Source organism: Lacticaseibacillus sp. YLM2-1 (genome assembly GCF_056583465.1).
In genome coordinates, this window is sequence record NZ_CM152617.1 from 2,017,855 (window position 1) to 2,075,525 (window position 57,671).

Consider the following 57,671-nt stretch of genomic DNA (forward strand, 5'->3'; position numbering starts at 1 on the left):
TAACTGCGCGATCCACAATTCTGCCACGGTCAACCCGCCATATACAATCAGATTCAGTGCAGCAGCATGCTGGGCACTTTTCAGGCGGGCAAACCGGCGTTGTTCATCTTTTAAAATATTTCGACCAGCATCCATGCGACATCCTCCTGAATAAATTAATTTGTTTATTAAAGGCTATTATAATTCAAATAACGCACCGGTGACTGGTTATAACTTTACAAAATGATAGCGAGAGCGCTTTCTTACAAAATTTTTCATAACAATAAAAAAAGCCCAGCAATAGCCGGGTTTTATCAAGCATCGTTCATATCAGCCGTTTTCGTTTTGCCGCTTCAAAGCGCTTGTCAATCGTTCCAATCGAGCAATGGTGTCATCTAAGGTCAGATAATAATAAACCATATTGCCTTCGCGACGTGAGCCAACCATGCCAATGTCTTTGAGATGCTTCAGATGGTGCGAGGTCGCTGGCTGTGACAAACCGATAGCATCAGCCAAGTCGTTGACTTTTAAGCCTGTATCATTGTCTGCCGTTCCCAAAATCATAATCAATTTTTGTCGACTTGAATTCGATAACGCATTGAGATGTCCAATATCTTGCTTAAACTCTTTTAAAGCCTCTTGTTGCGCAGAGCTATATGCCGCCATTATGATGGCCTCCTTATAAACGCGTTTACGATTGCGGAAACTTGCGTCTTTAGAACACGGTATGCATCAAATTTCACTCATAACGAATATTACCTGAAATCGTAACGATTGCAACCAATATGCAAACCGTTCATACTGAATGCATGTCAATCGATTATTTTTGGAGGTGCCAATATGACCACGACGACCACTTTTCATGGTTTGGGTGCGGATAACACGCTTACCGTTTATGCAGATGGTGCTAATGAACTATTGAATCAAAGCATCAGCATGATCAATGCTTATGCCCATTTATTATCGCTGTATGATGAAGCATCCCTGCTGACTTTGATCAACAAGCAGGCCGGCAAAGAACCTGTTCACATTCCGGTTCGCCCTGTGTTCAATCTGATTGCTCAAGCGATCGCCTGGAGCAAACGCGGATTAGGTTACAACGCCTTAATCGGCCCGATCGTCAAACTTTGGCGCATCGGTTTCGATGATGCCCATGTTCCGACTGCCGAAGAAGTCACTGCCGCGCTTGCTTTGACTGATCCCGATCTTGTCGAGCTTGATTCAGAAAATCAAACTGTTTTTCTGACCAAACCCGGCATGGCCCTTGATCTTGGCGGTATCGCCAAAGGTTTCATTGTCGATCAAGTCTATGATCTTTGGGACAAAACCGGCGTTGAAGGTGGGCTGATTGACTTAGGTGGTAATCAGCGGCTCGTCGGTAATGCAGCCAGCGGTGTACCGTTATGGCAGTGGCCAATCACTGACCCGCGGACACCGGGAAAACGCAGTATCGCCACCTTGACAACCACCCCTAAAGCCGTCGTGACGACTGGTATTTATGAGCGGCACTCAGAGATCAACGGCAAAGAATATCACCATTTGCTTGATCCCAACACAGGCTATCCCGTCGAATCAGACATGGCCAGCATTACCGTCGTGGCCGATAGTGGCCTGATCGGTGATGTGTTATCCTCCATTGGATTCTATGCTGGTATCCCTGCCGGTTACGATGCCGTTGAAGCCGAGGGTGAGGAAGCCATCTTCGTTACTAAAGATACCCGCGTTTACCAAACCAGCGGCCTGCGCGAAACCTTGGCCGTCACCATGTAAACCTTAGCCACCGTTGTCTTCAGACATAATAGTTTGGGACATCACTCATAATCATCAAAAAGGCAAACAAATTCCACTGTAAAGCGGAAACTGTTTGCCTTTTCTTATTGTAATCTATTGGAATTTTAAAGATATTAGTGCCAAGGCGGAGCAATCGTAGGCCAGATGGGGCTCAGCCGTGCAAACAACACAGCGACCGGGCTTTGTCGCTGATGTTGTTAGGCGACTTCGAGACCGGTTTTTGGGCTCGAAGCGCCGTCACAGCATTCATAACAATAACATAAGCGTTAAATTTGCTGCCAAATCACACCGCCTGCCGGTACCATCGTGCCTACTGGTAATAAAGCGCGCAAACTTTTTGGCACTAATTCAGCATGCGGATCCTGTAACACTTGCGGTGATCCAGTTGGATTGGCCAGAACTACCAGCGTTTGGGTATCATTTTGGCGGACGAAGCCAAAACTGTCTTCAAACGTAAATGGGAAAAAAGCGGCACCTGCAGCCAAGGCTGGCTGATCAATGCGGGTCTGAAGCGCGATTTGATAAATATCCAAAACAGCCTGATCTTCATGGCCCCACGGATAAAAGGCGCGGTTATCCGGGTCTTTACCGCCAGTTAACCCGGCCTCATCCCCGTAGTAAAGGCACGGCACCCCAGGCAGCCAGTAAAATAGCGAGACGATAAACTGCAACTTACGCCGATCACCATCCAACATCGTTAAAATCCGTGGTGTATCATGACTGCCAATGTTGTTGAAATTGAACGCAAACGCATTTGTTGGATAATTCTCTTTCAACGTCATCAATTGACGCACAAATCCTGCCGCGTTTAACTGCCCATTTGTCAAGGCAATCAACATGGATCGCAGCGGATAATTCATGACTGCATTCAATTCGCCGCCTTCAAAATATTGCCGCCGCTTGCCATAAGCCTGTTTATTGGAGGCATCCTCCCAGACTTCGCCGATCAGCACCCGCTCCGGAAATTGATCAAGCGTGCTGCGAATCTGCCGGATAAAATCGTCCATCAATTCATCGGCAACATCCAAGCGCCACCCATCAACGCCTAAGTCAGTCCAATAACTGATCACCGAACCTTTTTTAGCCGCAATGAAGTCATGAAAGTCTTGATTATCCTTATTAATGGCTGGCAGATCCTTCACGCCCCACCAGCTATTGTAGTCATCAGGAAATCGCTTGAATGAAAACCACGAGGCATATGGGGAATCCAAGCTATTGGCCGCACCCACGTCTGAATATTCATTGACGGCATTGAAGTAGCGGCTATCAGCGCCGACGTGGTTAAACACGCCATCAAGAATGACATGCATCCCCAACTGATGCGCTGCCGCCAAAAACTGCTTAAAGTCATGCAGCGAACCTAAAACTTCATCAATTGCGAAATAATCGCCGGTGTCATACCGATGATTGCTCCGCGCCTGAAAAATTGGACTTAAATATAAGGCGTTGATGCCACGGGCTGCCAATAATGGCAGCTTTTGTTGAATGCCAGTCAGATTACCGCCGTAAAAATCCCAGCGAATGATCTCGCCATCGTTCCCGCGAATATACATGGGCCGATCGGTTTTTCGCCCATACAGAAAAGAGTTTTCCTTCGGAGCATTCACGTGACCGTCAGCATTCCCATTATTGAAGCGATCTACGAAGATGTGATAAAAACGGGCATTTTGATACCACGCCGGAACGGGATCAAATGCGGTCACAACGGTCATCTGATAATTAACCACATCCACATTTTCCGGGTAAAGCTGACCAAGCCCGCCAAAGCCACCGCCGACTGCACCAAAGCGTTCCCGGCCATTGTCGCTTTGCAACTCAAAATGATAAAACCAAAGACCGTCATTAGGAGGCGTAAACGTCACTGTGTAGCCGTTAGGGCTTTTCGTCATCGGCAAGGATTGCGTTTGATCGCAATGTTCGTCTGGCATGATGACAAGTGTGGCTTGTGTCACCGCACCATCAGCCTGTGCCGTCAATGTGACAGCCGTGCCTTTTTGCACCGCGCCAAAAGGTCGGCGATCGGTAAATGAATCAAATTGAAACATTGTGTTCCTCCATGTGTCATGTACACGAAACGTTCTCAAAACCGATAAATGAACCTTCATTAATCACGCAACCGATAGCTGGATTGATAACAATGAGCGCCAAGGCATGCTGATCAGATGCTATTCTACATCGAGTGTTTCCGATAAGTCCGAGCTGGCGTCGCGGCGATTCAGGCTGGTGGCTGCGCGGCCAACTTTCTGCATGTTATCTAAAAAACAATCATCAAAAGTAGCCTCTGTATGACCGCTTTAAGCCTCGTGATCATCTTCTGGTGTCTTTGCCACCACATGCCAAATCTCGCGACCATAACGTTGAACCGTAAAGTCAGCCGAGAATCGGCCACTTTCGGCAATATTAGCCAACGCCTTTTTGGCCCAAATGCGCGGTTGTTGATAAAGCTTATCCAGTCTTTCGTTCGCAGCCAGATAACTTTCAAAATCGGCCAACACGAAGTATTCATCGTTGTAAGTCAACAACGAATTGAAAATGTCACGACCTTCTGTTTCAATCCCCGGGATCTGCCCATTGACCAGCATATCCAGTGCGGCGTGCAAGCGTGGATCTTGATCGTAAAAGTCGCGAGCATGATAATCGCCACGCTGGTAATAACCGGCAATTTCTTCCTCTGTCAACCCAAAAATCTCAACGTTGTCATCACCCACGGCATCCTTGATCTCGATATTTGCGCCATCAAGCGTCGCCAAGGTCAAGGCACCAGCACTCATCAGCTTCATGTTACTGGTGCCGCTGGCTTCCTTACCGGCTGTGGAAATTTGTTCAGAAATATCGGCCGCAGGAATAATCTTTTCAGCCATGGTGACACCATAATTCGGCAAGAAAACAACTTGCAAGTACTTGCTGACATCTGGATCACCGTTGACCAAATCGGCAACTGCATTCATAACCTTAATGATTTCCTTGGCATAAACGTAACTTGGCGCAGCTTTAGCGCCAAAAATGTGCAAACGCTTTGGTCGTTTTTCGCCACGTTTGATCGCCAAGTAAGCATCGAGAATCCCTAAGACATGCAATAATTGCCGTTTATACGCGTGCAGACGTTTGATCTGCACATCAAAAATGGCATCAGGATCAACTTTGACGCGCACAACTTGATCAATATACTTCGCCAATGCTCGTTTATTTTCGGCCTTAGCAGCATTCAAATCGTCGAGAAACCGGGTATCATCGGCGAAGTCATGCAACTGCCGCAATGCCAACGGGTTTTTCCGCCAAGTTGTCCCAATTTTTTTATCCAAAAGGTGGGAAAGCGGTCGATCGCCAATTTGAATCCAACGCCGCGGCGTGATGCCGTTTGTCTTGTTATTGAACCGTTCTGGAAAGATTTGATACAAGTCATGCAGGACGTCTTTTTTAAGCAACTCACTATGAATTGGGGCCACGCCATTGATCGCATGGGAACCAATTGATGCGAGATAGGCCATCCGCACCTGTCCGTTACCAAGCGGCGCAATCCGATCAATCATTGCTTGACCAAATTGCGGCACGAAAACCAGCCGGAAGCGGCGATCGATTTCCTGAATGATTTGATAGATTCGCGGTACCATGCCGCTGAACATATCAATTGGCCAAACTTCCAGCGCCTCTGACAACAACGTATGGTTCGTGTAGCTCATCACCTTGAGCGTAATGCGCCAAGCTTCGTCCCAGCTAACATGCTCATCATCCATTAACACCCGCATCAGCTCCGGAATTGCCATTGCCGGATGGGTATCATTGATATGAATGGCAACGCGATCTGCAAACCCGGCCATGCTGTTGTGGGTTCGGCGATAATGGCGGACGATGCTTTGAATCCCAGCACTGGTAAAGAAGTACTCCTGCCGCAATCGCAGCTGCTTGCCGGATGCATCGGAATCGTCAGGATAAAGAATCTGTGTAATCTGATTGATCCGTTCTTTTTGTTCCAACGTAAAATCGGTGCCGGCATTGATCGGTGCTTCAGCAGACCACAGACGCAGGTTATTCACCACCTGATTGTGGTACCCCACCATGGCCACATCGTATGGTACAGCCAATACATCGTCAGTATTGTGATAGGTCACCCGCAGATTGCCGCTACGACTTGGGCGTAACTCAACCCAGCCGCCGAATTTAACCGTGACTGCGCGATTTTCTTTACGGGTTTCCCACGCAAAACCATTCCGCATCCAATCATCTGGCAGCTCCACTTGATAGCCGTTAACAAATGCCTGCTTAAACAAGCCATACTGGTAGCGAATACCATTGCCGTTGCCAGCCATGCCGACACTAGCCATGGCATCCATAAACGCTGATGCCAACCGACCTAAACCACCATTGCCTAAACCTGGATCTGCTTCAGCATCAAAAATTTTCTGCGGTCGCAGTCCCAACTCATTCAACCCTGCTTCAACTTCACTCAGAATGCCAAGATTTAGCAAATTCGACTGCAGCAGTCGGCCTGGCAGAAACTCAATTGAAAAGTAGAAGACCTGTTTCGTCTCCTCCTGATCGTAACGTTTCTTGGTTTCGGCCCAAGGTTGGCCAATATATGACCGCGTTAATAGTGCCAACGCCTGATAAAGCTGTTGGGTGGACAGGTCATCGAGCGGTGCTGCATACAGCTTCAAAGCAATATCTTTGAATTCTGTAATGAATTGTTCCTTTGTTAATGACATAAACACACCTCACCAAATTAAATACAGCAACTTTTAAACGCAACGCACCCCGGGAGTGACACCATGTCGTCGTACCCACGGCGACTCCAAAACGAGCCGAAACTCATTTTGATAAACAAAACGAGGTCGGATCGGGTCACCTTGCCAGCCGGTTTGACGCATCTACGCCTCGCCTGCCTTCCGACTGATCCCGACACGACCTCGCTGTTGTCACCTCATGCTTTGCCCAGAATGCGTTGATAACCTTTCAAATACTCAGCTGCGGAATGGTGCCAGTCAAAGTCCTTCACCATCGCATGTTGTTGCAACTTAGCATAGACTTTTGGCTGATCCGCATAAACACTCTTCGCCATGCGCAGAATGTTTGTGAGCACGCCTGCGTTGTAATCCCAGAAACTAAACCCATCACCAGCGCCAGTTTCAGCGTTATAGGCTAGAACTGAGTCACGTAAACCACCAGTTTCATGCACAATTGGCAGCGTGCCATAGCGCATCGCCATCATTTGTGCCAAGCCGCTTGGTTCAAAGGCGCTTGGCATCATGAAGTAATCGGCGCCGGCATAAATCCGCTGCGCTAAGCCTTCATCAAAATCAATCCGCACCGCCAATTGGCCAGGGAACCGATCCTGCAATGATGACAAATCTTCTTCCAGATCTTGATTGCCAGTACCAAGAACCACGACCTGTACATTATTTTGAACTAAGAAATTCTCCAAAGCATCAACTAAGAGATCAGCCCCTTTTTGCCGGGTCAAGCGACTGACCATCGCAAAAAGCGGATCAGTCCTCTTTGGTAAATGCATCTCGTCTTGCAAAGCCTTTTTATCTTTGGCCTTGCCAGCCAAATTCTTGGCGTCGTAATTATAAGCCAGATTCTGATCAGTGGCTGGATTATAGACTTCAGAATCAATCCCATTCAGAATCCCGACCAGTTTACCACTTTGTTTTCGTAAGGTGCCATCCAAATGCTCGCCAAAGGCTGGTGTTTGAATTTCTTTGGCGTAACTCGGGCTAACCGTCGACACAAGATCGGCGTAATTAATCCCGCCCTTAAGCCAATTGATTGACCCGTCTTGACCAAAGCCATCGTCGTTGAAACCTTCACGGCCAATACCAAAAACGGTCGCTAACGTTGACGGCGGGAACCAGCCTTGGAATTGCAGATTGTGAATCGTCAGTTGTGTCTTAATCTGTTGATACGGCTTGATCCAACCATACTTTTCTTTTAATAGCACCGGAATGAAAGCTGTGTGCCAATCGTTGGCATGAATGACATCTGGAATCCATTCAATCACCTGAAGCATTTCAATCACGGCCATTTGGAAATAACCAAACCGGCCGCCGTCATCCCAGTAACCGTACAAGCCATCCCGATCAAAATACTGCCGATTATCAATGAGATAGTACGTGACATCCCCGAGTTTAATTGTTTTAAGGCCAACGTAAACTGGACGGCCACCCATCTCCAAGGTGAAATGGGTCAAATCCTTCACCTTAGGCAGATACTTCGCCGGGAACTTCTTTTCATAAAATGGAATGGCAACCCGAATGTCCACACCTTGCTTCTTAATTGCTTTAGGCAAGGCATAGCTTACATCCCCTAAACCGCCTGTTTTATAAAACGGCGCACTTTCCGCAGCTGTAAAGAGTACTTTAAGCACGGGCCGTCACCCCCTGGCCATCTGGCTGAAAGACTTTCTGATTCTTCGAAAAGACCAATGGCTCCTCAGGGGTCCCTTCCAACGCAAGGTTTGGCCCAATGACCACACCTTTGTCTAGGATCGCATACTTCACACTGGAGCCTGTGCCAATCTTACTGCCTTGCATCACAATACTGTGATCAACCACTGCATCACGATGAATATGCACATTTCTGAAGAGAATCGAATTATCGACCGTACCTTCAATGAAGTCACCAGTACCTAACAAGCTGTTGGTCACCTTGGATTCGGTTGAATAGAAGGTCGGAATTTCATTCTTATTCTTCGTTTCAATCGAATTAGCACTATAAAGCAACGCTTGATAGTTTTGGTCTTCCAACATGCTCATGTTCGCGTCAAAATACCGCTGAATCGTATTCAGTTTCGCCAGAAAACCAGTATATTCAAACGCGTTAGCATTATTTTCCAGTACGGCTTCACGTAGAATTTGCGGCAACCGTTTGAATGTTGGCGCTTCGGAGGCATCCGTCAGAAGATCAATCAAGTCAATCGTCCCGATCAGATAAATATCCATGAACGCCGGGATCTTACCTTCCTTGAGATGCCCACGATTTTCCGATGCTGGGACAACTGAGCTAGCCGTGCCAAGCTCCGTCATATCCAACGTTAAATCTTCCGGCTTCATCGCTTCTTCCGGCAAATTCTTGTAAACCGCCGTCACCGGACTCTCACCAGCTTGGTGATAGGCAACGATGGCATCGACATCGACATTGGCCACATTTTGCGTACCCATGATAATCGTGTACTGCGCGCTGCTTTTGCGCAGAAATTGCAGATAGTCGTCAAAATACCGCGCGCGTAATTTTGGATCTTCATAGTCGCGGCCAGCCATATACGGATACGTGAAAATACCACCAGTAATCTGATCCATGTTCCAAGTCGACCCGCTACGAATGTGGTCCGTGACACTACGACCGGACTTTGGCAGGAAAATCGCCACGCTGCGCACATTGGCATGATCCAATGATGACAGTGGAAAATCGATGAGACGGTAGCGGCCAGCAAACGGCAAGGTACCGATCGGGCGGGCTGCTGTCAGCGGCTGAATTTGGTCGTCTGGTTCATTCAGATCAATAATTGCTGCTAAATCGCCTTTTCTCATTCTTTTTCAGTCCTTCCTAAAACTTCCCCATAACCAACAACGCTAATTTCATTCGGTTTGCCGACAACTTTACCATTGTCCCCAATAATCGCATTTTCACCGACAATGGCATGATCGACAGTCACGTTCTTACCAATAACGGCGTTTGGCATGATCATGCTGTCCTTGATCACGGAGCCTTCACCGATTTTAACGTTTTGACTCAAAATACTGTGCTGAATTGAACCTGCGACATAGCAGCCGTCAACAATCATGGAGCCAGCAACTTTGGCGGTCTTGGTCAGGAACATTGGCGGCAGCGCCTCGTTTTGACTGAAGATCCGCCAGTTGCGATTGCCAATGTTCAATGGATTGTTAGGATTCAAAAATTCCATGTTAGCTTCCCACAGACTCTGAATCGTCCCGACATCCTTCCAGTAACCGCGGAAGGCATAAGCATAGCTGGCTTCATTATGCGTCAGGTAAGCCGGAATCACGTCATGGCCAAAGTCTTCCATGGCACCATCTGTTGCATAGCTTTCGGTCAAATATTGTTTCAACGTCGGCCAGTTGAAAATGTAAATCCCCATCGAGGCTAAGTTACTCTTTGGCTTGGCTGGTTTCTCCTCAAATTCAATAATCCGGTCCGTGTCATCGGTGTTCATGATGCCGAAGCGTTTGGCTTCTTCTTTTTCAACCGGCATGACAGCAACAGTCAATGAAGCCTTCTTGGCCTTGTGATAATCCAGCATCGCTTGATAATCCATTTTATAAATGTGATCCCCTGAAAGGATTAACAAATATTGCGGATTGTACGAGTCAATATAAGCGATGTTTTGATAAATCGCATGCGCCGTGCCTTCAAAGAACTTTTCGCCTTCACTTGAAGCGTAAGGCTGCAGGATGGTCACACCGGCACCGCGTTCATTAAGCCCCCAGCTGGCACCATTTTGAATATGGCGATTCAGCTCAAGCGGTTGATACTGGGTAATGACCCCCGCGGTGTTGACCCCTGAATTAGCTAAATTACTCAGAGTAAAATCAATAATCCGATATCTACCTCCGAATGGCACCGAAGGCTTAGCCGTCGTTTTGGTCAGTTTCCCTAAACGGGTTCCCTGCCCTCCGGCTAAAATCATTCCCAACATTTCAGTACTCATGATTGCGGCGCATTGTGCGCCTTCCCCCCTAACTTCTTCGATTGCTGATGGTTAACTTTGCTAATGTCACGTGGTTGCGACCGCGCTGGCGATGTGCCCCAGTCGTCTTGATGACTAATCGGTTGCCGTTGATGACCGGCGAGTGACAACGGTGTTTCATGTCTCGGTAATGCCTTGGTTGGCTGCTTGCCTTTAAGTGCCAACGGTTTTTTCGGCAACGGCTTCAGCTGTTTTGGTTTAATCAACAAAGCGCCCATTGCTGGTAAAATGACGTCAAGCCATGCAGGAACGTCATGGTTTTCGCCAATCTCAGCAGTCAAGGTCTGCTGCCACTTGGTCCATGTACCGCCAAAAGCCGCATCCTCAGTATTTAAAATAATCTCGTACGTTCCCGGACTAGGAACTGGCACGCGGAAATGATCTTTTTGAACTGGCACCAGATTCAAGGCCACTACCGTAAAGTCATCTTTTTGTTTGCCATAACGGATGTAACTCAGCACATCCGGTTCATCGGCAATCGTGATTTTGATGCCGTCGGGTTCATGATCTTGTTGCCACAAACTTGGCCGAGCTTTATAAAGATGATTCAGTGTGGTGGTGAAATGCTGCATCTTCTTATTCATTGGGTCTTTAAGATCGGTCCACTCCAGCTCGCTCCAGTCGCGCCATTCAAGAAACTGCCCCCACTCGCTGCCCATGAATAATAGCTGTTTACCAGGGAATGTTGCCTGCCACACATACATCGTCCGAAGATTAGCAAACTGGTTATACCGGTCTCCCGGCATTTTGTGCATCAGGCTCTTTTTGCCATGGACAACTTCATCGTGTGAAAACGGTAAGACGAATTGCTCGTTATACATATACATGAATGAAAACGTCAATAAATTCATATCACTGTGGCGATAAACCGGATCCTGCTCGAAGAACTTCAGCGTGTCATTCATCCAGCCCATGTTCCACTTGTAGTTAAACCCTAAGCCGCCAGTATCAATCGGTGCTGAAACTTGCGGATAGGCGGAGCTTTCTTCAGCCATCATGAGCACATCTGGATGTTTGGCAAAAATCTTTGTATTCAATTGCTTGATAAAGGCAATGCCTTCAAGGTTGTCACGCCCACCATCCTTGTTGCGATCGTTTTCCTTGCCAGCGTCATAATCCATGTACAACATGTTCGAGACAGCATCAACCCGCAGGCCATCAAGGTGGCAGTGATCCAACCAATACATCGCACTGGAAATTAAGAAACTCTGCACTTGTGCCTTGCCAAGATCGAAGTTCCAGGTCCCCCAGCGGACATTTTCTGCGCGGTGCGGATCGGTGTATTCAAAGGTTGGTGTGCCATCAAATTGGGCCAACATATCGGTGTTTTTGATGAAATGCCCCGGTACCCAGTCCATGATGACGCCTAATCCTGCTGTGTGAGCCGCATCGACCAACCGCAAGAAGTCTTGCGGATCGCCGAACCGGCTCGTCGGCGCGAAGTAACCCATTAACTGATAGCCCCATGAAGCGTCAAGCGGATGCTCCATCAACGGTAAAAACTCAATGTGGGTGTAGCCCAACTCCTGCACATAAGGGATCAGTTTGTCGATAGCGTCTTGATACGTCATATAGCCGCCATCTGGACCGGCATTGGTGTCGCGAATGAAGGAGCCTAAGTGGACTTCGTAAATATTAAGCGGTTCATCATACGGACGCCATTTTGCCCGCTTGGCTAGCCAATCTTCATCATGCCAAGTAATGCGCGGCACATCGACCAACTTAGCCGCACTGCCTGGCTTGCGTTCAAACCCAAACCCGTATGGATCAATCTTCTCATGGGCTATCCCATCAGGACCGATAATCCGATACTTGTATAACTGATTTTTTTTGGCTGCAAGCTCACCGTACCAACAACCGGTGGTGCCTTGCAGTTTCAACGGACTGCCTTGCCAGTCGTTGAAGTCGCCTTCGACGTTGACTTGTTGGGCATGCGGTGCCCAAACGAGGAAGGACCACTTGCCTGGTTCGACTTCATGGGCGCCAAACCGATTGTAACTTTGAAAATCTTGCCCGGAGTTGAAGAGGTATAACCAATCTTTTAATCCCTGAATCATGATCACTCCCCCAATCAAACGATACCGTCGTACATGTGAAGGCTTCTCATTCACTGTACGGCCGGACTTTTACCTACCAAATCAAGTGTAACAGTAAGACTATCAAAAGGCTCAAGAAACGCTCACCAAAAACCTTCACGCACGCCAACATAAATTTTTTGATAAGGCATATACTCCCAGTCCTCGTCTTAATTGTAACCGCTTACTGTTAATATTAACAGCGATTACAATCTTTTCTGTTGAGTTCTTTGTGAGAATACTCTAACATGATAGGTATATTATTTAATGAAACAGCAATGTTCACGCAACGTTACTCTGAAATCAACCTCAGCCGGCTGTTTTCAGTCAGACGCACACAAATACTGGAGGTACTGCCATGAGTGTCAATATTGATTGGAACAATCTAGGCTTCGATTATATGCAACTGCCATACCGTTATGTTGCCCACTGGAAAGACGGGGCATGGGATGAAGGTAAGCTGTCCACCGATCCCAACCTGACGATGAATGAAGGCTCGCCGATTTTGCATTATGGTCAAGGCGCTTTTGAAGGTATGAAGGCATACCGAACCAAATCAGGAAAAATCCAACTTTTCCGGCCTGACCAAAATGCCCATCGACTGCACAATTCTGCTGACAAACTACTGATGCCACCATTTCCTGAAGATCGCTTTATTGATGCGGTCAAGCAAGTGGTTGCCGCTAATCATGAATACGTACCGCCATATGGCACCGGTGCTACCTTATACTTACGCCCGATTTTGATTGGTGTCGGCCCCAATATCGGGGTTGCTCCGGCTAAGGAATACATTTTCGATGTCTTCGCCATGCCAGTCGGCCCCTACTTCAAAGGCGGCATGGTGCCAACCAAGTTCATCGTTGCCGATCAATTCGACCGAGCGGCGCATTACGGCACTGGCCAATCGAAAGTCGGCGGGAACTACGCCGCATCCTTGCAAGCCGGCAAATTCGCCCACGAGCACGGTTATGGCGATGCGATCTATCTGGACCCAATTGAACATAAATATATTGAAGAAGTTGGGTCAGCTAACTTCTTCGGCATTAGCAAAGATGGTAAAACTTTGAAAACACCGAAGTCACCATCCATCCTGCCAAGTATCACCAAGTATTCGATTTTGGCACTGGCGCATGATCGGTTTGGCATGACCACTGAAGAAACGAAGATTGCGATTACCGATTTGGATCAATTCGGTGAAGCCGGGGCCTGTGGCACTGCGGCGGTCATCACCCCGATTGCCAGCATCACCTACGAAGACCACGAACATGTCTTTTATTCGGAAACCAAAGTCGGTCCATATACACAGAAACTGTATGATGAACTGACGGGTATCCAGTTTGGCGATGTACCGGCACCTGAAGGCTGGGTCGTTGACGTCCCGTTTAATTAATTTAAAAATCATTTATCACTCGGAAACTGTGAGAACTTGCACGCGCTATAACGCATCTGCAATCGCGTACGCCCGCTCACGCTTCCACAAAAAAAGCAGCTGCCCGTTTTACCGGCGGCTGCTTTTTTGTGAGGAAAGTCATTTTGCATAATTCAACAATATAACAGTCAATCAATTCAAAACTTACTAAGCAACTTTACGAAAAAGCCTAGAACCTGACAACCTGAAATTGAAAGCCAAAAAGCAATGGTGATCACTCAACAGCCTTAACGTGCAAAGGCAATCAAGCGCCAGTAGTTACCTACGCAAGTTTGTAAGGTAATGCGCTGACCGCCGCCAGTACCCGTGATTGCGTTCCATAAATCTTGTCCACTGGCAGTGACGGCATTTGGATTCACTGTCGCCAATTGATAAACATGGTACGTGCGCGGGTTACCAGCAGCGTCGGTCACTGTGATCGGCGAACCAATGCCAAGTGATAGCATCGCGGCAAAAGAACCAGGATTGTGGCCAATAAAATGCGTGTTTTGACCACTATTGTTACTATAATTTGCTTGACCGCCCCACGTTGCAGCTCCAGTGCCCGGTGCTGCAGTCATACTTTCATTTCCAATGATATAAGGCACTGTCACACCTGCAAACATTAGGACGCGGCTCGCGTAAGCAGGTGCTTGCTGTGCTTGCGGTTGTGCTGGTTGTTGAGCAGGCTGAGTTGCCGGTTGTTGCGCCGGTTGTTGTTGCGCCGGTTGGGCAGCAGTCGCGGTTTGTGCTGCAGACGGTGCTGCCGATACAGTCACTTCGGCAGTAGAAGTCGAAGCCCCTGTATTTGAATCAGATGAATCAGAAGTAGCAACAGCTTGTTGACTAGCCGGTGCGCTTGAAGCAACGGATGTACTTGCCGCCGTCTGTGATGATGATGTAGCAGACGTTGGTTTAGTCACTGAGACAGTGCGAACGCTCCATTGCGGATGTGCTGCAGCCTGTGATGCAGGTGCCTTGGCAGCAGTGGCATCGAGCAAATCGTTAGAACTACTTACAGGATTAACTTTCTCCCTCGTGCTTGTGCGCGATCCGGCCAAGTCTTGACGCTGAATGGTGGTGCCTGCTGCAGTGGTGATAAGCAGCCCACTCACGACAAGAGCGAAAGTGATGAGACTTCTGCGTAACATATAGACTCCCCCAGTCCATATCGGCAAAATGACTTACCACATATTCTTTTCGAGATGGCCATCTCATGCTTTTCATTATGGCGCATTAGTTTTGTAGGTAAACATATATGCTTACCGATTGTAAGTGCTTAACGTTATTTTTAAGTTAAATAATCCTTATTTCATGCATTTATCAGTGTTTAACGCCATATTTGCTAAACATTCTTTTCAAAAGTTGGTTAAAACCGTTAGCATTCAAACCGACTTTTGAGATTTAACCGTCTGATTTCTAACCAAGCGACTCACGCTTATCAAAAAACTGCGACAACGTCCGAATTTTTTCGGGAACGCTGTCGCAGTTTAATACCATGATGAAGCTTAAATACTGCCGCCATGAACCTCAGTTGCTGCCATGGTCAAGATGAAAGCATTGGGATCAATTGCGTGGACTAAGTCAATCAGATGGCGGAAGTTGGCTTGTTCGACCACGACCATCAACATCTCCTTAGACTCATCTGAGAAACCGCCAACGACGCGTTGCACCGTTAAGCCATGCGGCGTTTCGTCGCGGACTTGCTGTTTAATCGTCGCCAATTGCGGACTCATGATGTAAACTGCCTTTTTCCGGTCAAAACCGGTTTCGACATAATTCATGACCAGTCCGGTAATCGCCAAAGCGAACACGGCCAAGATGAAGGCCTCGACACCGGATACGGGGATGTTAAAAAGTGACACGATCACATCAGTGGCTAGTAGCATGACTGATGGTTTCAAGCCAAAGTATTTTTTGAAAATGAGCGGCGGAACCGTGGTCCCACCGCTTGAGGCATCCATTTGGTACAGGAACCCAACACCAAAGGCAAACACAACACTGCCGACGATGATCGCCAGCAACCGATCTGTGACTAGGTTGATTTCTGGCGTCAGCCATAGCAGCAACGGCAACATGAAGCTGCCGAATAAAATGCGTTTTAAGGTGCTGCGATCCAAGAAGAACCAAGCTAAAAGCAGCATGAGCAAGTTGACGCCCATGGTGGTGATGCCGACTTGAATGCCGGCAACTTCTTGAACCAAAATGGCAATTCCGGTTGCGCCGCCAGCTGCGACAGCGTGAGGTGCATAGAACATGTTAATACTGATTGCGATCAGCTCCAGCGCTGCCACGATCCAAAACCATTTGAATATCGGATGACGCATCATTTTCTGCATCAAGCCACCCTTTCTGTTAATCATGTTTAAACCGACTCTTATCGTACTAATAACTATACTGGAAAAGTGGTGGTGTGACAAACAGGCGTTATCTGGCGTGTGGTTTGGTTTTTTTATGTTCTATTTCTGTTAGGAAATTTCCGAAAGCCCGGGCTGGCTACGCGGCGATTTGAGGTGGCGACCGCGAAGCTAGCGCACTGGGCACGACTTCAAGCCCGCAAAGCCCCCGCGGTCTTGAAGCTCGGCCTTGGTCTAGGCGGAGAAAACCACGCCACCAAGACCAATTTCAGTGCTGAGCCCATCGCCGCTCCGCCAGCCCTCATCATTCTATTCTAGAATTCGAGAGAAGTTGACGCTCGCACTGTTAATGAAATGATGCGAAATAACACCTGCTTAAGACAGCCAACCCAAGATATAACCGCCAATTTAAAAATTAGGGAACCACACCTAGACAATACCCACGCTTTCTAGTCCTCTTCCCGCAACTCACCCAAGCGCCGCTTCAATACCTCAACCTCATCCTGTAGCTCGGTGCCAATGTCAGTTTCTGCTACCGTTCGGCGCCGGGCTTCGGTTTCGACGACGCGGCGGGTTGAAATGATATCAGTAAGGTTGGCGATAGCATCGGCTTTTGTGGTAAATGGTTGGTGCGTCACTAGTTGCATGCCATAGGAATTATCCAAAAGCGTGTAACCGCCGATTCCGGTGGTTTTTTGATACGGTTTAGAAAAGCCGCCGTCGATGACGATCATTTTGTTATTCGCCATAATGGGGTCGGTGCCTTTTTTGACTGGCGTATGGCCATTAATGACATGGCCGACTTCAGGATCGAGGACAAATTCCGCCAAGATCTTTTTGATAAATTCCGGGTCCTTACGCAGGTGATAATACGGATTACGGCCTTCGACATGGGCTTTCGGATCGCTAATGAAATAGCGTTCAAAGGTCGTCATGTCGTGCTTGCCAAAAAGCGGTGAATTTGGACCGGTCCAGAGATACCACATCAGATCGGTTGCTAAGTCAGCATTCTCCGTTGGTTGACTGTATGCCAACCGAAGATTTGCTTCCAGCATGTCAAATAGTTGACGGCCAGTATAAGTCGTCCCTTTAATGGTCAAGCCAATAAAATTGCCATCCTCGTCCACCGGCACACACCCGTGCAGCAACAAATTCCGGTTGTACCGCAAATACATGCTGCCGTGATCAAGTAGAAAATCCATGTGGCGATGCAACTTTTCAGAGTGCGTAAAGGACTCAACCAGCGAGTCAATGACCTCTTGCTCCTCTGGCAACAACTTGTAAGGATCAGCCGGATCAACCGTCGCAAAACAGCCGTTTTCAATCGTATAAGTATCACCATTCAACTTGATGGTTGAAAAATCAGGTGCCAGTTTCTCCAGCACTAGCCGATGATCCATGTCAAATTCAGGCCGACGTTTAATCACTGGTCCTTCCAGCTTAAATTGAATCATCGCAATCGCCTGATGAATCTGGGTAATTTGAAGTCGCTCCGCCTCAGTAATTGGTCGATCTGATCGCTCCATTTTTGGTGAAAAGGCGGGATTATCTTGATAGTATTGTTCCGCTAATCGGGCCAAATGCCGCAAATTAATCCCATAAACATCTTCGAGAATACTTAAATTGTTATACCGCGCGGAAATCCGCACCAAATTGGCAATGCACAAAGCCGAACCCGCGGCGCCGCCGATCCAAAGAATATCATGGTTGCCCCATTGAATATCCACTGAATGACGCCGACCACGTCTAATCAAGCTTTCAACCACCTGATCCGGCGCCGGTCCTCGATCATAGATATCGCCTACAACGTGAAAGTGATCTACCGTTAAACGTTGAATCGTTTGACACGTTGCCGCAATCCACTGATCGGCCTGTTCAAGAACGATTAAATTACGAATAATTTGCCAATAATAAGCCAGCTTGTCAGGCGTATCGGCATCATTGTACAGCAACTCTTCGGTGATATAGACAAACTCCGGTGCCATCGCCTTGCGAACTTTCGAACGCGTGTATTTGGTCGCGGTGAACGCCAGCAAGCGAATCAACCGTCGAAAAGTCGTCAAATACCACTGTTGCAAGTCATCCCCCGCCATCTCCCGATGAATCGCCGCCATTCGCTCAGACGGATAGTACACCAAAAAAGCGAAGCGCTGCAGGGTCGCCTCCGTCATTTCATCGCGAAAACAGGAACGAATTTTGCTTTTCACATTCCCGCTACCGTTCCGCAAAACATGCTGAAAGGCGTTATACTCCCCGTGGATATCGCTCATAAACGCTTCCGTCGGCTTAGGCAAATTCAAAATGGCTTCCAGATTAATGATTTCAGTCGCAATCGCTGGCACCGTTTGATACTTCGCCGTCAGTTCACTGTACAAGTCCATGAAACAGCTTCCTTTCACATATACCAATTTTGGCTCATGGCAATATCATAGCATAATCCTCTAGATTGTATACGGTTTCAGCCAATTTCACCATTTCCGCTTGAAAAATGACCTCTGATTCAGCTCTGTCGTCACTATCATGTCCTAACATTCATACAAAAAAAGCCCAAATGATCCCTAGCTAATAGTCAATGATGAATGTCCAACAGTAAACAGCGACCAGTTCTCGCTCCACCATCATCCCGCGATTGTCAATTGCTCATCAAAACCAACTCAGTAACACCCAAAGCATACGCACCAAGGTCTCCTCACCCATAACTGGGGCCACCATACGCTAATCACCAATCGCATCAAAAAGCGCAAAAAAACCGTCTAACCACAGACGGCTTTCATTGAAACAACTAGCAAAACTAACTTAACTGTGCGCGTTTTTAAACACTTGAGGTACTGAGCAACGCCGCCCACAACTTCTGGCGCCGAACTTCGCGTGGTAAAAATACCCGCACCGAGTCCTGATTAAACCCAAATAACAGACGACGATCGTCCACAATGATCGGCCAGCGCAAAATCGCTGGATGCTCGGACAAAAGGGCGACCGCTTCCTTCAACGACAACGCATCAAAGTCAATATCAAGGGCCTGAAACGCCTTTGAACGACGGGAAACTAAACTATCAATGCCATCTTCCGAACGAGCGAGCAATTCCAAAATCTGCGGCTTGCTAATACCTTGCTTTGAAAGCGAAATCTCTTGAAACGGTAATCCATTCGCTTCAAGCCAAGCTCTAGCTTCACGACTCGACTTTGACGAGCCCGATGTATACAACTTGATCATCCAATCACCTCTCAACGAAACAACAATTATTTATTATTGTTTCTTTGCCAATACCACCCACACATTAGATGCCAATCACATTCACAAGTCAAAAAGATTTACTCACGACACGTTTTTATTCTCTTTATAATAACTTACCATAGTCAGATGATTTTCACAATAATGGTACTCATAATTTCGCTCATAGCCATCAGTGACAGCTAATCATTGAAAAGCCATCTAAATCATCTTTCAAAATGAGAAGTCCCTCCTGAATAAAAGTAGTAAATCCCATAAATAACAATTGCACGAACATAAAAATCGTCATGATTTCTTGTGAATTACTAGTACAATCCTTGATACATTATTTTTGCATCAGCGGTTAGTACACAACAAACTTAGCACAAGCTTATATCGCTTTCAATAACATTTTTTCGAAAATTTAATTTCAAATACTAACAATTAAATAAAATCGATGACAGGAAAACAGCAAATTCCTTAGAGGCTCATGGCATTTTGAATTGATTCAAAATCATCGACTGCCAAAATTCACAAGAAATGCTGTGCACAATTTATTTTAAATTTTATTATACGACTTATTGTAGACCAAAAAAAACCGCCAAGTGCATGTGCACTTGACGGCAGACGCGAACATTACTTCGCACCATCGGCTACTTTCTTTGATTTACCAGCTGTCGGTTGCTTCTCGCTAATCACAATTGCATCATCAACCAGATCAGCTTGCAACTTCTTAGCCTTTAAATGATCCAAATAGAAGTCAGTCACCTTATCACGAATGTTGCGTTCGATCACACGCCGTAATGGCCGTGCGCCCATTGCTTCATCATAACCTTGTTCAATCAACCAATCTTTAGCTGCTGCGGTGACAGTTAACGTAATCCCCTTCTTGGTCAAGGTGGCGTTAACGTCATCAAGCATCAAGTCAACAATCTTACCTAAATCTTTCTTGGTCAGATGACTGAACTCAACGATCCCGTTAAACCGGTTCAGGAATTCAGGACGGAAGTAAGGTGCCAACCGCTTCATCAGATCTTCGTCTTGCTCCTTCTTGCCAGCCAGCGTCTCGTTGCCAAAGCCAGCATTGGAAGTCGCGATGATCACTGTGTTCTTAAAGTCAACCACGTTACCTTGACCATCCGTCAACCGACCATCGTCCAGCACTTGAAGTAACAGTGTCAAAACTTGCGGATCAGCCTTTTCGATTTCATCAAGTAAAACAATCGAATACGGATTGCGACGTACTTGTTCGGTCAAGGTGTTGTTGTTGTCGTTATAGCCAACATACCCGGCACTGGTACCGATCAACTTGGAAACTGCCGTGCGATCACTGTATTCAGACATATCCAAGCGAATGATCGCATCTTTGCTGCCAAAAAGATCTAACGCTAATTGCTTGGCCAATTCAGTCTTCCCGACACCGGTAGGCCCGACAAAGAGGAAACTGCCAATTGGCCGATTGCCTTCATCAAAGCCGGCTCGATTGCGGCGAATGGCGCGAGCGACCATCTCAACGGCTTCATCCTGACCAATGACCTTGCCCTTCAGACGCTTACCAATGCCCTTCAGACGTTCAATATCGGAAGCGCCAAGTTTGGAAACTGGCACACCAGTCAAGCGTTCAACCGCAGCCGCTACATCATTAGGCGTTGCAACGACAGGCTTCTCGTCTTTCGTACCATCAAGCTGATGTTGCTTGTCGGCAATCGTCTTCTTAAGGTTAGCGGCTTTTTCGAAGTCCTCCGCCTTGGCTGCAGCATCCTTTTGAGCGTTCAGATCCTTAATCTGTTTCTCGAGTTCAACCTTATCAACAATCGGATGCTTGCTTGCCAAATGCGCCGCCGTCATGTCAATCAAATCGATGGCTTTATCCGGCAATGACCGCTGTGGTATATATTGAATACTGTAATCAACCGCAGCCTTCAAAACATTTTCTGGCAATTGAACGTGATGATGCTGTTCATAAAGCTTCTTGATGCCTTCCAAAATCTTAACGGTATCAGCCGCGGTCGGTTCATTAATGGTGACATCGTTGAACCGCCGTGCCAACGCGCTGTCCTTCATGATCGTGTTGCGATACTCATCTTGCGTCGTTGCGCCAATCACAGTGATCTCACCGCGAGATAGCGCCGGCTTGATGATATCGGCCAACCCTTTGCCGCCAGACTCTTCGCCGCCAGTCGCACCGGCACCAAGAATTTGATGGATTTCATCAAAGAACAGAATCACGTTGCCTGCCGCTTTGACTTCTTTGATGAGATTCTGAATCTTCTCTTCAAAACTGCCACGATACTGCGTGCCAGCTTCAAGGTTCGACAAATCAATCGACCAAATCTGCTTGTCCTTGATCGACTCGGGCACATTGCCTTTGACAATCGCCTGCGCCAAACCTTCAACAACCGCCGTCTTGCCGACACCGGCATCCCCGACCAAAATCGGGTTATTCTTCGTCCGACGACTCAAAATTTCTGCTGTTTCTTGAATTTCATGCTCACGACCGATCACAGGATCAAGCAAACCATCTTTAGCTTCCTGCGTTAAATTACGCCCAAGCTTTTCAAGAATGCCACCTTTTTTAACCGCTTGTTCACCAGTCGTTTCAACTGGAATTTCGTCACCTTGCTTCGGCAACTGCCCAGTTGCCCGATACTGTGCGAATTCATCTGGCGTCATTTCGTGACCATTTACCACATAACGGGCAGATTCACCTTTGCCCATACCTTGTAACATTTGATTAAAAACATCATCCATATCATGATTGAAAAACGGATCGTTAAAGTTTGCCATAACTTCATTCCTCCTTGTTGGGAAAGTGCTCGGAAAAGGCGTGGTACGGAGGCGTGCTATGCAGCTTTACAAAACGCGCTCGCGGGTCGCAGCAACCTCCGTGTAAGGATCTTGAACCTAACTGACCAAAACCCAGTCAGTTAGGTTCAAGGCCGCTTACACTCCGGTTGCTAAACGCTCCCGCTCGCGCTATGCTGCATAGCAAAAAGTACTCCCAGGCGCACTGGCAGTACTTTGTGTCGAACTTATTCACTTGTTGGCACGTTTGCCGTTGCGCCTTTTCCTTGTTTACATAAAGTAGTATAGCACAGTTTCAGCACTCGCGCAACGAGAGTGCTAAAATTTTTCAAAACTATTTTCAGTGCAAACAGCAAGGCTGTCTAATAGCGTGACAAAAGCCGCTTTTCAACTTTATGCTCATTAAAACGCACCAACGGATCCCCGTTAACAAGTGCTCGGGCATTCTCTTCAAAAATGTGTGCCTTCTTCTCACCACGCTTGCGAGTTAACCGCTTGAAGGCATCACTCATTTCGTAGCTCCGGCCTGGCAAATGATGGGCGTCGGACGCAAAAACATGTGCCAACCCTGCATCAATGATGTCTTCAGAAAATTGCTGCACCTTTTTGCCAAACGTGCCAACATAACTGCTGGCCGTCACTTGCGCAAACGCACCGCGTTCAATCATCTGGTAAAGCAACCCCGGATGCTTCATCAAACGAGTATTGCGCTCAGGATGGACAATCACAGGAATCATCCCACGCTGCATCACCTCAAACAACATGTTCTGGGTATACAGCGGCACATCATCAGACGGAAATTCGATCAACACATAATGACCCGACGCGTCGCAAGTCAAAATATCCCCATGATCAATCGCGTCCAACAACAGGCCATTAATCCGAACCTCTTGGCATGGATAAATCGTCAACGGAATGTTGTTGCGATCCAACTCTCCTTGAAACTCGTCTGTCATACGAATCACATCCGCAGCGTGATTCGTATACCGTCCATTCATGTGGTGCGGGGTCATCAACGCATGCGTGATCCCGTCCGCAACCGCCGCTTGTGCTAAATCTAATGAAGTCATCAAGTCTTTCGACCCATCGTCAATGCCCGGTAGCATATGACAGTGTACATCAATCATCTTTCAGTTCCCCTTCCAATATGTACTAGTATCTAATGAAGCGCTGACAAGGTCAAATCGTTTTTTGTAACAGTTTGTTAACGATTTGCAATAAAACCCCATCAGCCGCGCGAGATTCCCAACTTTGCGGTATAATATTGGAATATTCGGACACTATGGAGGAAATGAGGTTTAGAAATGAAAAAGATCCTAGTACGCGTTTTACTCGTGCTACTCGTTGCCGCTCTTGGGTTTGGCGGTTTCGTGTATTACATGGTACATAATTCCACGTCCCAGATTTATTCTTATAATAAGAAGACGAATAAGTCCTCGGACGATAAAACCACCAGTAAAAAACCTGTTGCTTATCTGCTTCTTGGCACGGACACCGGTGCTCTTGGCCGATCTTACAAGGGACGCACTGATACTATGATCGTGGTGGTTGTTAATCCCAAGTCTAAAACGACCACAATGGTCTCGGTCCCTCGTGATACCAAAGTTGATTTCGACGATGTTACCATCAAAATTAATGCTGCATACTCCTATGGCTCATCGGACACAGCCATGAGCGCGGTTGAGAAGCTCTTAAATATTAAATTAGACGGTTATCTATTGGTTAATATGAAAGGCCTTGAACAGCTCGTAGACGCCGTTGGCGGCGTTACTGTTACCTCGCCACTTAGTTTCGACTATTATGGTAAGTCTTTTGTAAAAGGACAATCGTATGATTTAAACGGAAGTGATGCGTTGAAATTCTCTCGGATGCGCTATGATGATCCTCAAGGTGATTACGGTCGACAAATGCGCCAACAGTTAATTCTTACTTCTGTCATTGGTAAGTTACAGAAAAACCCAGCAACAGTTTTGAGTCAGAAATTTCTGAATGCAGTTGGTGAGAATGTTCGTACTGATGTATCTTTAGGATCCGTCAAGAACTTAGCAACTGACTATCGAGCAGCGGGCACCAATATCAAAAGCGATCAAATGCATGGAACTGGTCAAAATATCGACGGCCAAGATTATGAAGTTATGTCCAATTCAGAAATTGCACGTGTGCATAGCGTCATTCAGGATGCACTGGACGCAAAATAGTTAAAGACGCTTAACTATCTCTAGCAGTAATTTAAGTCTCATTCTCTTGCAGCCTACACAGAGAATGAGACTTTTTTAAATCACATGCGTCTTTACACAAAGTACCCGTAAGCACTCAATAACAGCACGCCTTTTTAGGCAACACAAATCACCTGTAGGCTGACATTGTCATCGTTCTACAGGTGATTTGTGTTTTTAGTCCGCATCTAAATCAATAAATAAGCTTTGTATTGGTGGCTCGTTGCGAACCCCGGCAGTTGCGGCAACCTTTCCAACAACATTTTCAGGTATTTGAAAATATCTAAACCATTGGCTTTCGAGGTCTCAATCACGGTCATGAAAATGGTATTGGCTTCCGTCCCTTATGGGCTGGTACCGAACAGCCAATTCTTTCGTCCCATCACAAAGCGCTTGACGCTTCGTTCCGTGGCATTATTACGCCAATCCATCTCTCCATAGTCTAGCAGCCAATTTAGATATTGACGTTGATTGAGCGCATACTGCACGGCACGGCCTAGGGCGCTTTTAGGCAGGATCGTCAAACGGTCAATCCAACGCCAAAACTTAGTCACAAGCGGCGCAATTTGTGTTTGGCGGAAATGATGGCGTTGTTCGGCAGTCATTGCTTTAACCTAGCGTTCTAGATAAAACATGCGGTCAATATACCCTAACGGTATGAGAATAGTCTGGTGATCAAGGACACCTTTGAAGGCATCAAAGAATTTACGCCGGACAGGAGTCCAACAGTCGGCCGGCGTCATATCAGAAGCCAGCTTGTTATAGCCGGAATAGCCGTCAATTTGGACGATACCGTCAAATCCAGCACAGATCTCTTTGGCCACTTCACCTGAGCGCGTTGGCGCATAGTGATAATAAACCGCCGGTTCACGACACTGGTGTGTGGATCGCATCACCCAAATGTACGACTTTTGCGCCGCTTCCCTTCCGGGTTCGCAAATGACTTGATAAGGTTTTTCCTCGCCTTTCAAAAAATGCAGTTGCAGTAAGTGGACGTGAATCAGATTCCAAACCGGCCGCAAGTATTTAGCTAGCTGCTTGAATCATCCAGTTAGCGTTGCCTCACTTAAGATCGTATCATCACGTGCCCATTCATCAATTTGGCGATAAGTTTGGTGAGGAATCGTGATCAGTTCCTCACGCACTATGTACTTGCCGACGTTGGTTAAGGTATGGCCTTTTGGACAGATTGTTTTCTTACACGGAATTGTCTCCTCAATGGTTGGCATACCGTACCTTAAGGTTTCTTGACGTGTGGCTTTCGCTTTCTTCTCCTTTGGTTCCATTTTAGCTGTGGTTGCAACTGGTTCGCTTTGTTTCCCAGTGTGCTCCGGGTCGAAGAAAACACCATGATCTTCCAACAGATCCCCTTGTTCACTGCAAATCTATTCGGAACGTTTGCCATAAACCCATCGAGAGAGCTTGGCGAGTTGTTCGATGACCTCGGCATTCTCCTGTTTAAGTGCCTCAATGAGCTGCCGCTGTTCTTCATTTCCTGTCGTAGCCGTTTAATTTCTTCTTCTGTCATCATGCTGATCGTCACTTGTCTTTGGTTATTGGAATGACTGTACCACTGATCAAGCGCAATAACGATTGTTTTTTTATTTTTTAATGCATGGCAACCGGATACACGGTCAGGTCGATGGCTCAGCCTGAAAGTAGTCGTACGAAGTGCTTAATGTGAAGTTTGCGGCCCTCATCTTGATTCAGTGGATATTGTAGGCGGCCATCTTCAATGCGCTTGTAAAGCAAGATAAAACCGTCACCGTCTCAATAAAGCGCCTTGGAACGATCCTTGCGCGTTCCGCAAAACAAGTAGAGCACTTTGTTATAAGGATTATGTTCAAATTGGTGTGTCACCACATTCGCCAACCCGTCAATACCATGGCGCAGATCGGTTTTGCCGCAAACAATGTAAATGCCATGTAGATGGCTCATATCAATGAGCATCAGAAAACACCGCCTTCAGGAGGACATCAAGAATATAGCCCTGAATGTGGTTGTAAACAACGAGCGTTTCATGGTTATTAACCCTGATTGGGAGGGCTTTGGACGTTGGTAGTGGCATCGGTGATGAGTTTTCCTGATCGAGTTTGGCTTGAACAATATCTGGATTTTTGGGTCTACTAAATGTCAAAAAAGTATGGCAAAAACGGCCACCAATCATGGAAGCCGCCTTGAATAATGGAATCTGCCCTTTCTGATATCTAAGATTAATCAACGCTGAAGGTGTGGACTCTTTTTTGATTCAATTTCTTAGGACGATACTAAATCGAACACAAACAGTAAGCCCACGTTTAATTAAACCACAACCATAATCATTTAACTTTAATTTAAAGAATAAGTAACTGCACCTCAAAAAACTCTTTAATATGCTCCTGTAGGACGAACTACGACAAGAACTGTCTTCAACAAAATCTTAATGTCTTCTAAAACACAAGCATTGTTAATGTAATGAATATCTAGCGCAACCATTTCCGGAAAATCAAGATCATTTCGTCCTGAAATCTGCCACAGACCCGTTACCCCTGGGACAACTGTTAAGCGCTGACGATCATAGTTAGTGTACTTAATAACCTCACGTGGTAAAGGAGGTCTAGGTCCCACTAAGCTCATGTCACCCCGTAATACATTGTAAAGCTGTGGCAACTCATCCAAACTATATTTACGGATAACACGACCGACCCGTGTGATTCTTGGATCATTTTTGATTTTAAACATGGCGCCTTCTACATCATTCTTTTTAAGCAACTTATCAACCATTTTATCAGCGCCAGCGACCATGGATCGGAATTTCCACATTTGGAAACTCCGTCCGTCTTTCCCCAAACGTGTCTGCGAATAAAATACTTTCCCATGCGGATCATCCAGCTTGATTAATATCGCAAGAACTAAAAATACCCCACTAAGTAAAACAAGGCCGATTAGACTAGCCGTGAAATCAAAGCACCGTTTCGTAATTAAATATGTCGGTGTCAGTCCCCCAAGATCAACTTGCTCGGCTTGGGCCTGTCTTCGGTCAGATGCTGTCTCCAAATTTACCCCTCCAATATTCTAAAGTGCCCCAAAAATACTTGCTTCAAGACATCTTATAACATTCCTAATATATGAGCAACCTAATTGTTCACATATTATCAATACACTTTCTATACAATAACTGGGATTTACCTAAGTCTCATAAAATCGTTAAATATAAAAAACTGTGCGTTGATCCAAAAACATTAACTAACGAGACCATTATCTGATGTTTTGAACCTAGAGTGCAATTGCCGCCTGCTTAAAGGCAAAAAAATGATTCTGTCCTTGCGATCTCAATATCGAGATTGATTCGACTTGAACCTTATGTCTAAACCTTATTAATTCACAAAAATAATCTACTTTAAGACATGTTGTTATCGCAAAACACTTTTTAAAGAAAGACTGGTTGAATCATTCAACCACTATTATAAAAGCACATGCTAAACGGTCAATAGGTACAATTCCATATCGTGATAAAAATTTTCTTGCTAAACTGGTTTGGCAAGAAAGATTTCTTTATTTAGTCAAAGATAATCTACAACAAAGTTTCCTCAATCGATTTTCCCAGAGGTACGAATTCAACAAGTCCTTTAAATGATTAGCTGAGCACCAAAAAGTCTTAGCTTGATTGGTTTCTAGAAAAAAAACAAAAGGCAGCCTCCATATAAGCTGCCTTATAAACTTTTAGCTCAATTCCAAAGAGAAAACTTAAGATCACGAATATCAAGACCGCTTCTGGTTAATCACTTTCAGGAAATCATTCAAAGCTGTCTGCCATGTATCAATTTTAAAACCTGTAGCCTTTGTCTTACTTAAGTCCAAGATCGAATGTCGTGGCCGCCATGCCTTCTGCGGATACTCTGATGACGATACTGGCTTAACATCAACATCTTTGTCAGCCAAAATAGCGCTAGCAAATTCGTACCAGTTACAACTGTTGTCATTAGACAAGTGGTAAATGCCATAATTCAAATGTTGATTCACGGCGAACGTCATGAATTCTGCGAGTGTCTTCGTCCATGACGGACGACCGTATTGATCGTCGACAACGCTGAGTTCTTTGTGTGTCTTGGCTAAGTCCAACATAGTATAAACAAAGTTATGACCAAATTCACCGAATACCCATGAGGTCCTAATAATATAGAACTTCTTAAGATATTTTTGGACTTGTTGCTCACCTTCATATTTTGCTCGTCCGTACTCATTACGTGGAGCAGGTTGATCATCGACAGTATAAATTTCTTTGCTATCACCGTCAAATACATAATCTGTACTGATGTAGACAAGTGTCGCATCTACTTCAGTGGCCGCTTTAGCCAAATTACGTGTTCCGTCAACATTAACTTTTTGATTAATCGCCTTAGCTTCACCTTCAGCCTTATCAACAGCCGTATAGGCAGCACAGTGATAAACTAGCTCGGGTTGATAATCTTTAAAATACTGATTAACCGCCGTCTCGTCAGTAATGTCTAAATCATGGGCATCTGTTGCCCGATAAGCAACGCCCCGCGCATCTAATAGGTGGCGCAATTCTGTACCCAGCTGACCTTGCGCACCAGTAATTAAAATCTTCATGTATCTTCTCCTCGACATTCCAGAAAATAGCAGCTTCATAATTAGCGACGACCATTACTGTGAGCTAAAGTCATTGACCGTTTTCTTGGTACTTTTCTTCTATCGCGGTCTTTTCACCTTGCCACCAACTGCGATGATCTGTGTACCATTTGATGGTATCTGCTAAACCTTCTTCAAAGTCCGTATACTGAGGTTTCCAACCAAGCTCTTCACGGGTTTTGGAAGCATCAATGGCATATCGCATATCATGCCCGGGACGATCCTTAACCTGTTCATAGTAATCAGTTGGTTTGCCCATCAATTTTAAGATAAGTTCAAGTACCGTCTTATTGTCTTTTTCGCCATTAGCGCCGATCAAGTATGTTTCACCAATTTTTCCGCTTGTCAAAATATCCCAGATAGCACTTGAATGATCGTTTGTGTGAATCCAATCACGAACGTTTTTGCCAGTGCCATAAAGCTTTGGTTTGATCCCGCTTAAAATGTTTGTGATTTGGCGAGGAATAAATTTTTCGATGTGCTGATATGGGCCATAGTTATTCGAGCAATTAGAGATTGTTGCACGTACGCCAAATGACCGTGCCCACGCATGTACCAACATGTCACTGGCAGCTTTAGTTGAAGAATATGGGCTGGAAGGATTATAGCGACTGTTAACGGTGAACTTCTCGCCAGGGCCTTCCCCGTGTCCCGGAAGATCCGCACGTAATGGTAGATCTCCGTACACCTCATCTGTGGAAATATGGTGGAATCGAACGTCGTACTTTCTTGCTGCTTCAAGTAAAGTATAGGTGCCAATAACATTACTATGCAAAAATGGGTCGGGATTAATCAACGAATTGTCATTGTGACTTTCAGCTGCAAAGTTCACAACCGTATCGACTTCACTCATCAATTTATCGACCAAGTTCTTGTCTGCAATATCGCCGACCTCTAACTTGACACGATCGCCTAAGACGTCCTCAATATTGGCCTTGTTGCCTGCATATGTTAGTTTGTCCAAAACCATAATCTGAACATTCGGATGATTATTATAAACAAAATGGACAAAATTTGAACCGATAAAACCAGCCCCACCAGTGATCATAAGTTTCATTATCAAATCTCCCCGTAAACAAAGTTATTTTCAGCATTCTTCAACTGTGGATGGTGCTGATCCTTCTCAGACATAATAAGGTGTGCGGTTGCCATTGGCCAATGTATGCCAATATCAGGATCATCAAAGGCAATTCCACGATCAGCTTCGGGAGCATAGTACCCTTCAACCTTATAAGCAAAATTAACATTTGGAGTTAATGTAATGAACCCATGAGCAAAACCTTTTGGCACAAGTAATTGGCGATGGTTGAATTCGCTTAAAATGTATCCTTCCCACTGACCATATGTAGGCGAGCCTTTTCGTATGTCAACCAAAACATCTTCAACAACGCCAGTTATCACACGAACTAATTTTGTTTGTGCATGTGGTGCCATCTGGTAATGCATGCCTCTTAACACACCCGCTTCAGCTGACAACGATTGATTATCTTGATTGAAGTCATTAGTGATGCCCGCCTCTTGAAACTTAGGACGAGTATATGTCTCTGTGAAAAAACCGCGGTTATCACCAAAAACGTCTGTTTCAACCAACTTGACATCAGTTAACTTTGTCGGAATTACTTTTAAAGCCATTACTTACTCTCCTCCTTGACCAAGCGCAACAAATACTGACCGTAATCATTTTTCTTGAGTGGCTGAGCAAGTTCTTCCAGCTGTTCAAGATTAATATACCCCATACGGTAGGCAATTTCCTCAAGACAAGCCACTTTAAGGTTTTGTTGCTTCTCAATAGTTGCGACAAAACTTGAGGCAGCAAGCAGTGAGTCATGTGTTCCAGTATCTAACCAGGCATAACCTCTACCCATAACTTTTACGTCTAACTGACCACGATGAAGGTATTCCTCATTCACATCGGTAATTTCAAGCTCGCCTCGCGGTGACGGTTTAACATTTTGGGCTATATTTATTACGTCATTATCATAAAAATATAGTCCCGTCACCGCATAATTACTACGTGGATGCTCAGGCTTTTCAACAATCGAAATTGCATGTTGGTGTGCATCGAACTCTACCACTCCAAAGCGCTCAGGATCGGTAACTTGATAACCAAAAACCGTGGCACCTGATTTTTTTGCGGCCGCATCTTGCAACAGTTTCGATAATCCTGCGCCGTAGAAAACATTGTCTCCAAGAACTAGAGCAACTGAATCATTCCCTATAAAACCTGCACCCAAGAGAAATGCCTCAGCAAGGCCATTGGGGTTGGCTTGAGCTTTATACTGGATACTCAATCCTAGACTTCTGCCATCACCGAATAACTCCTCAAATTGTGGAAGAAACTCCGGTGTTGAGATGATCAGAAACTCACGAATACCCGCTAACATAAGAGCAGACAGCGGATAGTAAACCATTGGTTTATCGTAAATCGGCACAAGTTGTTTACTTGTCGCTTTTGTAATGGGATAAAGTCGCGTCCCCGATCCCCCAGCTAAAATAATTCCTTTCATTAAAAATGCCCCCTTCATTCGACTCAAATATAATTTGAAACCTACATAGCGAAAATAAAATCTGACTTATTCAAAAAGTTGCTTTCTAGACAAATGCCCCACTGTTCGCGACCCGAGTCATACTTTGTTGCCAGCCGATAACCTAATCTTTAACGTCACCCCAATGATTACGGTTTCTAGCAAGAAAGTTTTAACAAATAAAAGACTCGTTTAGTTTAAAGCATTCCTTTTCATTGCGCAAGAAGCCTTCGGGGTACTTCCTCTGAGAAAGAAAATTACTGACACATCGAAATCTCTACCAAGACAACTACTCTCTCTGTGGTAAAGATACAGAAATTGAATTCCATCGAGATTTGAAACACTGTGGCACTACCGATACGCAGCAAACTTAATCAAACTAGATATTATAATGTCAAAAAAAAGTCGAATAGAACGATTTCTCCAAGACTCCTTAAGCTCAAAGATTACCAGCTTTCGTCCCTTATCATAATTTGTCCCGAAACTATCGCTAATCCACTTTTGGTTATGATAAAACTTAGAAATGTGCCGATATCTTTTATACAGATCTCTATAACCCGAAACATTATTATGTACAACAACAGCATCAGCATTGTAATATACCGACCATCCTTGCAAAATCATTTTGGCAGCCATATACGCATCTTCGGCAAACTCAACGTCAGCAGGGAAATTACCCACATCAACAACCGCTGTCATTCTATAAATTGAAAACGCATCCGAAGAAAAGTAGGTCGAAGGCCCCAGCTTTTTAATATCTTTTCTACTCTTCAACTGTGACTGCTTAGGATAATTAAAATAGCGGTCATAGTATTCGACACTATTTTTATGCGAATTCCTTTGTCGGCCATATGAAACACCCGCTTCAGGATTTTTATCAATTCCTGAAATAAGCTGATCAATTGATTCTTCAGTAAAGATAACGTCTTGCGTCATCATTAATAAATAATCTACCTTGTTTTGAAAGTGAAGCACTGCCTCGTGGCGAACAAAACCATGAGAAAAGTTCTTTTGTAACATGATTTGGTATTTAACCTGATATTGCTGTAAGAGACTTACTGTATTATCCGTCGATTCCGAATCAATAAAAAAAACATTTGAAAGCGGTATCGAGCTTTTTTTGATTGTCTCAACAATTCTATCAATTTGATTTGCCGCATTTAACGTGGGTATAAAGATACCCACCCGATTGCCAATAAAATTGCCCATCATTTCACCTCCTCGCTCACTGTTAAAGTTCCCGGTGTTGATTCCAAAGAAACTTCCTGTGCCACTGAGAACAAATTAGCTGAAATAAGCATGTAAAACGGGCTGAATGTCACCAAAAAACCATTTGTCTCCGTAAATCCACTCAAAACAATAGGAAGTATTAGGACCGCCAATATTCTTTTATTTTTAATTTCCCGCTTACTTATAGTCACTAAAAAAAGAAGGAAAAATAGTAACAAAATGCTTATAACACCGAATGTTAACAAAAATTGGATGAATGCGCCATCGAAAGCGCCAAATCCAACAACGCCCATTGTCTTCTGATTAATAGTTTGCAAATTTCCCCAAGGCTTAATTGGCATCGCTTGATAATAATACTGCCAAATTTCCGCTCGTCCAGATAAGAGATCATTGATACTATTCCAAAGCGTATCAGTCGACGAATACATTTTTGCTATGTAAACTGAAATAAAGGTAAAAATTGGAACAAACAGAGTCGCGGCGGTGAGATAAATTTTAGTCATTTTGGTCGAAGATTGACGGGTTGTGTAATAGACGAAATATCCCACTATGCAGAAAACAGCACCAGTCTCATAGCCCAGTTGAATTTCGACAATAGTAACAATAATCACCAGTAGGAACTGATAGCCCATTTTACTTTTGAATACTAGCAAGGATTCGACAAATAACACCGATATTTCAAAAGCAAGAATATTCGCATAGGTAAATCCGTAACAAAAAATAGTAAAGTGAAAGTCAGTAAGATCCGCCCCATAACCCGACTTCGGTAAAATTGAAAACAAACTCAAGACGACAACTAGTATCACTGATACTAATCTACTATAGAAATCACATTTTAAAACAGTCTTTACGTGAAAACCAGTACCAACTATTAATGATAAAAGCACTGGAAGTATATAACTAGATCGATACAATTGAAAATATACTAATAAAAGTCCCGAGAAAACAATAACGGCAGCTATTCTAGTTATTGTCCAGTCGCTAATAACAGAAACAAGGACTAAGCTAGCCAAAACAAAAATAATCATCGTCGTGTTAAAATTGATGATCTTCGCAAAGTAAAGATTCCAACTGCTCAAGGACATAACGGAGACAAATACAAATAGCATGTAACCTATTTGCAACAATTTTTGATCTAATTTTCTCATCTTGAGTATATTCTTCCCTTCAGCTAACGAGGTCAACGTCGTAAGATTGAATTAGTCCAACCTTCAAACCCAATACCAAGAGTTGGGAGGAAAGCAAACCCTTCTCTTCTGTAAAAGTATTGAACCCAATACCAGTTATTAAAACATGCTTGCACAACAATTTGTGCTAAAACGACAAAAGTTAAACTGTTGGGGAAAATCTGAAGTGAAAGAAAAACAAGAAAAACGGATGCTATCGAGCTTATAACAAAAGACTTTGCGTATGGGATCTCGTTTGCGGCTGCAATATAAGTCGCGTAACCAGATTGTTGATTAAAAAGAAAGTAATACACAAACATCAGCAAAAAAGTTACTGTTGAAAAAGAGAACTCTGGCCTTAGGAGCCTGACAACAGGTATAACAACAATATAAACGGCAATCGAACCGCCCAAAAATACTGTGATATACGCTGCCTGACAACGCCCAATAATCCTTTGAAGCCCTCTTTTAGATCGTGACACCATACGATTCTGAATTGTTGGTAAATATGCATTATTAATCGCAACTGCCACACTGGCTACTGCGTTAATCAACTGAAGAACAAGTGAATAATGCCCAACTATTGTTAAGGAAACTTTTAAAGAAATGATGATTGAGCTACCCTGAGTAGCCGTATAATTTGCAATCGAAACAAATCCATCTTTAACCGAGTTCGGTAAGACAGTTTTGATTGTTATAAAAATCTCATTTAAACTCGCTTTCCTCTGACTTTCTTTGAAAATGCTTTTCACGTCTGAATTTCTAAAGAACGTTGTTTTACAGTATTGTCTAAAGATTACCCCTTGAGCTAGAAATCCGATCACTGCACCAAGAACACCGACACCCAGCATCAATAATATGGCAGATATTGTTATCTGGGATACTTTCGAAATCACAAGCGCAATATTGATAGATTTAATTGCGTTAATACCACGTAATATACTCGCATAATAATCAAAATAAAGATTTAAAAAGAATGACAAACACATAACAAGCCATGCAAGTAAATAATTCTGTCCAGAAAACCCATCAGTAATGTGCGAAATGTAAAGCGAGCCAACACTGAGCAACATGAGAAGAGCAACAGTGCTTAAAATCAAGTATAAGACTTTGCATGACTGATACAACAGTTTAAAGAGATTGACATCGATCTCTCCACCCGTTTGTTCAGTCATGCCTTGCCGAGTTAACTTTTTTGCTCCGCTCCAAACATAAGCAAAATTTCTTGCAAACGTAGGTGCAAATCCAAAGTCAAAAAGAGCCAACAGTCCATTAACGCTTAAAAAAACGTACCAGAGACCAAGGTCCGCGCCTGACAGTTTCAACAGGATAAAGGGAAGCATCAGGAAACCACTGGATAGCGAGAAGAAAGTTCCAATGTAACTCCACAGTACAGCCTGCGTTGACGTACCCATTTCTTTTGGCATATATAACTAGTCCTCCGTATGATCGATCAAGCTCGCACTTGCAACTTTTCTATCAGGGCTATCCACGCATCGGTGGACTTGTCCAAAGAAAAATTTTGCATGTCGTGAAGACCTCTATTGGCAATATTCATACATGCACTTTCATTCTTCAAAAGTTTAACAACTGTATTGACGAAAGCTGTCTTGTCATCGACTGGCAAGAGAAATGCGTTTTCTTGATCAGTAGCATACTCTTTGATACCAACAACATCACTTGCAACTAAGGCCGTCCCGCACGCCATAGCCTCCATTCCAGTTAGTCCCCAACCTTCAATCTTTGGCGGTAATAAATAAATCTTCGCGGGTCCGTATATCTGTTCTCTTAGTTGGCTCGTATTTGCTGACTGAAAATAGTGAAAATAATCTGGCAAGTCACTTGGTTTTGTCGGAACGCCAAACATAAGCACTTCCAAATCAGGGATTCTTTTTTTAACCTCTTTCAACACACTTACTCCAAAACCACTGTTCTTTTCCGGCAAGATATGATTTAGAAGTGCAACTCGATTACGTCGGCCTTTCATCGGATAACTAGGATAGAACTCTGAAGTATCAATCGAGTTGGGTATAATATAACTACGTTCGCCAGTGTTTTCAAAAACAAGTTGCTCAAGCCATTTAGCAACCACCACTTTATGAAGAGGCAAATGGAATGATTTGATAGCTTCATCTTGACCGCCATCTACCCATTTTTCTAATGCCTGAATGAAATAAAATTTCTCGCCCTGATCTGGTCCTTGATCTGCAACAAATTTAGCGGTTTGAACAGCAGTGGCAATCATAGCATCATAAGGTTGTTGTATTGAGCTGGCTTGGTGAAAATACTCAGAAATACTTGGATTTAACGAAAACCATTTAAGCTTAATCCTGTCTGGATCAAATCTTTCAACGACTTTCTTAACAATCATCTTAACATCTGCAAAGACTTTTGGCTTAACCATGAATCTTTCTGCCAAATAATAGATATCAACTTGCCATCCTTTAGAAACCAGTTGGTTAGCATACTTATAAACCATCTGGTATCCTCCAATTGGATTACTGGAAAAGGGGGGCAATACGAATGCAACTTTCATTTCTTTATTTTCTCCTTACAGAGACACCAGAAACAATAATAAGCAAAAGTTTTATATTTGAGGTGTTCTTCCAGTATTTCCTATTCCGAACAACAATTGCAACTCTTTTAAAAGGATTCCGGCAAATAGCAAATTCAGAGAATACTTTCAGCTCATCTCTAACAGAAAAAGGAAGTGATTGGGCCAATTGTCCAAGAATCAGAATATCGGCTAGTCTGTTTTTTAGAGATGATATTCTATGAATAATATTCAATCTTTGGGATAAAGTCCTTCTAGCGCCAATCTGATTATTGCCATGTTGCCGATACCGGACCAACGGTTTAGGTAAAAAAGCTAAATTATCAAAAGCACTGATAATCAAGGCAAAAAAAGCGTCATGCATAGTTACATTTAAAAATTCTCTTTTTGACATTTGGAGAACAAAATCACGAGCTGCACGGTTAATGGAAAGGGCTGCTCCAGTCACTCTTGGATCAAATATCAAAAATGAGAGGTCTCTTCTCTCCGTCTTGCTCCATCCATTGACGCTCATCATCGTATTGCGCAAGCTTCGATTCTTGCCATCAACTAACAGAAGGTCAGAATAAACGCCTCCCGGAATAGTCGAATCGAATCTTTCCCACAATAATTGTGTTTGTTGAATCTTATCAGGTTCCCACACGTCATCTTGATCTGAAAAGTAGTAATAATCGGCCTGTACTTTCGATAAAAGCGAGTAGATAGCACTTTTAACGCCTTGGTACTTTTCATCTTTAGGAACGATATGAATAGATGAACCATATTCCTTTAGAATTTTAAGAGTCCTGTCCTTAGAACCGTCATCATATACAAAAATTTGATAATCATACTGAGCGATATCCTTCTGACGTAAAATACTGTCAAGCTGCTGTTTGATATACGGTTCACCATTATATGTTGCGACTAACACTGCTACTTTGTCGCCATCCTGCCTCTTTGTCACGAAGCTCACTTTAACCCCACCTATTTTGAAAGCTTTAATAAGGCTACTTGTATATTAGTATTTAATTCTACTAATACTCGAACGTTTCTTTAATTATTTGTTTTTAATCACTCACAAAAGCATTCTTACCAACTAGAGAGTCCCCCCAAAACTCTTCCAAATCAACTCAATCAGACGCTTTTTACAATTCATTTTTAATGCATAAGAACGCTTCGGACTTTCATCACACTCTGCGCTGTCCTTCAGATAAATTTTAAATACCAACATATTCACAATTTGGATTATTTGCTGGCGTCGTTTCCGTAACCATATCCATATCCATATCCACGATCTCCGTGCTTGGCTTTCACACGTTCCACACATCCTAAAACATTGGCATTGGCCAATTTTAAAACTTCAATTGTTCGTTGCAGATCGCCTTTTAACGTTTTGCCCATCTTGGCAACAACAATCACACCGTCTGTTTTTGGAACCAAGACTTGTACATCTGAGACAGCCAGAACCGGCGGGGCATCTAAAACGACAATATCATAATTTTCACGAGCCCAGTCCAAGATGCTTGCCATTCGTTTTGAATTCAAAAGTTCAGACGGATTCGGCGGCACTGGACCCGAGGTCAGAATATCCAAATTATCGACAAAGGATTTCTCTATAACTTCGCCAACCGAGTTTTTACCTGTTAATACAGTCGTTACGCCGTCAAGATTAAGCGTCCTAAATGTTGCATGAAGCGTAGGACGACGCAAATCTGCGTCGACTAATAAGACCTTTTTCCCTGCCTGAGCCCACGTGACAGCGATATTGGCCGAGACTGTCGACTTACCTTCAGACATAGCTGAGGAGGTGAACATCACAACCTGACATCGATCTAAGGCAGCACCAGCAAATTCGATATTTGTCCGCACAGTTCGAAACTGCTCAGAAACAACATGTTTGGGCTCAGCAAATGTAACCAACATAACTCCATTTTTTTGTGTTTCTTGATCCTCATTGTTACGATGAAGAATTTTCCTAATTGACCATTGCACTGTAAGTTTCCTCCTCAAATACGGCGCCGACTACGTTGCGGAAAATCTGATTGGCCAAAATTTTCCGACCCATACTCTGTCGTTTTTGTTTCCTTAGACTCCTCAATAGCTTGATCCATATCCTTCATGTGCTGAACGTAATTGACAATCCCTAAATTCACCAATCCTAAACCATCGGTAATAAAATCGATATCTTTAATCGTTTGATCCGTCAATTCACGAATTAACCCCCAAATGAAAGCTAACAGTATTCCTAGAATCAAGCCGAGAATAGCCATCAATTTTAGCTTTGGTGATACCGGAGTCGAGTTTGCCGTTGCTTGTGAAACTATCGATACGTTAGAAATACTCATAATTGTGGCAATTTTCTTTTCGAAAACTTTAGCTACTTCATTGGCTATGTCTCGTGCCCTGACAGGATCTGTGTCTTTTACACTGACAGTGAAAACTTGAGAATTTTGTTGTGTTGACACAGAAACAACCTTGGCAAGGTCATCCGCGGTGATGTTTGTATATTTAGCCGGCTTCAGGTTATATTGAGCTGGTTGTGCTTTTTTCTCAACGTATTCTTCTCGAAGTCCGGTTGTGGCATTATAACGAGTGCCATAAACGGCCTTCTGAGCTTTTTTTGATATTACACGTTCAGGACTTGTCAAATCTTTTGCGACCGTTTGTAAAACTACGGGCCGCGTGATGATGTCCTTGTATGTATTGATAATTTGAATGTCAGCCTGCTGTGCGTTCAACTGCATATTCGGATCATTGTCTTGCTTACGATTAACAAGTAATGACGTATCCGACTCATACTTAGGAGCAATAAATGTCTTGGCACCGAAATAAGTAGCCGCCATTCCAAGAATTCCAAGAATAATCATTGCAACAAAGCTGCGTTTAAATACATTCCACAACTGTGAAAGGTCGATTTGCTTGTTCATTAACTCTTTCCCCACCTAATCCCATAATTTATATCCAACACTCAAAATGCGGACCACAAGCAACGCAGCCCGCATTTTTAAAAAAGACTTTTTTAAAACCCTACTCCAAAGCATAATACCCTAGCATGTGTAACCAAGTCTAGCTATTTTGGCTAACTATCACGTTTCCAGTTTCAACGGTGAGCCACCTTGAATCCGCTACACTCCCCCTTTTCACTAAGGTTGCTACCCATGAAACTGAATTTGTTACAGTCTCTTTACAATTTCCTATAAACCCGTCAGAATGACCCTAACTTGTAACCAGACTAACCTGATTTTTAGTTTAAAATATAAGCAATGTAACTTTTTGGGGGTTCACTAAATCATGAAAAAAAACAAGCTACGTCTACGTGACTGGCTATTAAGTATCGCGTTGGGATTGGCAATTGCTGGTGTCGCAGGGTTCTTCTACGTCAAGCATTATCAGTCTGAGCAGGCGATTGCGGTTAACCAATCGACGCGTCAGCGCATTCAGAAGGATTCTAAGGCGAAGGTGAAGAAGGAAAAGGTGCTGAATCAGTATCGGCTTTATGGCTTAACTGACAGCGAGATTAATGCGGCCAAAACATTGCCGGTATCGGCGATTGGCGATTCGATTATGCTAGGGAGCTCGGCATATTTGAAGGTGCTTTTTCCGGAGATGTCGATTGATGCTGAGGTTGGCCGGCAGGTGCAGGCAGCACCTGCGATTATTAGTCAGCTGAAGGCAAGTGGTAAGTTGGCTAACACGGTTGTGATCAGTTTGGGGACGAACGGGCCAATGACGGAGGCCGACATTAACGGGATTCTGGATCAGCTTGGTACCGAACGCCAAGTCTTCTGGGTGACGGCGTATGCTCCCGGAAAGGCGTGGATTGATCCGGTTAACAAGTTGATTCATGCAGCAGCGAAAACCCATGCCAATCTGCATGTGGTGGATTGGTATTATCTGGCTGGTGGCAATGACGACTGGTTTGCTGATGACGGTGTCCATCCGAACGACGCTGGCCGACCGCATTACTACACGTTGATTGCTAAGGATGTCATGCAGACATTAAAAAAGTAACAACGAAAAAACCTCATTACCTAGGATCAGCATCTTGCTAAAAAAGATTCAGGGTGTATCCCTTCCATTAAAAAAAGCATCGAGACAATTGTCTTGATGCTTTTTTGTATTTAACCAATATTTGGCCAAAATCAGGTGCATTGGAAACCTAACCCCTGCGACAACTTTTGACCACAGCAATCAAACCTGCCTGGCCTTCTGCCAGATCGAAAAGCTTCAGCGAAACCTTTCCTGCCAGTAAGCTTTTTTTCTATAGAAGCCTCTTTCAATAGCCTTATCGCTTACTTATCCAAATCCACAAACCGGGTCAAAATCATCATCACAACGCCACCGACGGCCATCGAGATGGCTTCGCCAAGCGCGATGGTAGCGTAGGTTGGCCAGAATGGGACTTTTGTGAGGATGGTCAGTTCGCCGGCAATGGTGAACATGGATAAGGCGAAAAGGATACCCATGATGGTGAATTTAGCCCATTTTGGCTGGACGAGTTTGGCTAACCAGCGGCTGATGATGATGAAGACGAGCGTGCCGAGGGTGCCGATTGGGACATCAAGGAGTGCGGTTGGCGAGGTTAAATTGGCCAAAAAAACACCCAGCGTGACGGCCCAGACATAACGGCGGTTGAAGAGTGCCGTGTAGTTGAGCATCTCGGAGAACCGAACTTGTACGACCCCGAAGCTGAGTGGACTGAGCATGAGGGTCATCACGACGTAAATGGACGTGATCATGGCGGTTTTGGCGAGACTGACGATTGAACGATGGGTGGTTGAAGTTGTTTGCATGTTTGTTCTCCTTTGTGGCTATGCCAGTAGTAACGACGATCAAAGGAAAGTAAGTATCGTCGTGGAAGGATTGCCTTCCGTTTTCAGTTTTGATGTTGCAATGCATTAAGTTTACTTTTCGAGCCAGCCGCCGTCAATGGGAATCACGGTTCCATGAATATAATCAGCAGCATCGCTGGCCAGAAATAAGGATAATTGCGCGACTTCCTCGGGCTTGGCCCAGCGTTTGGCTGGGGTTTCTTGAGCAACCCACGCAGCCATTTTCCCGTCGCCGGCAAAATCAGCGGCGTTCATGGGCGTGTTGATAGCGCCTGGTGCGAGCGCGTTGGCGCGAATGCCTTTGGCGGCGTAATCGAGGTCTAATTGCTTGGTGAGGCCGATGACGGCGTGCTTAGCGGCGGTATACGCCACGCCGCCACCACCACCGACTAAACCAGCGATGGAACTCATATTGATGAAAACGCCGTGTCCGCGAGCCAGCATCCCCGGCAGCAGCGCCTTGATCATTAAGAACTGACTGGTGAGATCGACATCGAGAATGTGCTGCCATGCCGAGAGCGCCGTATCGGTCACAGTTTGATAACCATCCAACACGCCCGCCGTATTGCAGACAATATCTGGCTGGTATTGAGCCGCAATCGCTGCTGCCGTGGCAGGATCGCTCACATCGGCCTGAATGGCGTCTGTGAGGTTGCTAATTGGTTGGAGGTCAATTCCTACCACAGTGGCACCAGCTGCCTGAAAAGCCGCCGCCTGCGCCGCACCGATGCCAGAAGCCGCGCCGGTGATGATGACGGTCTTGTCGGTGAAGTCGAAATGCGTCATGCGTTCACAAGCTGCCAATCTTTAGCCAAAATGTCACAGTCAGTCGGTGACCAGAGACTGAAAGCTTCGTCGGCAGTTTTGATCAAAAAATACGGATTCAAAGTGTCGCCTTCGAATTTGCCTTCCGGAACTAGTTGCACATACAACTCAGTACCTTCCCAGCCGGTGCGAACGGCCTTCTTGCCGGCTTTAAGGGACGGTAAAATTGCTTCAAATGTCATGTCAATCATTCTCCTTCTTTTAAAATGCGTTCTCCAGATGGCGGTCGGTTATTGTGAAGAAAGCCTGTTAGCCGAGCCAATACTTGGTCAACTCTCCAGTGCCACTTTGTCAGACCAAGCTAACCATGCCAGTTCGCGCTCATTGTCTAAAATCAGTGCATTTAGTATACGCGTTTTACCAGCTGACTGACAACGGGTTGCGCCATCCTTTTAAGGTCATGCTGACATTTTTGATATCAAAAAAGAACAGCCTCAAGTGACAGACTGTTCTAAAAAGGTGGTACTTACAGGTTAATCACCTGCATGAGTACCTCGGAAACACGCGCCCGTTCTTTCTCTGGTAAGTGGGTTAAGTATTTCACCACCGCTAATGTGCTAATATCGCTCATTTCCGGAGCAATAAAGAAGTCGCCTACCTGCATATTTAAAGCCCGCGCAATGTCGGTCAATTTTTTTATGCTGATATTGTTGACGTCTCCACGCTCCATTCGCGAAATCAGACTGATCGAGACGCCGGATCGCTCCGCCAACTTCTCAATCGTCAAGTTCAAACTGCGGCGCTGTTGGTGCACCAATTTCCCGATATTGTCTAACATGGTTTCCCCCACCTTTAATGTGCGGCGTTATGCTTTAACATTAGATGAAACGCCGGGCTATCAAAAGATTTTATAATATTATTTAATAATCTAAAGATGGCCTATTCTCACAGAACATAACCGCACTGATCCCCCACATCAACTCACCAATTCTTGCTCTATAACTATTGTAAACGCTCGCAATTAGGAACTGCCAAAAATCAGCTTAATTAATTAAAAAATACACAATAAAAAAAACAATGCCAATTTATTCAGCATTGTTATTTACTTTCCGCGGTTGCTGGCACAAAGGCCCATAAGCTGCCACGTGTGAACTCTTCGCCATCTGAGGTGTCCAATTCACTGATACTATTATTCGGCGGAATGCGCATCGCATCACGCGCAGAATCGAGATCGGCACCGAGGTATGTGCTTAATAACAGCATGCCGATTAAACCGTGTGCCACAACGAGCACTTTGCCGTCTGGATGGGCATCATAAATCCGATTGATTGCCCGCCGTCCACGTTTTAACGCATGGGCAAATGATTCTGCACCGATACGCTGGTTATCAAACGCCGTCAAATGATGATAATAATGATCAATCTCAGGATCATCCTGGACAGAAGTGAGCGGCTGACCATCCCATTTGCCTAAATCTACCTCGCGCAAATCACGATCCGTCACAATCGGCGGTTGAACGACTCGGCTTTGGGCCACAATTAATTCAGCCGTTGTTTGCGCCCGCGGCATCGGACTGGCATAGATGCCCGCAAAACCAGTCGTCGCCAAAAAGCGTCCAACTGCGATCGCACCATCGCGGCCACTCGCTGTCAACGGCGTATCGGTTCGTCCACCGTTAAATCGCCGCGCCAAATTCGTTTCCGTCTGTCCATGCCGCACAAAGTAAAACTTGGTCATCTCCTGCACGCTCCTTATAAACACGTTCATCAGGCCAGCAACCGGTCCGACGAACGTTCTGTCTTTGACCATAGTGTAGCAGAAGCGCACCAAATTAGCGGCAATAAACAGAAAAGTTCAGCCCGACTTAACCAAAACTGTAACGATTATGCCTATTACGTCAGCATTTTGACGACATCAACGACAAGAATGTGTTTACTCGTCTAGAAATGTGTGGGTAAGACATTTGTACGCAAAAAGCCGAACATGCAAGTTTCACATGTTCGGCATTCTTACGCGATCATTGAAGCACAGCGCTCAGTAGGCGTTTACTGGGCAGCTTTAACCCCTTGATGATCCGCTTCGGCTTCAGCTTTATAAGCCGCAACTTCGTCATCAGCGGCAAAAATGTAATGTTCAGGATAAACTTCAACCATTTTACGTTTCTTGTTGTCGCCTTCGACCTTGCTGGCGTCATACGGCAGCGGCACGCGTCTACGCTCAACATCTGGATCAGGTACCGGAATCGCTGATAGCAAACTCTTGGTGTAAGGGTGTAACGGATGACTATAAACTTCATCCGCCGTTGCCAATTCAACCAACCGTCCATAATGCATAACAGCGATACGATCTGAGATATACTTGACCATCGATAAATCATGTGCAATGAACAGGTACGTCAACCCTTGGCGATCCTGAATGTCCTTCAGCAGGTTGACGACCTGCGCCTGAATGGAAACGTCCAGCGCGCTGATCGGTTCATCGGCGATAATGAACTTAGGCTGTACGGCCAATGCACGGGCAATCCCGATCCGCTGGCGCTGACCACCGGAGAACTCATGGGGATAGCGAGTCGCGTGATCGGCGTTTAAACCGACTTCTTCCAACAACTGCTCAACTTGATGATCGCGATCAGCGTTGTTTTTGGCCAAATGATGAATATCAATGCCTTCCGCGATGATGTCTTTGACTTTCATTCGCGGATTTAAGGACGCATAAGGATCCTGAAAAATCATTTGCGTGGCTCGGCGGAAAGCCAGCATCTGTTTGGAGCCATTTTTCAGTTTGGCAATGTCGTTGCCATTGTACAAAATCTCGCCGCTGGTTGGGTCGTACAAGCGAATGATCGCCCGACCAGTGGTGGTTTTACCAGAACCAGATTCACCAACCAAGCCCAATGTTTCGCCCTCATAAATATCAAACGAGATATCCTGAATGGCTTTCACTTGGTCTTTTTTCCCGGCATTGAAGGTTTGAACCAAGTGCTTGACGGACACAAGAACCTTTTTGTCTTTTTTGTCGACCACGTTAGTTCACCACCTTTTCATCTTGATGTTTACTTGCCCATAAGGCATGTCGCCGCGCAATTTCTGGCGGTAATTCCACTTTCGGTGCGCCTGGTGCTAATAGCCAAGTTGCCGCCGAATGGGTCGGTGAGATCTTGAAGAATGGTGGTTCCTGCTCGAGGTCAATCGCCATCGCGTATGGATTTCGCGGTGCGAACGCGTCACCTTTTGGCGGATCAAGCAAGTCCGGTGGTGTCCCAGGAATGGCGTACAGTCGATCACTCTTGGTTTCAAGTGTTGGCATAGCTTCAAGCAACCCCCACGTATACGGATGCTGGGCATTGTAAAAGATTTCGTCAACCGTACCATACTCAACAATCTTGCCAGCATACATAACCGCAACACGATCGGCAATCCCAGCAACTACGCCAAGGTCATGGGTGATGAAAATGATTGAGGTGTCGATCTTCGACTGAATTTCTTTCAACAGATGAATAATTTGTGCCTGAATCGTCACGTCTAAAGCGGTTGTTGGTTCATCAGCCAGCAGAATCTGCGGGTGATTGATGATTGCAATGGCAATGACAATCCGCTGACGCTGCCCACCAGAGAACTGATGTGGATAGTCCTTTAAGCGACCACCGGCATCCTTGATGCCAACCAAATCCAACACGCGTTCCGCTTCCTTGAGCGCATCTGCTTTACTGATTTTACTATGCAACAGTAACGGCTCTGCCACTTGTTTCCCAATGGTCATAGTTGGATCCAGTGAGGTCATCGGGTCTTGGAAAATCATGGCGACATCATTGCCACGCATTGCATTGAGCTGTTTCTCGGATTTTTTGAGAATGTCCTCGCCGTTAAACAGCACTTCGCCATGCGTAATTTTCGCATTCGGGGCTAACAAGCCCATCACCGTTCGTACGGTAACGGATTTACCAGAACCAGACTCACCAACAATGGCCAGCGTCTCACCTTTGTTAAGGTCAAAATTGACATTGCGGATGGCGTGGACAGGGCCGGCATAGGTGGCAAAGTCAATCTGTAAATCTTTTACTTCTAGAATTTTACTCATTTTGCCACCTCCTAATGTTCACTGCGCGGATCAAAGGCGTCGCGCAAACCATCAGCCAGCAAGTTGAAGGCCAGCATCAGAATGACAATCACGATCGCCGGATATAACAGCTGATATGGCAGCACTTGCAGATTCTTTTGACCATCTGACAGCAAGGTCCCAAGACTAGCAGTCGGTGCTGGCAGCCCGATCCCGATATAACTCAGGAAGGCTTCAAAGAAGATCGCTGTCGGAATGGTGAACATCGTTTGAATGATAATCGTTGAACTCAGATTAGGGATCAGATGTTTAAAGGCAATTTTGATGCTCGACTCGCCTAACGTTCTAGCAGCTAAGACGAATTCCTGATCTTTTAACTGCAACGTCTGCGCACGAATGAGTCGAGCCATGGTCACCCACCCAGTGAAGGCAATCGCCAAGATAATGGAGGTCAAACCAGGACGGAAGACCAGCAGCATCAAAATGACAACAACCAAGTTAGGAATACTGGAGATAATTTCAATAACACGTTGCATCAACGTATCGGTCATACCCCCGCGCCAGCCGGAGATGATGCCGTAGAAAACCCCGATGGTCAAATCGAAGAAGGTTGCGACAATCCCGATGAACAGTGAAACTCGGGTGCCGACCATGATTCGAGACAACAGGTCACGTCCAAGGTAATCGGTACCCAGCAAGAAGTAAACATTTTTACCCATGCCGGCGTATTTGTTTTGACCGTTCATGTAGCCGTTCAAACCTGGCAAATCGATACCTGGCCATTTGGGCGGCAGGTTCGCATAGTTCAGGCTCTGTTTGTTTGGATTAGAAGGTGATAACCAGATAGAAATGATAGAAATGAACGCGATGAAAACGAGCACCCACAGGGAAATTACTGCGGCCTTGTTTTTCTTCAATCGCCGAATCGCATCTTGCGTGAACGTCAGCGCAGGCGTGGCAATACGTTCCTGTTCAGCCGCATCCACTTTAACATGCTTGAATGCATCTGGACTTAATTTACTTGTTGCCATTAGTTTGCCTCCCCGCTCAATCGGATTCGTGGATCAATGAAGCCGTAAAGAATATCGACGACAAGGATCACAACCGTCAGCATGGCACTGTAGAGAATGGTCAGTCCCATGATAACTGGGTAATCGTTGGTCGTAATTGACTTAACGAATTGTTCCCCAATCCCAGGGATCGCAAAGATGTTCTCGACAACCAGTGAGCCGACCATTAAGTCAACAGCCATTGGTCCGATGATGGTCACAATCGGAATCATTGAGTTACGCAGCGCATGCTTGGCAACAACTTGCCAGCGTGATTCACCTTTGGAACGTGCCAGTTCGATGTAATCAGAACTAAGCACATCGACCATTTCAGTTCGCATGAATCGGGCCGTTTGGGCAAGCGGTGCGATCGCCAAAGCAACTGTCGGCAAAATGCTATAAGAGAAGCCGCCCCAAAGTGCTACTGGGAAGGCGCCAGTTTTGAAAGCAAAAAGCTGCAGCAGTGCGGCGAACACGAAGTTAGGAATTGAGCGACCGAGAATGGCAAAAATGGTAGCAGTCGCGTCAACCCATGTGTTCTTGCGGATCGCGGCAATGGCACCAAGCAAGATCCCGGCAAGTGTGCCGACGACCATCGCCTGTGCGCCAATTTGTAGAGATGGTCCAATCCGAGAAGCGATTAAGTTTGACACGGTTTGGCCAGGAAATTGATAGGACATTCCAAAATCGCCATGTGAGATTCCGACAATATACGTTAGGTATTGCATCCAAACCGGCTTATCCAATCCATACTGTTTCTTCAAAATCAGCAGTTGATCTGCTGGAATTTTGGGGTTGTTAAACGGCGTCCCCGGCAACAACTTCATCAGGAAGAAGGTAGCGCTGGCAACAATAAACAGTGTCAGGAGCAGGAAGCCGATCCGTTTTAAAATATATTTGACCATGATTCACTCCTGTTTATGGGCACACGCCCTGATAAGCAAACAGCGTTGTCCGCCGCAGAACACGAGACAACGCCGTTTGTGAGAACTACTTATTTGAAACTAGCAGGCAGTTATTCGTAACTGCTCACGTTTTGGTTTAAAAACGCGGTTGTTAGACCATAATCCGACTAAGTTCTACTTAACTTTCGCATTCACAAAGTTGTAGGAATTGGTTGGGTTGTAATTCAAACCGGTAATGGTCTTACGCTGCAAGGTTGTTTGTACCCGTTGATACAGCGGTACAACGCCTTGTTCCTTCGTCAACAGTTCTTGGGCCTTGAGTAAGGTGTTCCAACGAGCGGTTGCGTTGGTCGCATCGGTCGTCTTGGACTGCTTGATCAAAGCATCGTATTCAGCATTTGACCACTTGCCATCGTTGTAACTGTTATCGGAGGTGAACAGATCCAAGAAGGAAATAGCATCTGGGAAATCAGCACTCCAAGCGGAGATAACCATATCGAACTGACCATTTTGGGAACGAGATAGACGCGTCTTGAATGGTACTGTAGCGATGGTAACTTTCAGACCTGGCAGGTTCTGTTGCAAGGTGCTCTGGAAGTATTCGGCAGAACGCTTAGCATTGGTCGTATCGTCTGTCAGCAGTTCCAAAGTTGGTGCGGACTGACCGACTTCTTTCAAACCTTCTGTCCACAACTCTTTAGCCTTGGCTGGATCGTACTTAACAGCGGAGGATTCAGCTTTAGATGCCGTCTTGGAGAAGTCTTGGCCGTTCTTTTCGAACAATCCTTCAGGGGTCACATTGTTGGCCGCGATGGAAGCATCATTCAAAACCTTCTTAATGTATGCCTCGCGATCAATCGACATGGAAATTGCCTGACGAATCTTGGTGTTCTTAAAGATTGGATCCTTCTTCTCGTTCAATTCAAGATAGAAGGTCGCACTTTGCTTGAGGCCTTTGAAATCAGACATGGATTTTGCTTGAGCCGCTTGTTCACCTTGCAAAGCTGCGATATCAAGTTTCTTCGACTGATACAAGTTCATCGCGGTTTGCGAATCCTTAACCACTTGACCATTAAGGGTATCAATGTGAACGTTCTTAGCATTCCAGTAAGTAGTGTTCTTAGTTTCTTTCCAAGTGTTGCCAGTGCCGTTCCAGTTCTTCAACTGGTAAGGACCATTGGACAAGATGTACTTGGAAGTAGTCCCGAATTTCTTACCAGATTTTTCAACGAATTTCTCATTTTGTGGGAAGAATGCTGGGTTAACCAACATGGTCTTGAAATAAGGAATCGCGTGGTCCAAGGTGACTTTCAAAGTCGTCTTGTTGACGGCGGTAACCCCAAGCGTGCTGGCCGCTTTTTTACCGGCTGTGATGTCATCAGCGTTTTTAACGCCTGAATATAGGTAGGCGTATTGCGACTTGGTCTTCGGTTCAACCGTCCGCCGCCAAGCAAACACAAAATCTTGGGCTGTGACTGGATCACCGTTACTCCATTTAGCATTACGTAACTTGAAGGTATAGGTCTTCCCGCCATCAGTAACAGTTGGTTGACTCTTGGCCATGGCATTTTCCAATTTGCTGCCATTGTACCGATACAAGCCATCCATGGTATCAATCAATGCCTGACCAGAAATAGCATCGGTGGTCGTTGATGGATCCATCGTGGAGATCACATCACTCTCCATCCGTGTAATCGAAGTACCTTTACTGCTGCTAGAAGAATTAGAACCACAGGCTGCTAACACCCCTGCAAGCGCGAGCGCAGAGCCCGCAACCATTGTCTTTCTAAATTTCATCCTGTTCCCTCCTAAAATGATTGAACTTACCTTACATTAGAAATCCATTAATGTAAATAAGCGAATCCTCAATTTCGCCTAAAAAAACTAATTCTTTGATCTTACTTTTGTCACATTTATGCTACCGATCTCAAATTAAAAATTGTATATCCCGTAAATATTCTCTAGATGGATTCCTTATTTATAGGCAGTAAGAAGCCCACCTAAGCTAATAATCGGCACGCGTTTTTGTTTTCATTTTGATTGATGATGCTAAGAATAGCTTATATTAAATAACACTGGAAAGAATTGAAAAATCGTCAAATAGTGGACTAATATTCGGCTTTTGCTCATAGAATTTTCGCTTTTGTCAGACAAGCTGCCATCTTATACAAATAAAGCTGAGCAAATGCTCAGCTTTATTTAACCGCTTTCATATGTTTCACTTGGATTTATTGAACTGAAGCCTTCGTTCGCCGACTGCGAATTGTTCGAAAAATGACAATTATTAATCCAACCACGGAAACAATGGTTGCTAACCAGAAAACAAAGGCCAATGCATGCAGGAATGGTGCCCCCGACTGCGGCGAAATGCGCGTGACGCCTGGCAACTGGGCAAAAAGTAACGTAGCACCAAAACTGATGCCGATGGTCATTCCGATGGTTCGCGCCAACGAGTTCAGCGATCCGGCCACACCAGAGACGCTAGCATCAACCGCTCCCATCGTTAAGGCATTGTTTGGCGAAAGGAACAACGCCATGCCCGCTCCATTGAGCACAATCGGCCAGATGATGGGTGCCATCGACAATTTTGCTGGATAAAAGGCATAGCCGACTTGTGACACAATCAGGACTAACAAGCCCAGAATCGTGAGATAGTAACGATTCCAATGATCGGCAAGCCAGCCGGCAAACGGTGTAATCATCAACATGACAACACTTTGCAGCATCATCAACAGGCCGCTTTCAAAGGCAGAAATACCGCCGTAACTTTGCAAATAGAATGGCAACAAAATGTTGGAAACGGAGTTAACCAACATGACGATCAGCAGCACGCTGACGGATATTAAATAATCGGGATTATGCATCAATGCTGGCGCAATCCACGGTGACTTGGCACGTTGATCTTGGATGAAAGCCAACAACGTCAAAATCGCCCCACCAGCAAGGATGAGAAATCCCAACAGATGTTGCGTCGGCTGCTGAAGCCAATAGCCACTGGCAAAGGCCAAGATCATCCCGCCAGTAAACAGATTTTGCCCTGTCCAATTGGCGTTACCCCAGACTTGCTTAATCTCCCCAGTTGCTGGCCGGCGCAGTGGCAAAAGTCGCATCCCCGCAAACACGATCAGCAGACCAACTGGGACATTGAAAAGGTAAATCCATCGCCAGCTTGCCCAAGTAATCAAAATGCCACCAAATGCCGGGCCGGAAATCGACCCGACGGAAACAAACATTGAGATCACCGCTAACGCCTCTGCCCGATTAGCATCAGGAAAGTATTGGCTAACGATGCCCATCGAATTCGCCATGATCATCGCCGACCCAACGGCTTGAATGACGCGACCGGCAAGGATGGTTAGATAAGTCGGCGCGATCCCAGTTAACAAGGAACCAACAATGAATACCATTTCGCCGATCAAAAAGACGAGATTTTTTGAGACCAAATCACCGATATGGCCAAACATGACCAGTAAAACAGAGGTCGTAATGAGGCCGATGGACACAATCCAAGTCGCGGCACTGCTGGAAATCATGAGATCCGCCGAAATTTTCGGCATGGCCAAGTTCGTACTCGACCCAGACAGAGCCGTTAATAACGACATCATCCCCAAAACAATTAAAATTTTAATTCGTTGCGCGCGTGGCATGGTCATCACCATCACACCCTTTCGGACTGTATTTTAGGCTAATTGGTCAGGAGTCACAATTATTCCACCTTGGTGTGACGGGGTTTGCTTGAGCTGATCAACCAACTGGCTGTCTGCTGGCACGCGTTGATTCAATGAACCGGCAAGCGATCGCGCAACCGGCTGCGGCAAAATGACACGTTTTTGGATAACAAAAAACCACACAGATTATTCACTGTGTGGTCAGCTTGCTTTTGAAATTATTTTTGAGCGCGGCCTTTGTAAGTTCCTGTGTCGGTCGTGACGATAATAGTTTCGCCATCTTTGACGAAATCCGGCACGGTAACAACTAAGCCAGTTTCCAATGTTGCTGGCTTGCCGCCGCCCGCCACAGTGCCGCCTTTGACAGCCGGCTGGGTTTCGGTGACTTTAAGTTCAACGCTGCCTGGCAGTTCCAAGCCGATGACTTCATCGCCGTAGAATTCAATTTCAACCGGTACATTCGGCAGCATGAACTTCAATTCGTGCTCAATGCTTGAAGTTGGCAATTCATATTGCTCGTAGCTGTCGCTGTCCATGAAGTAGGCAGTGTCGTCTTGCGTGTAGAGATAAGTCGCCTTTTTACGATCCATGATCGCAATTTCGACTTTTTCGCTTGGCCGCATGGTGGTGGTAACGTTAGCGCCGGAACGAATGTCGTAGAGCTTCATCTGCATGACGGTGTTGCCCTTGCCAGGCTTGTGGTGGTTGGACTCCAGTACCTTGATAAGCTTGCCATCCTTAACAAAGACCATCCCAGATTTCAAATCAATTGCTTCAGTCATATTTTGTGTTCTCCTTCATTCGCATTACGCCGCAACGGCGCGTTTCGTGTTTAGTATACCATAGTGAACGATAGCGCTATCTTTTTGAAACAATCTAATTGGCAAGCTGATGTTTGGCTTTGTGAACACCGTTAGTACGAGCTGGCTCCGAGGCGGCAGGGGCTGGCGACCACGAAGGTAGAGTGGTGGGCACGACTTCAAGCCCGCAAAAACCGCGATCTTTCTACGATTTGGGGAACTACTCTTAGTTTCCAGATCTTAAGGTGTCTTTACGGACATCAATTTGAATAACATACTTAAGTTACTAATATCGCAGAGTGAACTCAAAAAAGGCTTTCCCGACAAGCTTACTTTGGTGAGACAAGGGTTCTACACGAAAAAAGCCTGCTTCTTCTCTAATTGTGTCATCACAACAAATCATAGAGATAAACAGACCTCCAAAGACTATTAACGCGATTGAGCCACCAAATAGAATCTAGCCTAGAGTAAAACTTAGGAACACACAGGGACTAGATATTTTCTTTTGCAAAATAAAAAACTCAGAGACACCTATTCACGCATATGTCGTCTGTTTTTAACCGAACCCAATATTCGGACTAAAGCAATTACAACTGTTCCAACAAGAACTAACTTCATACTATTGGAAAATATGCCGGCATGTTGCCATGTTCTCAAAATGAATGACCCTAACAAAACGATCACACAAGCAACTAAAAAAGCTTTGAGTTTTATGTTGTTCATAGTAAATAACTTCCAATCCGCTGAGAAAATAATAGATATTGCTAAGCCTAGCAAAACCATTCCCACAAAACAATACCAATGAAAAGTGGCTGGGTCATAATTCTTAGTCAGCTATTAAAAACGAACGATTTTCCAATAAGCGGAAAATCGTTCGTTTTTGACTTCTCGTGGATTATTTATTGCGATTTTAAAGACCGTAGTGCCAAGGCGGAGCAATCGTAGGCCAGATGGGACTCAGCCGCGCAAACAACACAGCGACCGGGCTTTGTCGCTGATGTTGTTAGGCGACTTCGAGACCGCGGGCTTTGCGGGCTCGAAGCGCCGTCTCCGCTCTAGCTCCGCGTCGCCACCCCAGCTGGCAGGAGATTGTGGGGTTTGGCACGGCAAGAAAGTTTTAGCCTAGCAACTTTCCACGATTATTCGGAATTTAATGAATCACAGGTCTTGCAAGGGAATTATGGCTCAGCCTCTTTTCGGTTACATATCCTCCACAACCAAGTAAGTCATGTCCAACGGGCCGTGGACCCCGACAACGAGGGTCATTTCGATGTCGCCAGAGTTGGATGGGCCGGTGATGAAGTTGATGTTGCTGGTTTGGAGCTTGCCGGCTTTAATGTCAGCATCGTAGTGATCCATAGCTTGGCGAGAACGTGGCAGGATGTTGCTCTTTTTGACAATAGCTAAGTAATGGGTTGGCAGGAAGTGGAAGCCACGGCCTTGGCCAGAGGTGGTGGCAACGGTAATCGTGCCTGATTCAGCCAGCAAATAATCCGCAAAGCCGATGGCGACGTCCGCGGCCGCCGCTTGCTTCAAATTGAAGTCGCGGCCTTTGCCTGGCGTCCAGTACATCGGCTTAGGACTGACGGTGTTGGTCCATTCGGTTAAGCCAAAATCCGCGTACTTGTCAGTGGTTGGCAAAATCATTGTTTTAGGCGCATCTTGCTCAATGTAAGCATTCAAGGCAGCCGCCAAATCAGCTTTGGTGGTGGTTTTAAACGTGACATGCACCCCTTCGCTATTTTTCTTAGCGATGGTTTCCAGCTCATCTTGAGAGTGGCCAGACAAGGTTGTTTCTGGCAGATCATTGAGCGGCTCAAATGGATGATCTTTGAGCTGGTGCCGTGATCGGCCGGCTTTTTCAGCGATGGCGTTCAAAAAATCTTCCCGATTCGTGTGATCACTCATGTTTTTGCGCCTCCAATGCTGCCTTGTGCTCCTTGAACCAGTGACGGAAGTTCTCGTTCTTCTTCGGTGGCCGTGGCAGGTCACGCACATCGGTCCAGCCGCGTGCGAGTTTCGGCAGCATCTTAGTTTGTTTGATGCGGCCACTATTGTACTCATTTTCCACGCTACCTTGATCCTTCGTAGCCAAAATGCCCATCATGGCATGATCCATATCAAGCGCCATGTTGAATAAAACCGGAGCGCTGGTGCCAACGCCAACCATTTTCATGATCTTGTCGTTGAAGCTGTGATCCATCTTGAGCTTATCCATCATGACTTCACGATGCTTGATCAACAATTCGTGAAGCGGAATGCGGACGGGACAGGTTTCGGTACATGCAGCGCAAAGACTTGAAGCAAATGGCAAATCGCCGAACTTTTCATAACCATCTAAAACTGGTGAAAGCACCGCGCCGATTGGTCCTGGGTAGATTGAGCCGTAGCCATGACCACCGATATGCCGATAAACCGGGCAGACATTGAGACACGCGCCACAGCGAATGCATTGCAAGACTGGCTCGAATGGCGTGCCAAGGGCGTTACTGCGGCCATTATCGACAATGACCACATGAAAATCTTCCGGTCCGTCTGCTTCGCCGTCAACTTGCTTGCCAGAGAAGGAACAATAGCTGGTCAGTTTCTGACCCACAGCTGACCGAGACAACATGTTATCCAGTGTTTCTGCTTCCTTCAAACTTGGGACAATCCGTTCCATCCCCATCACGACCACCTGTGTCTTAGGAATCGCCATGGTCAGATCGGCATTGCCTTCATTGGTGACCAAATTGATCAACCCAGAGTCGGCAATCGCAAAATTGCACCCCGTAATACCGAAATCAGCTTGTAAGAAATAGCGCCGCAAGTATTCACGCGCGAATCTGGCTAAATGTTCTGGATCGTTGTCACCTTTGTAACCCAGTTTATCGAAAATGGTTTTGACCTGATCGCGGTTTTTCGCCAATGCCGGGAAAACGATGTGGGTTGGTTCTGCCCAATCGTCTTCTTGCAAAATAAACTCAGCCAAATCAGTTTCCATCAGCTGGGTGCCAGGAATCTTCAACAAATCTTTGTCCAAATTGATTTCGGTGGTGACCATCGACTTGGACTTCACAATCTTCTTGGCCTGCTTCTTCTTGGCAAGGTTCGTGATGTAAGCCGCGGCTTCTTTGTCCGTTTTGGCAAAGTAAACGTGCCCGCCGCGTTTTTCAACGTTATCGCTAAATTCTTCTAAATAATCCGGTAAGTATTTGATCACATGCTGGCGGATCTGTTCGCCAAGATCGCGCCATTGCGGCCAGTTGCCAAGTTCGTGACGTGACGCCTCGCGTTTATCCCACTGGGCGTCTTGTGCTTTGGCAACACTCGCCTGCATGAACTTGTCCTGTTCGGATTCTTTCACCCGCTCCAAGAATGGTTTATCACTGGTAACGATACTCATAGGCGCACCTCCTGTTCTACCGGCAGTGGATCATGGAACTTGATCCGTTTCGGGTCAACATTGTGGTTGAGCACTTCAGCAATGTGCATGATCTTAATTTTTTCCTGACGACGAGAGAAGCGACCGGAAATATTCATCAAGCAGGCTGGATCAGCCGAAATCAGGACTTTGGCCCCAGTACTCAGCACATCGTCGACTTTTTCATCCACCATCTGCTTGGAAATCTCCGGCTCTTTAGCGGAAAACATGCCGCCGAAGCCGCAGCAGTTTTCGATATGTGGGAGTGGTTCCATTTGCAGATCCTTCACATGATCAAGCAAAACGAATGGTGCTGTCCGCTCACCCAACAACCGGGTCATGTGGCAAGAGCGATGATAGGTAGCTTTGGCATCGAGTTCAGCGCCTGCATCAATCACATTCAAAACCCGATACAGAAACTGGGAGAATTCAAATGTTTTGTCGGCGACTTCCTTCGCCTTTTCAGCATATTCCGGATCATCTTTAAGTAAAACGCGGTATTCGCGCAGCATATTTACGCAAGAACCAGCTGGCCCGACGATGTAATCGGCGTCAACTGACAGCAACGCATCGATCTCATTACGAAAGACCTTCTGCGTAGCTTTCACGTAACCTGAATTATATGTCGGCTGACCGCAACAAATCTGCTTAACCGACATGAAGGTTTCACAGCCAAAGCGTTCCAATACTTCGACCATTGCTGCCCCGACGTTCGGGAAGAAAAGATCTACGATACAGGTGGAGAAAATGACAACTTTCATGGCGCACCTCCTATATTAAAACGATTCCAATTTAAATATACACCTCCAAACATGATTACGGTACTGAAAGCGTTTATAAAAAAATAATTTACTTCTTTTTGAAATCGTTATACTAACTAGCAGCGACCAGCCAATGAGTTCACTTTGAAAAAGCACTGTTTATGCTAGCTTTTGATACTAGGTTTAAGCATATTGTTTCTTAAGCACGATACTGCCCGTCTGAATCACGCTGACAACTAGGCATAACTGCCACTAGCATCCACAATTAGGCTGTCACCAAAACCAACGACATCTTGTGGCTCTTTTGCTGCTTTATTAACTAAAAAAATCAACTTTTTAAAACGGTCTATACCCCCTCTCTCTCTTGACTTAACGCTGTTTCGCACGGTTTCACAGCCTTGATTTTTAGGCTAAAAAGACTATGGTAAAAGTGGAGTTAGGAAACCCTAAATAATAATGGAGGCGTGTTTATGCGTAAGCGATATAGGGCAACGTTACAGGCGCTTAATGATGATTGTATCGGTCGGAAAGCACACGGGTTTGCGAATCTTGAAGTCACGGATGATGATGCCCTGCAAATTCGCATCGAGATGTTTAATACGCCAGCAGATATGACGCATATGGCCGTTTTGGAAGGTTCCGTTACGAAAGCGCCAGTCGCGGTTGCGACAGCCGCGCAAGACGTGAACCATGATGGTGTCGTTGACGAGGAAGAAGCAGAGAAGGTTTCCGGTAAAGTGTTTGTGCCACTCGATAATGCTCCTGAAAAGCTGAATCTCATCGGTGGTAAATATCCAGAA

General features: G+C 45.4%; 48 protein-coding genes, 4 pseudogenes and 1 riboswitch (2 of these 53 only partly in view). Of the genes and pseudogenes, 6 read left to right on the forward strand and 46 right to left on the reverse strand.

Going from position 1 to position 57,671, the window contains the following annotated elements:
• Both AC07KQ_RS09790 and AC07KQ_RS09795 read right to left on the reverse strand, forming a co-directional pair.
• Window positions 1-135, reverse strand: a pseudogene (locus tag AC07KQ_RS09790) (cation efflux transmembrane domain-containing protein); its annotated part reaches 135 nt to the left of the window's first position; the annotation flags it as partial.
• Window positions 136-309: 174 nt separating this feature from the next.
• On the reverse strand, window positions 310-645 hold the full coding sequence (locus AC07KQ_RS09795) for an ArsR/SmtB family transcription factor (protein ID WP_003566600.1): 336 nt from the start codon (window positions 643-645) through the stop codon (window positions 310-312).
• A 174-nt stretch (window positions 646-819) separates the two neighbouring features.
• On the opposite strand from AC07KQ_RS09795, the gene AC07KQ_RS09800 reads away from it, so the two are divergent.
• Window positions 820-1,749 (forward strand): FAD:protein FMN transferase, encoded by a 930-nt coding sequence (locus AC07KQ_RS09800; RefSeq protein ID WP_003580097.1) that lies wholly within the window; start codon window positions 820-822, stop codon window positions 1,747-1,749.
• 287 nt (window positions 1,750-2,036) lie between these two features.
• Here the strand turns inward: AC07KQ_RS09800 and AC07KQ_RS09805 are convergent, their stop codons facing one another.
• The 6 genes from AC07KQ_RS09805 to glgB all read right to left on the reverse strand — a co-directional run bounded on the left by AC07KQ_RS09805 (window position 2,037) and on the right by glgB (window position 12,531).
• A complete protein-coding gene (locus AC07KQ_RS09805; RefSeq protein ID WP_003580099.1) occupies window positions 2,037-3,815 on the reverse strand; it encodes a glycoside hydrolase family 13 protein in 1,779 nt (592 codons plus the stop codon).
• A 249-nt stretch (window positions 3,816-4,064) separates the two neighbouring features.
• Window positions 4,065-6,473 carry a glycogen/starch/alpha-glucan phosphorylase gene (locus AC07KQ_RS09810; protein WP_003580101.1) on the reverse strand — a complete coding sequence of 803 codons (2,409 nt, stop codon included), beginning with the start codon at window positions 6,471-6,473 and terminating at the stop codon, window positions 4,065-4,067.
• 215 nt (window positions 6,474-6,688) lie between these two features.
• Entirely contained in the window at window positions 6,689-8,134 is a 1,446-nt protein-coding gene (glgA, locus tag AC07KQ_RS09815; RefSeq protein WP_480156551.1) for a glycogen synthase GlgA, read from the reverse strand.
• Window positions 8,127-9,296: a glucose-1-phosphate adenylyltransferase subunit GlgD gene (glgD, locus tag AC07KQ_RS09820; RefSeq protein WP_003580106.1), complete on the reverse strand. Its 1,170-nt coding sequence runs from the start codon at window positions 9,294-9,296 to the stop codon at window positions 8,127-8,129. The genes glgA and glgD overlap by 8 nt, the downstream gene beginning before the upstream one ends.
• Window positions 9,293-10,435, reverse strand: coding sequence for a glucose-1-phosphate adenylyltransferase (locus AC07KQ_RS09825; RefSeq protein ID WP_003659327.1), 1,143 nt, complete (start codon window positions 10,433-10,435; stop codon window positions 9,293-9,295). Before AC07KQ_RS09825 ends, glgD begins: the two co-directional genes overlap by 4 nt.
• Window positions 10,432-12,531, reverse strand: a complete 2,100-nt coding sequence (gene glgB / locus AC07KQ_RS09830; protein WP_128521867.1) for a 1,4-alpha-glucan branching protein GlgB — start codon at window positions 12,529-12,531, stop codon at window positions 10,432-10,434. The genes AC07KQ_RS09825 and glgB overlap by 4 nt, the downstream gene beginning before the upstream one ends.
• A 361-nt stretch (window positions 12,532-12,892) precedes the next feature.
• Between glgB and AC07KQ_RS09835 the strand changes: the two are divergent.
• Window positions 12,893-13,939 (forward strand): annotated as a pseudogene (locus tag AC07KQ_RS09835) (branched-chain amino acid aminotransferase); the annotation flags it as partial.
• Between the two features lie 266 nt (window positions 13,940-14,205).
• On the opposite strand, the gene AC07KQ_RS09840 reads toward AC07KQ_RS09835, so the two are convergent.
• The 6 genes from AC07KQ_RS09840 to AC07KQ_RS09865 all read right to left on the reverse strand — a co-directional run bounded on the left by AC07KQ_RS09840 (window position 14,206) and on the right by AC07KQ_RS09865 (window position 23,457).
• A complete protein-coding gene (locus tag AC07KQ_RS09840) occupies window positions 14,206-15,108 on the reverse strand; it encodes a sortase domain-containing protein (RefSeq protein ID WP_019896047.1) in 903 nt (300 codons plus the stop codon).
• Window positions 15,109-15,465: 357 nt separating this feature from the next.
• Entirely contained in the window at window positions 15,466-16,296 is an 831-nt protein-coding gene (locus tag AC07KQ_RS09845) for a YitT family protein (RefSeq protein WP_032764566.1), read from the reverse strand.
• Window positions 16,297-16,763: 467 nt separating this feature from the next.
• Window positions 16,764-18,695, reverse strand: a complete 1,932-nt coding sequence (locus AC07KQ_RS09850) for a fructose-1,6-bisphosphatase (protein WP_121070476.1) — start codon at window positions 18,693-18,695, stop codon at window positions 16,764-16,766.
• A gap of 431 nt (window positions 18,696-19,126) precedes the next feature.
• Complete coding sequence (locus tag AC07KQ_RS09855) at window positions 19,127-19,528, reverse strand: Spx/MgsR family RNA polymerase-binding regulatory protein (protein ID WP_480156552.1); 402 nt, start codon at window positions 19,526-19,528, stop codon at window positions 19,127-19,129.
• Between the two features lie 633 nt (window positions 19,529-20,161).
• Window positions 20,162-22,312: an AAA family ATPase gene (locus AC07KQ_RS09860; RefSeq protein ID WP_019890815.1), complete on the reverse strand. Its 2,151-nt coding sequence runs from the start codon at window positions 22,310-22,312 to the stop codon at window positions 20,162-20,164.
• A gap of 380 nt (window positions 22,313-22,692) precedes the next feature.
• Window positions 22,693-23,457: a tyrosine-protein phosphatase gene (locus AC07KQ_RS09865; RefSeq protein ID WP_019890813.1), complete on the reverse strand. Its 765-nt coding sequence runs from the start codon at window positions 23,455-23,457 to the stop codon at window positions 22,693-22,695.
• 177 nt (window positions 23,458-23,634) lie between these two features.
• Between AC07KQ_RS09865 and AC07KQ_RS09870 the strand changes: the two genes are divergently transcribed.
• Window positions 23,635-24,528 carry an LCP family protein gene (locus AC07KQ_RS09870; RefSeq protein ID WP_019890811.1) on the forward strand — a complete coding sequence of 298 codons (894 nt, stop codon included), beginning with the start codon at window positions 23,635-23,637 and terminating at the stop codon, window positions 24,526-24,528.
• Window positions 24,529-24,734: 206 nt separating this feature from the next.
• On the opposite strand, the gene AC07KQ_RS09875 is transcribed toward AC07KQ_RS09870, so the two are convergent.
• From AC07KQ_RS09875 to AC07KQ_RS09955, 17 genes and pseudogenes are all read right to left on the reverse strand, one after another.
• Window positions 24,735-24,866: a transposase domain-containing protein gene (locus tag AC07KQ_RS09875; protein WP_019890809.1), complete on the reverse strand. Its 132-nt coding sequence runs from the start codon at window positions 24,864-24,866 to the stop codon at window positions 24,735-24,737.
• Between the two features lie 24 nt (window positions 24,867-24,890).
• A pseudogene (locus AC07KQ_RS09880) lies at window positions 24,891-25,574 on the reverse strand (IS66 family transposase); the annotation flags it as partial.
• A gap of 15 nt (window positions 25,575-25,589) precedes the next feature.
• Window positions 25,590-25,907 (reverse strand): hypothetical protein, encoded by a 318-nt coding sequence (locus tag AC07KQ_RS09885; protein ID WP_019890803.1) that lies wholly within the window; start codon window positions 25,905-25,907, stop codon window positions 25,590-25,592.
• A gap of 409 nt (window positions 25,908-26,316) precedes the next feature.
• Entirely contained in the window at window positions 26,317-26,496 is a 180-nt protein-coding gene (gene tnpB / locus AC07KQ_RS09890; RefSeq protein ID WP_019890801.1) for an IS66 family insertion sequence element accessory protein TnpB, read from the reverse strand.
• The gene (locus tag AC07KQ_RS09895) at window positions 26,486-26,713 is read right to left on the reverse strand and encodes a hypothetical protein (RefSeq protein ID WP_019890799.1); all 228 of its coding nucleotides are present in this window, start codon (window positions 26,711-26,713) and stop codon (window positions 26,486-26,488) included. The genes tnpB and AC07KQ_RS09895 overlap by 11 nt, the downstream gene beginning before the upstream one ends.
• Window positions 26,714-26,913: 200 nt before the next feature.
• Window positions 26,914-27,582, reverse strand: coding sequence for a sugar transferase (locus AC07KQ_RS09900; RefSeq protein WP_144182170.1), 669 nt, complete (start codon window positions 27,580-27,582; stop codon window positions 26,914-26,916).
• Window positions 27,583-28,287: 705 nt separating this feature from the next.
• A complete protein-coding gene (gene rfbD / locus AC07KQ_RS09905; protein WP_019890796.1) occupies window positions 28,288-29,139 on the reverse strand; it encodes a dTDP-4-dehydrorhamnose reductase in 852 nt (283 codons plus the stop codon).
• A gap of 70 nt (window positions 29,140-29,209) precedes the next feature.
• Complete coding sequence (gene rfbB, locus AC07KQ_RS09910; protein WP_144182169.1) at window positions 29,210-30,235, reverse strand: dTDP-glucose 4,6-dehydratase; 1,026 nt, start codon at window positions 30,233-30,235, stop codon at window positions 29,210-29,212.
• Between the two features lie 2 nt (window positions 30,236-30,237).
• On the reverse strand, window positions 30,238-30,810 hold the full coding sequence (gene rfbC / locus AC07KQ_RS09915; protein ID WP_019893563.1) for a dTDP-4-dehydrorhamnose 3,5-epimerase: 573 nt from the start codon (window positions 30,808-30,810) through the stop codon (window positions 30,238-30,240).
• Window positions 30,810-31,685 carry a glucose-1-phosphate thymidylyltransferase RfbA gene (gene rfbA, locus AC07KQ_RS09920; protein WP_019893561.1) on the reverse strand — a complete coding sequence of 292 codons (876 nt, stop codon included), beginning with the start codon at window positions 31,683-31,685 and terminating at the stop codon, window positions 30,810-30,812. Before rfbA ends, rfbC begins: the two co-directional genes overlap by 1 nt.
• A 369-nt stretch (window positions 31,686-32,054) precedes the next feature.
• A complete protein-coding gene (locus AC07KQ_RS09925; RefSeq protein WP_019893559.1) occupies window positions 32,055-32,912 on the reverse strand; it encodes a glycosyltransferase family 2 protein in 858 nt (285 codons plus the stop codon).
• Window positions 32,912-34,081 carry a hypothetical protein gene (locus tag AC07KQ_RS09930; protein WP_019893557.1) on the reverse strand — a complete coding sequence of 390 codons (1,170 nt, stop codon included), beginning with the start codon at window positions 34,079-34,081 and terminating at the stop codon, window positions 32,912-32,914. Before AC07KQ_RS09930 ends, AC07KQ_RS09925 begins: the two co-directional genes overlap by 1 nt.
• 32 nt (window positions 34,082-34,113) lie before the next feature.
• Window positions 34,114-35,526, reverse strand: a complete 1,413-nt coding sequence (gene wzx / locus AC07KQ_RS09935; protein ID WP_144182167.1) for an O-unit flippase-like protein — start codon at window positions 35,524-35,526, stop codon at window positions 34,114-34,116.
• A gap of 26 nt (window positions 35,527-35,552) precedes the next feature.
• Window positions 35,553-36,635 carry a glycosyltransferase family 4 protein gene (locus tag AC07KQ_RS09940; protein WP_082265863.1) on the reverse strand — a complete coding sequence of 361 codons (1,083 nt, stop codon included), beginning with the start codon at window positions 36,633-36,635 and terminating at the stop codon, window positions 35,553-35,555.
• A gap of 4 nt (window positions 36,636-36,639) precedes the next feature.
• Window positions 36,640-37,605 carry a glycosyltransferase gene (locus tag AC07KQ_RS09945; RefSeq protein WP_019893552.1) on the reverse strand — a complete coding sequence of 322 codons (966 nt, stop codon included), beginning with the start codon at window positions 37,603-37,605 and terminating at the stop codon, window positions 36,640-36,642.
• A 272-nt stretch (window positions 37,606-37,877) separates the two neighbouring features.
• Window positions 37,878-38,624, reverse strand: coding sequence for a CpsD/CapB family tyrosine-protein kinase (locus tag AC07KQ_RS09950; protein WP_019893550.1), 747 nt, complete (start codon window positions 38,622-38,624; stop codon window positions 37,878-37,880).
• A gap of 14 nt (window positions 38,625-38,638) precedes the next feature.
• Window positions 38,639-39,559 carry a YveK family protein gene (locus AC07KQ_RS09955; RefSeq protein ID WP_019893548.1) on the reverse strand — a complete coding sequence of 307 codons (921 nt, stop codon included), beginning with the start codon at window positions 39,557-39,559 and terminating at the stop codon, window positions 38,639-38,641.
• Between the two features lie 364 nt (window positions 39,560-39,923).
• Between AC07KQ_RS09955 and AC07KQ_RS09960 the strand changes: the two genes are divergently transcribed.
• Window positions 39,924-40,643, forward strand: a complete 720-nt coding sequence (locus AC07KQ_RS09960; RefSeq protein ID WP_016365031.1) for an SGNH/GDSL hydrolase family protein — start codon at window positions 39,924-39,926, stop codon at window positions 40,641-40,643.
• 281 nt (window positions 40,644-40,924) lie between these two features.
• On the opposite strand, the gene AC07KQ_RS09965 is transcribed toward AC07KQ_RS09960, so the two are convergent.
• From AC07KQ_RS09965 to efp, 12 genes are all read right to left on the reverse strand, one after another.
• Window positions 40,925-41,425 carry a QueT transporter family protein gene (locus AC07KQ_RS09965; protein WP_003580148.1) on the reverse strand — a complete coding sequence of 167 codons (501 nt, stop codon included), beginning with the start codon at window positions 41,423-41,425 and terminating at the stop codon, window positions 40,925-40,927.
• Window positions 41,423-41,521, reverse strand: a riboswitch (PreQ1 riboswitch). It overlaps the preceding gene by 3 nt.
• Window positions 41,522-41,536: 15 nt before the next feature.
• Window positions 41,537-42,250, reverse strand: coding sequence for a 3-oxoacyl-ACP reductase (locus AC07KQ_RS09970; RefSeq protein ID WP_003607236.1), 714 nt, complete (start codon window positions 42,248-42,250; stop codon window positions 41,537-41,539).
• Window positions 42,247-42,471, reverse strand: coding sequence for a DUF2829 domain-containing protein (locus tag AC07KQ_RS09975; RefSeq protein WP_072671696.1), 225 nt, complete (start codon window positions 42,469-42,471; stop codon window positions 42,247-42,249). Before AC07KQ_RS09975 ends, AC07KQ_RS09970 begins: the two co-directional genes overlap by 4 nt.
• Before the next feature lie 284 nt (window positions 42,472-42,755).
• Window positions 42,756-43,067, reverse strand: a complete 312-nt coding sequence (locus AC07KQ_RS09980) for a helix-turn-helix domain-containing protein (protein ID WP_003566698.1) — start codon at window positions 43,065-43,067, stop codon at window positions 42,756-42,758.
• Between the two features lie 260 nt (window positions 43,068-43,327).
• The gene (locus AC07KQ_RS09985) at window positions 43,328-43,966 is read right to left on the reverse strand and encodes a histidine phosphatase family protein (protein WP_003570958.1); all 639 of its coding nucleotides are present in this window, start codon (window positions 43,964-43,966) and stop codon (window positions 43,328-43,330) included.
• 308 nt (window positions 43,967-44,274) lie between these two features.
• Complete coding sequence (locus tag AC07KQ_RS09990) at window positions 44,275-45,252, reverse strand: ABC transporter ATP-binding protein (RefSeq protein WP_003566702.1); 978 nt, start codon at window positions 45,250-45,252, stop codon at window positions 44,275-44,277.
• 1 nt (window position 45,253) lies between these two features.
• Window positions 45,254-46,306 (reverse strand): ABC transporter ATP-binding protein, encoded by a 1,053-nt coding sequence (locus AC07KQ_RS09995; protein ID WP_003566704.1) that lies wholly within the window; start codon window positions 46,304-46,306, stop codon window positions 45,254-45,256.
• An 11-nt stretch (window positions 46,307-46,317) separates the two neighbouring features.
• A complete protein-coding gene (locus AC07KQ_RS10000; protein WP_003566706.1) occupies window positions 46,318-47,316 on the reverse strand; it encodes an ABC transporter permease in 999 nt (332 codons plus the stop codon).
• Window positions 47,316-48,239, reverse strand: a complete 924-nt coding sequence (opp3b, locus tag AC07KQ_RS10005; protein WP_003566708.1) for an oligopeptide ABC transporter permease — start codon at window positions 48,237-48,239, stop codon at window positions 47,316-47,318. Before opp3b ends, AC07KQ_RS10000 begins: the two co-directional genes overlap by 1 nt.
• Before the next feature lie 174 nt (window positions 48,240-48,413).
• Complete coding sequence (locus tag AC07KQ_RS10010) at window positions 48,414-50,036, reverse strand: peptide ABC transporter substrate-binding protein (RefSeq protein ID WP_003566710.1); 1,623 nt, start codon at window positions 50,034-50,036, stop codon at window positions 48,414-48,416.
• A gap of 431 nt (window positions 50,037-50,467) precedes the next feature.
• Complete coding sequence (locus AC07KQ_RS10015) at window positions 50,468-51,892, reverse strand: MFS transporter (RefSeq protein ID WP_019891771.1); 1,425 nt, start codon at window positions 51,890-51,892, stop codon at window positions 50,468-50,470.
• 233 nt (window positions 51,893-52,125) lie between these two features.
• A complete protein-coding gene (gene efp, locus AC07KQ_RS10020) occupies window positions 52,126-52,689 on the reverse strand; it encodes an elongation factor P (RefSeq protein WP_003566713.1) in 564 nt (187 codons plus the stop codon).
• A gap of 940 nt (window positions 52,690-53,629) precedes the next feature.
• On the opposite strand from efp, the pseudogene AC07KQ_RS10025 reads away from it, so the two are divergent.
• Window positions 53,630-53,828, forward strand: a pseudogene (locus AC07KQ_RS10025) (hypothetical protein).
• 79 nt (window positions 53,829-53,907) lie between these two features.
• Here AC07KQ_RS10025 and AC07KQ_RS10030 read toward each other — a convergent pair.
• From AC07KQ_RS10030 to AC07KQ_RS10040, 3 genes are read right to left on the reverse strand one after another with little or no spacing between them, the layout of a single operon-like run.
• Window positions 53,908-54,615, reverse strand: a complete 708-nt coding sequence (locus AC07KQ_RS10030) for a LutC/YkgG family protein (RefSeq protein ID WP_353990690.1) — start codon at window positions 54,613-54,615, stop codon at window positions 53,908-53,910.
• Window positions 54,608-56,092: a LutB/LldF family L-lactate oxidation iron-sulfur protein gene (locus AC07KQ_RS10035; RefSeq protein ID WP_003575872.1), complete on the reverse strand. Its 1,485-nt coding sequence runs from the start codon at window positions 56,090-56,092 to the stop codon at window positions 54,608-54,610. The genes AC07KQ_RS10030 and AC07KQ_RS10035 overlap by 8 nt, the downstream gene beginning before the upstream one ends.
• Complete coding sequence (locus tag AC07KQ_RS10040; RefSeq protein ID WP_019893806.1) at window positions 56,089-56,871, reverse strand: (Fe-S)-binding protein; 783 nt, start codon at window positions 56,869-56,871, stop codon at window positions 56,089-56,091. The genes AC07KQ_RS10035 and AC07KQ_RS10040 overlap by 4 nt, the downstream gene beginning before the upstream one ends.
• Before the next feature lie 470 nt (window positions 56,872-57,341).
• Between AC07KQ_RS10040 and AC07KQ_RS10045 the strand changes: the two genes are divergently transcribed.
• Window positions 57,342-57,671, forward strand: the 5' portion of a protein-coding gene (locus AC07KQ_RS10045; protein ID WP_003566723.1) for a hypothetical protein. The gene runs 237 nt beyond the window's last position; 330 of the gene's 567 nt are visible here — the first part of the coding sequence; the start codon lies at window positions 57,342-57,344; the stop codon falls past the right edge of the window.

What these genes read in the sequence shown, in the direction of transcription:
- AC07KQ_RS09795 (WP_003566600.1), bottom strand. Translation starts at nt 645, where the DNA reads ATGGCGGCATATAGCTCTGCGCAACAAGAGGCTTTAAAAGAGTTTAAG.
- AC07KQ_RS09800 (WP_003580097.1), top strand. Translation starts at nt 820, where the DNA reads ATGACCACGACGACCACTTTTCATGGTTTGGGTGCGGATAACACGCTT.
- AC07KQ_RS09805 (WP_003580099.1), bottom strand. Translation starts at nt 3,815, where the DNA reads ATGTTTCAATTTGATTCATTTACCGATCGCCGACCTTTTGGCGCGGTG.
- AC07KQ_RS09810 (WP_003580101.1), bottom strand. Translation starts at nt 6,473, where the DNA reads ATGTCATTAACAAAGGAACAATTCATTACAGAATTCAAAGATATTGCT.
- glgD (WP_003580106.1), bottom strand. Translation starts at nt 9,296, where the DNA reads ATGAGAAAAGGCGATTTAGCAGCAATTATTGATCTGAATGAACCAGAC.
- AC07KQ_RS09825 (WP_003659327.1), bottom strand. Translation starts at nt 10,435, where the DNA reads ATGAGTACTGAAATGTTGGGAATGATTTTAGCCGGAGGGCAGGGAACC.
- glgB (WP_128521867.1), bottom strand. Translation starts at nt 12,531, where the DNA reads ATGATTCAGGGATTAAAAGATTGGTTATACCTCTTCAACTCCGGGCAA.
- AC07KQ_RS09840 (WP_019896047.1), bottom strand. Translation starts at nt 15,108, where the DNA reads ATGTTACGCAGAAGTCTCATCACTTTCGCTCTTGTCGTGAGTGGGCTG.
- AC07KQ_RS09845 (WP_032764566.1), bottom strand. Translation starts at nt 16,296, where the DNA reads ATGCAGAAAATGATGCGTCATCCGATATTCAAATGGTTTTGGATCGTG.
- AC07KQ_RS09850 (WP_121070476.1), bottom strand. Translation starts at nt 18,695, where the DNA reads ATGGACTTGTACAGTGAACTGACGGCGAAGTATCAAACGGTGCCAGCG.
- AC07KQ_RS09855 (WP_480156552.1), bottom strand. Translation starts at nt 19,528, where the DNA reads ATGATCAAGTTGTATACATCGGGCTCGTCAAAGTCGAGTCGTGAAGCT.
- AC07KQ_RS09860 (WP_019890815.1), bottom strand. Translation starts at nt 22,312, where the DNA reads ATGGCAAACTTTAACGATCCGTTTTTCAATCATGATATGGATGATGTT.
- AC07KQ_RS09865 (WP_019890813.1), bottom strand. Translation starts at nt 23,457, where the DNA reads ATGATTGATGTACACTGTCATATGCTACCGGGCATTGACGATGGGTCG.
- AC07KQ_RS09870 (WP_019890811.1), top strand. Translation starts at nt 23,635, where the DNA reads ATGAAAAAGATCCTAGTACGCGTTTTACTCGTGCTACTCGTTGCCGCT.
- AC07KQ_RS09875 (WP_019890809.1), bottom strand. Translation starts at nt 24,866, where the DNA reads ATGACCGTGATTGAGACCTCGAAAGCCAATGGTTTAGATATTTTCAAA.
- tnpB (WP_019890801.1), bottom strand. Translation starts at nt 26,496, where the DNA reads ATGCTCATTGATATGAGCCATCTACATGGCATTTACATTGTTTGCGGC.
- AC07KQ_RS09895 (WP_019890799.1), bottom strand. Translation starts at nt 26,713, where the DNA reads ATGATTGGTGGCCGTTTTTGCCATACTTTTTTGACATTTAGTAGACCC.
- rfbD (WP_019890796.1), bottom strand. Translation starts at nt 29,139, where the DNA reads ATGAAGATTTTAATTACTGGTGCGCAAGGTCAGCTGGGTACAGAATTG.
- rfbB (WP_144182169.1), bottom strand. Translation starts at nt 30,235, where the DNA reads ATGAAACTTATGATCACTGGTGGGGCTGGTTTTATCGGTTCAAATTTT.
- rfbC (WP_019893563.1), bottom strand. Translation starts at nt 30,810, where the DNA reads ATGGCTTTAAAAGTAATTCCGACAAAGTTAACTGATGTCAAGTTGGTT.
- rfbA (WP_019893561.1), bottom strand. Translation starts at nt 31,685, where the DNA reads ATGAAAGGAATTATTTTAGCTGGGGGATCGGGGACGCGACTTTATCCC.
- AC07KQ_RS09925 (WP_019893559.1), bottom strand. Translation starts at nt 32,912, where the DNA reads ATGGGCAATTTTATTGGCAATCGGGTGGGTATCTTTATACCCACGTTA.
- AC07KQ_RS09930 (WP_019893557.1), bottom strand. Translation starts at nt 34,081, where the DNA reads ATGAGAAAATTAGATCAAAAATTGTTGCAAATAGGTTACATGCTATTT.
- wzx (WP_144182167.1), bottom strand. Translation starts at nt 35,526, where the DNA reads ATGCCAAAAGAAATGGGTACGTCAACGCAGGCTGTACTGTGGAGTTAC.
- AC07KQ_RS09940 (WP_082265863.1), bottom strand. Translation starts at nt 36,635, where the DNA reads ATGAAAGTTGCATTCGTATTGCCCCCCTTTTCCAGTAATCCAATTGGA.
- AC07KQ_RS09955 (WP_019893548.1), bottom strand. Translation starts at nt 39,559, where the DNA reads ATGAACAAGCAAATCGACCTTTCACAGTTGTGGAATGTATTTAAACGC.
- AC07KQ_RS09960 (WP_016365031.1), top strand. Translation starts at nt 39,924, where the DNA reads ATGAAAAAAAACAAGCTACGTCTACGTGACTGGCTATTAAGTATCGCG.
- AC07KQ_RS09965 (WP_003580148.1), bottom strand. Translation starts at nt 41,425, where the DNA reads ATGCAAACAACTTCAACCACCCATCGTTCAATCGTCAGTCTCGCCAAA.
- AC07KQ_RS09970 (WP_003607236.1), bottom strand. Translation starts at nt 42,250, where the DNA reads ATGACGCATTTCGACTTCACCGACAAGACCGTCATCATCACCGGCGCG.
- AC07KQ_RS09975 (WP_072671696.1), bottom strand. Translation starts at nt 42,471, where the DNA reads ATGACATTTGAAGCAATTTTACCGTCCCTTAAAGCCGGCAAGAAGGCC.
- AC07KQ_RS09980 (WP_003566698.1), bottom strand. Translation starts at nt 43,067, where the DNA reads ATGTTAGACAATATCGGGAAATTGGTGCACCAACAGCGCCGCAGTTTG.
- AC07KQ_RS09985 (WP_003570958.1), bottom strand. Translation starts at nt 43,966, where the DNA reads ATGACCAAGTTTTACTTTGTGCGGCATGGACAGACGGAAACGAATTTG.
- AC07KQ_RS09995 (WP_003566704.1), bottom strand. Translation starts at nt 46,306, where the DNA reads ATGAGTAAAATTCTAGAAGTAAAAGATTTACAGATTGACTTTGCCACC.
- AC07KQ_RS10000 (WP_003566706.1), bottom strand. Translation starts at nt 47,316, where the DNA reads ATGGCAACAAGTAAATTAAGTCCAGATGCATTCAAGCATGTTAAAGTG.
- opp3b (WP_003566708.1), bottom strand. Translation starts at nt 48,239, where the DNA reads ATGGTCAAATATATTTTAAAACGGATCGGCTTCCTGCTCCTGACACTG.
- AC07KQ_RS10010 (WP_003566710.1), bottom strand. Translation starts at nt 50,036, where the DNA reads ATGAAATTTAGAAAGACAATGGTTGCGGGCTCTGCGCTCGCGCTTGCA.
- AC07KQ_RS10015 (WP_019891771.1), bottom strand. Translation starts at nt 51,892, where the DNA reads ATGACCATGCCACGCGCGCAACGAATTAAAATTTTAATTGTTTTGGGG.
- efp (WP_003566713.1), bottom strand. Translation starts at nt 52,689, where the DNA reads ATGACTGAAGCAATTGATTTGAAATCTGGGATGGTCTTTGTTAAGGAT.
- AC07KQ_RS10030 (WP_353990690.1), bottom strand. Translation starts at nt 54,615, where the DNA reads ATGAGTGATCACACGAATCGGGAAGATTTTTTGAACGCCATCGCTGAA.
- AC07KQ_RS10035 (WP_003575872.1), bottom strand. Translation starts at nt 56,092, where the DNA reads ATGAGTATCGTTACCAGTGATAAACCATTCTTGGAGCGGGTGAAAGAA.
- AC07KQ_RS10040 (WP_019893806.1), bottom strand. Translation starts at nt 56,871, where the DNA reads ATGAAAGTTGTCATTTTCTCCACCTGTATCGTAGATCTTTTCTTCCCG.